Below are 55,371 nucleotides of genomic sequence, written 5' to 3'. Positions count from 1 at the left end.
CGCCAACTTCGCCCGGACACGGTTCACTTCATGTGCGTCCACCCCACCCAACATGCTCCCGAACACGGCCGACGGGAAGACCTAACGGAGTCCTACTAGGGGGTGTCCTGTCGCTCAGGCCGGCCGCCGGGACGCACCCCTGTGCCATGATCATCACCACGCGGCCCGGGGCCGATCGGTTCCCCGTGTCCTGGGGCAGGCATGGCTCACCCGCCCGCCAGCAGGGCTTCCCCGAGCGGAGTGAGCGCGTGCAGCACCCGGCTGCCGTCCCGCACGGTCGTGATCAGGCCCGCCGCCCGCAGCACCGTGGCGTGCTCGCTGGCCGTGGCCGGTGAGACCGCCGCCCGCTCGGCCAGGGCCGTGGTTCCCGCAGGCGTCGACAGCGAGGCCAGCACCTGCGCCCGAGTCCGCCCCAGGAGCCCACCCAGCACGTCGCCCGGCCGCACCGCGAGGTCGGTGACGGGCAGCGGCCTTACGAGCACCGTCGGCGCCGCGGGGTCGTACACCAGCAGGGCGCCCGCGGCGAAGTAGGAGGGCACCAGACGCAGCCCCCGGCCGCACAGTTCGACGGTGTGCGAGGAGGTGAACGGCACCAGCAGGTCGGGCGGCTCCCAGCGCCAGCCCGGCTGCAGCGTCGCGAGCAGCGCCTCGACACCGCCGCGCAGCAGGGTCTCCGAGCGCAGCGCGCGGTCGGCGGCGGCCGCGTTCAGCACGGCGGGCCACAGCGGAGCGACCGACGAGCGGTGATACCGCGTCAGATCCTCGGCCAGGCGGCGCCGCGCGGCGGGCGTGCCCTGGGCCAGGTCCCGCGTCAGGGACGAGGCGGTCTCGCCGGGCAGCTCGGCGAGACCGGCGGCCAGCGCGGGCGTCGGGGTCCGCGCCGCCAGCTCGGCCGCCGAGCCGACGTCCCGGGCGGCCGGCTGGTACAGGAAGTCCGGCAGTCCGCCGCTGGGCCGCACGAGCCGGGTGAGGACGCCCGCGCGGGCGGCCAGCCCCGGCGCGATGGTCCGCCGCCAGGTGGCGAGTTCACGCCGCCGGCCCGCCGGGCCCGTGCCCGGCGCGGCCAGGTGACGGATGCTCAGGGCCGTCTCCAGGAGGACGTCGGGGGCCGCGGCGACGGTGACGCGGGCGAGGTCGGCCGGGCCGAACCGTATCCGTAGCACGCCGGGCAGGCTACCGGAGCGGACCGGGTTTCGGCCCTGCCCGAAAGGAAGGGCGCGCACGGCCCGCGGACGGCGATCCTGCGGTGCGGATCCGGCGCCCCCGCCGGTGTCACGACCCCCTGGAGCCCAGATGTCCGTACCGCACCGGCTCGTCGCACCGGCGCTCGCGGCCGCCGCCCTGCTGATCGGCACCACGGCCGTGCCCGCCGCGGGCACCGGCCGCCCGCTGCCCGACCGCTACGTCGTCTCCCACACCCCGGGCACCCTGCCCGAGGGCATCGACGTCCGTCCCGACGGCACCCTGTACGTCTCCTCCGACGGCACCGGAGCCCTGTACCGGGGCCGGGTGACCTCGCCCCGGATGCGGCCCTTCCCGGCGGAGGGCGCCACCTCCCGCGGCAGCACCCGGGGCGTCCACACCGACCGCGCGGGCCGCGTCTTCTCCGTCGGCCGGGGCCGGCTCACCGTGCACGCGCCCGACGGGCGCCTCCTGCAGGCCGTGGACGCCCCCGACGGTCCCCTCGGCGCCCCCGACCTGAACGACCTCGTCGTCACCCGCGACGCCGTCTACGTCACCGACTGGGCCAATCCGGTCGTGCTGCGCGCCCCGCTGGAGCACGGCCGGGTCGGGCCGCTGGAGCCGTGGGCCGACGTGCGCGGCGCGTTCCCCGGTTTCCCCGACCGGTACTGGCTGCTCAACGGCATCGTCGCCGATCCGGCCGGGCGCACCCTCCTGGTCGCCTCCAACGGTACGGAGGCCGTCTGGCGCATCGACACCACCACCCGCGAGGTGAGCCGCCTCGACCTGGGGGAGGAGTCCTTCGGCGCGGACGGCATGGTGCTGCACGGCCGCACCCTGTACGCGGTGCTCAACTACGGCGCCCCGCACGGCGTGTACATCGCCCGGCTCGACGCGGACCTGCGCACCGGCACGGTCGTGCACCGTGTCACCGGTGCCTCGTTCGACCTGCCCACCACGCTGGCCCGCCGCGCGTGCCGGCTCTACGTCGTGAACAGCCAGAACGACGAACCGCCCGGCACCCCGCCCTACACGGTGACCGCCCTGGACGACCCGATGTGCGGAGCGGACGGCTGAGCCCCGGGGACGGCGTGCGGCGGGCCGCCCTCCACGGGGGAGCGGACGGGCCGCGCACGCCGTCGCCCCACCGGTACGGCCAAGGGTGTGCGCCGAGCGGCTGAACTCCGCGAGGCGGCCAGGACACGGCACGGACGGGCGGCAATGTCTCGCTCATGACGTCCGGGACCGGCACGGCCGAGGGTGCGACGAAGGGGCGGCTCGTCCTGTGGACGCTCGCCGCCGGACAGTTCCTCATGGCGCTCGACAGCTCCGTCATGAACGTCTCCATCGCGACGGTCGCCGACGACGTCGGCACGACGGTCACCGGCATCCAGGGCGCGATCACCGCCTACACGCTGGTGATGGCCACGCTCATGATCCCGGGCGGGAAGGTCGGCGCGGTCATCGGCCGCCGGCGCGCCTTCACCCTCGGCTGCGTCATCTACGGATGCGGTTCCCTCACCACCTCGCTGGCCCCGAACCTGCCCGTGCTGCTGCTCGGCTGGTCCTTCCTGGAGGGCGTCGGCGCGGCCCTCATCCTGCCCGCGATCGTCGCCCTGGTGGCGGGCAACTTCCCGGCGGAGCGGCGCCCCGCCGCCTACGGGCTCGTCGCCGCGGCCGGCGCGGTGGCGATCGCGCTGGGACCCCTGATCGGCGGATTCGCCACCACCTACCTGTCCTGGCGCTGGGTCTTCGCCGGGGAGGTGCTGGTGGTGGCCGTCATCCTGGCGACGGCCCGGCACATCCGCGACCCCCTGGGCACCGGACGGCCACGCCTCGACCTCATCGGCGCGGCCCTGTCCGCCCTCGGCCTCGGCACCTTCGTCTACGGCGTACTCCGCTCGGACGAGTGGGGCTGGTTCCGTCCCAAGCCCGGCGCCCCCGACTGGCTCGGCGTGTCGCTCGTCGTCTGGCTGATGCTGGCCGGCGTGCTGCTGGTCCGGGTGTTCCTGCACTGGGAGGAGCATCTGGTCGCACGGCACCGCGATCCGCTCCTCGACCCGGCTCTCCTGCGGGTCAGGCAGCTCACCGGCGGGCTCGTCATGTTCTTCTTCCAGTACCTCGTGCTGATGGGCGTGTTCTTCGTCGTCCCGCTCTACCTCTCGATCGCCCTCGGCCTGTCCGCGCTCCAGACCGGTGCGCGCCTGCTGCCGCTGTCGCTGACCCTGTTGGCGGCGGCCACCCTGATCCCCCGCCTCCTCCCCGACGTCTCACCCCGGCGGGTCGTCCGCCTCGGCATCCTCGCGCTGCTCGCCGGCGCGGTCGTCCTGATGGCCGCGCTGGACGCCGACGCCGGGGCGGAGATCGTGACCGTGCCGTTCCTGCTCATCGGGCTGGGCACGGGCGCGCTCGCCTCCCAGCTCGGCTCGGTCACCGTGTCGGCGGTGCCGGACGAGCAGAGTGCGGAGGTCGGCGGCATCCAGAACGCCGTCACCAACCTCGGCTCGTCCATCGGCACCGCGCTCGCCGGGTCCATCCTGATCGGCGTGCTCGCCTCGTCGTTCCTGACGAGCTTCGAGCGGAACCCCGCGGTGCCGGCCGAGGTCGGGGACCGGGCCGCCGTGCAACTGCAGAGCGGCGTGACCTTCCTGTCGGACGCTCAGCTCAGGTCCGCGCTCGACGAGGCGGGCGTGGACGAGGAGGTCGCCCGGGCGGCGCTCGAGGCCAATGCCGAGGCCCGGCTGGACGGTCTGCGCGCCGCCCTCGCCATCCTCGCCTTCGCCTGCGCCCTCGCGCTGTTCTTCACCCCGCGCATCCCGGCCACCCAGCCCCGCTCCGCGTAGCCGGACGGAAGAAGCCGGTGCAAGGGCGGTCCGGTCCCAATTGCGGGTCGGTGGTGCGGGCCCGCGCCCGGTGGGCGATACTGGCACGCTGGGTTTTCGTGCCCGGAGCGTCGTCATGTGTCCGGGGGTGGCGGCATCGGACGGCACGGCCGGGGGGCGGGCCGGACGGCGATCAGGCGTGGGGAGTGGACCGGCCGCGTATGGGTAGGCGCGGGCGGACGAGCGGGGAGCGCAGGCAGTGATGAGGGATCCAGAGCCCAGGGGTGGTCAGCACGGGGGCGCGGACGGGACGTCCGCGCTGCGCGCGAGCATCGCGCTGGACGGGGACGGCACGGCCATCGCGCACGCCCGCCACATGGCGGTCGCCTTCCTGACGCGGGCGCAGAGCGAGCACGGGGTGCGTCTGTCCCAGCGGGGCATGGACCTCACCCAGCTGGTCGTCAGCGAACTGGTCACCAACGCCCGCAAGTACGCGCCGGGCCCGGCCCGGATGGACCTGAGCATCGACGGCGACGTGGTGGAGGTCGCCGTGTGGGACTCCGATCCCGTGCTGCCGGTCGCCCGGGCCGCCGACGCGGGCCGGGTCGGACAGCACGGTCTGGAGATCGTGGTGGCCGTCTCCCAGGGCTTCTCGGCCCAGCGGGAAGAGGTCGGCAAGCGCATCACCGCCCGGATCGGCCTGGCGGACGAGACCCGGGCCGCCGGTGCCGACGCCAGGCCGGGCGGTCAGGGCAGAAGCTCGATATAGCCGTCCGTCCCGTGCACCCGGACGCGCTGCCCGTCGTGGATCAGTCCGGTGGCCCGCTCCACCCCGACCACGGCGGGCAGACCGTACTCCCGGGCGATCACCGCGCCATGGGTCATCAGACCCCCCACCTCCGTCACCAGGCCCGCGATCCCGACGAACAGCGGTGACCAGCTGGGGTCCGTGAACGGCGTGACCAGGATGTCGCCCGCCTCCAGGTCGGCCTGCGCCATGTCGAGGACCACCCGGGCCCGGCCCTCCACGGTCCCCGCGGACACCGCCAGACCGGCCAACGCCCCGGCCGGCACGTCGTCGCGCCGGTACGCCCCCGAGAGGGCCACCCCGTCCGAGGTGAGCACCCGGGGCGGGGTGAGCGCCTGGTACGACCGGAAGGCGTCCTTGCGACGCCGCACGACCCCCTCGTCCACACGGCGTGTACGGACGGACTCCTCGAACTCGTCGAACGTGAGGTGGTAGACGTCCTCCGGGTCGGCGAGGACACCCGCGCGCACCAGGGCGCCGGCCTCCCGCAGCAGGGCCTGCCGGTAGACGAAGGAGCGGCTGACGATGCCGTACTTCGGATACTCCCGGTAACCGATGAAGGTCCGGACCCGCTCGATCATCCGGCGCGTCTCGTCGGCCTTGCGCTCCCCGTCCGGCAGGGCCCGCAGCCGCTCCAGCACCTCACGCTCCTTCGCGAGCGCCTTGGGTGAACCGCTCCCACACGCGGTGCGCGCCCATCAGTTCCCGCACCTGCTCCAGCGTGGCCGAGCCGTCGGCTCCGACCACGACACCCGGCGCGTCGACGGGGATGCCGGCCGCCTCCAGGAGCGCCTCACCGCCCGCCCACGCGCCGATCGCCTTGCCGTGCCGGAACGCCTCGGTCAGCAGTTGCACCACGCGCGGGTCGGCTCCCCCATGGGGGCCCGAGGGCAGCGCCTTGGCGTCACGGGAACCGTAGGCGTCGTCGCCGGCGGTCGGCGCGCCCGCCACCAGCAGCGCGTCGAACTCGATGGACCGCGCGGTCACGAACGTCCGCTGCACGGTCACGGCGTCGTCGCCCGTGCCCAGCTTGCCACCGGCCGGGGCGACGACCAGCGGCACCATGTCGGCGCCGAGCACCGCCTCGCGCACCGACCGCACCCCGTCCAGGTCGCCGCCCTCGGCGGTGACGATGCCGACGAGGCGCCCGTCGGTCGGCCAGACCTGCCCGACCTGGGACAGCGCCGGACTCGGCTCGACGTCGGCGAGCGGCACGGTCGCCTCGGGCGCCGGCAGCCCCAGGCCCTCCGCGACGCGTGCGCACAGGCCGGGGTCGATGTTGGCGAGCGTCTGCAACGCCCGCTCCTTGATGGCCTGTTCGTAGCACTTGCCGAGCTCGAACGTGTAGGCGCCGATGATGTGCTCCTGCTCGACGGCGCTCATGCTGAGCCAGAACCGGCGCGGCTGACTGAAGTGGTCGGAGAACGACTCGGGCGCCTCGCGGACCTTCGTCGCCTCGGGCACCCGCACCGGCGTCTCGATGTAGGCGCCGTTGTCCGCGCCGGCCAGGAACGGGCAACCCCCGTCGAGGGAGTTGGGCCGGTACGGGGCGACACCGCGGTGCACGGCGTCCTGGTGGAAGCCGTCGCGCTGCATGTCGTTGACCGGCGCGTGCGGCCGGTTGATCGGGATCTGCGCGAAGTTTGGGCCGCCCAGCCGGGTGATCTGGGTGTCCAGGTACGAGAACAGGCGCCCGGCGAGCAGCGGGTCGTCGGTGATGTCGATACCGGGGACCAGGTGGCCGACGTGGAAGGCGACCTGCTCGGTCTCGGCGAAGAAGTTCGACGGGTTGCGGTTGAGCGTGAGCAGCCCGATCGGCTGCACGGGGGCCAGCTCCTCGGGCACGAGGTTCGTCGCGTCGAGCAGGTCGATGCCCTCGAACATCTGGTCGGGGGTGTCGGGGAAGGTCTGGATGCCCAGCTCCCACTCCGGGTAGGCGCCGGCCTCGATGGCGTCGGCGAGGTCGCGGCGGTGGAAGTCCGGGTCGACGCCGCCCGCGATCTGCGCCTCCTCCCACACCAGCGAGTGCACACCGAGCTTCGGCTTCCAGTGGAACTTGACCAGCGTCGTGGAACCGTCCTCGGCCACCAGCCGGAACGTGTGGACGCCGAAGCCCTCCATCGTGCGGTACGACCTCGGGATGCCCCGGTCGGACATGTTCCACAGCGTGTGGTGGGTGGCCTCGGTGTGCAGGGAGACGAAGTCCCAGAAGGTGTCGTGCGCGCTCTGCGCCTGCGGGATCTCCCGGTCCGGGTGCGGCTTGCCGGCGTGGATGACGTCCGGGAACTTGATCGCGTCCTGGATGAAGAACACCGGGATGTTGTTGCCGACGAGGTCGAAGACGCCCTCCTCGGTGTAGAACTTCGTCGCGAAGCCGCGTGTGTCCCGCACCGTGTCGGCGGAGCCGCGGGAGCCCAGGACGGTGGAGAAGCGCACGAACACCGGCGTCTCCACGCCCGGCGCCAGGAACGCCGCCTTCGTCACCGAGGACGCCGTGCCGTAGCTCTTGAAGACGCCGTGCGCCGCCGCGCCGCGCGCGTGCACGACCCGCTCCGGAATGCGCTCGTGGTCGAAGTGCATGACCTTCTCGCGCAGATGGTGGTCCTGAAGCAGGACCGGGCCGCGCGGGCCCGCCTTGAGCGAGTGGTCCGTGTCGTAACGGCGGACGCCCTGAGCGTCCGTCAGATAGGCGCCGGACTGCGCCATGCGGGCTCGCGCCGCCCCCGTCGCCTGGCCGGTGGGCGACATCGTGTCCGGGCCGCTCTGGTCGGGCTTCGGCGGCAGGGGCTCCTGCGGCTCGGTCGGCTCCGCGACCGTCGGGGACTGCGGGCCGGGCTTGCCCGGGATGCCGTCCTCCGGGCCCGCGCCGCCACCCTGGACGGCTTCCGCTACCTTGTCCGTCGCCCGCTTGAGGGGGTTGGGCTGGCTCATCGCTATCGTTCCTCTGCTTTCCGCCGGCCACGGCCCGCCTGCGAACCCGGCTGCCGTGAGATCCGCCGCCGAGTACCCGGCTGCGCCCGACATATCCCCCGCACCGGCAGACCCGCCCGCCCCGTGCGTCCCACTGGACGCACCCCCTGAGCAGGAATGTACGTCCGTACACTCCGCGGCATACGCTCGCCCGCATGCCGCCCGACCACCGCGCCGACGACCTCCGCACCCAGCTGGAGCGCGTGCTGGCCGGCGCCCCTCAGGGGCGCCGGCCTCTGTGCGTGAGCTTGTCGGTTGGTCAGATCCCGGGCGCGATGTCGCGCGGCTGCATGGGGTCTGACCAGCGGGTTTTCTAACCGTCGGCGATATGGCCGTCAGGTTGGCTTTCCGTCACGCGTTCGGGTGACGACGCACCGTCGTGGACGGATGCGCGGGCGAAGGCTGCGATGTCCGGCAAAGCCGGCTGGTAGCCGTGTGAGGTGTCCACGGTCAGGGTGGGGACGTCCAAGGAGACCGGGACGAAGGAGTCGAGAGAGTGTTCTCCGGCGGCGATGGAGTCGAGCAGGTCCTGGTCGCCGTGGGCGGCCCGGTGGGCGTTTTCCTTGGCGCGCCGGATGATGCGGTCGTGAGCAATGCCGGCGTCGGTGGTGCAGCGGATGACGCGGAGATGTGCGAGGCAGGTGAGCGGCTCGAGGTTCGGCCGCCACAGCCGGTCCTGGAAGGCCGCTTCGGCGACCGAGGTGACGCCGGCCTTCAGGAGGACCTTCAGTACCCCGAAGAAGGCGTCCAGGGTCGGGTGGTTGAGGGGATCGTCGCCGCCGCTCCGGTAGCCGGGGTGGGACATGACCATGCCCTGTTTGATCTCGTCGCGGATGATCGCGGGGCATCCGAGGACAGTGGCGAGCTCGTGGGCGAGCGTGGTCTTCCCTGTGCCGGGGCCGCCGCTCACGACGACCAGGGTCGGTGTGCTCATCGCGTCCTGGTCTCGTAAGTCGTCACGGCGGCCAGTATGTCGCCCACGAACCCGCTCCCGGATCCTGTTCACGCTACCGACGCGCGCTCGCGCGAGGGGCCGGCTCGACGCCTCGGGCGTGCCGCGACCCCACCCGGTCGACGCCGCGTGGGAGGAGTTCCACCGCGTGGCCGTGTACGGCTGACGGCTGACGGCTGACCCGGCCTGCGGCGAGGCGGCACCGGTCTGTCAGCCGTGATCGTCGAGCGATCCGTTCCTCATATCTTCCGATCAGCCGGTGTCGTTCCCGCGCAGGCCGCCTCCCGGCCCCCTCGGGCCGTCCTACGGTGCCGATCGCGGGCCCGGAACCGGCGCCCGCCAGAGCACCGACAAGGGGAGGCGCCGATGGCGAACGTGGAAGTGACGCTGAAGGAGATGACGGCGGGGATCGAGGGGGCGCTGGGCGCGGCGGTGGTCGACTACACCAGCGGCATGGCCCTCGGCACCCTGGGCGGGGGAAAGGATCTGGACCTGACCGTCGCCGCCGCGGGGAACACGGACGTCATCCGTGCCAAGGTGCGGACCATGGAGCACCTCGGCCTCGGGGGTGCGGTGGAGGACATCCTGATCACGCTGAACGACCAGTACCACGTCATCCGGCTGGTCGCCGGCCGCGGCGGCAACGGACTGTTCCTGTACCTCGTCCTGGACAAGGCCCGCTCCAACCTCGCCATGGCCCGCCACCAGCTCAAGCGGCTCGAGGAACAGCTCGAGGTCTGAGCCCGCGACCGCTCCGGGCCACCGTGCGCCCACGAGTTGAAGACTTCTTCAAGTCATCACATGGAGAGGGTCGCACTTCGTGAACGCCGGCCGCCCGGGCCCAGCAGGATGAGCGGGACCCCCATGGCGCGACCGGGCCCCCGGGCTCGTCGCGTCATGGGAAGACGCACCTACGGACCGGCAGGAAGAGCGTGATGCAAGTTCCCCTCTATCAAGCCAAGGCGGAGTTCTTCCGCATGCTCGGGCACCCGGCGCGCATCAGGGTGCTGGAACTGCTGCAGCACGGACCGGTCCAGGTCCGTGACCTGCTCGCGGACATCGAGATCGAGCCGTCCAGCCTCTCGCAGCAGCTGGCGGTCCTGCGGCGCGCGGGCATCGTGGTCTCCATCCGGGAGGGCTCGACCGTCAGCTACGCGCTCGCCGGCGGTGACGTGGCCGAACTGCTCCGGGCCGCCCGGCGCATCCTCACGGATCTGCTGGCCGGACGGAACGAGCTCCTCGCGGAGCTGCAGCAGTCCGGCGGCACCGCGCCGCCGGTGGCCGCGGCCGTCCGGCAGCCCGGCGGAGACGGCGCGCGCTGACGAGGGCCTCTGGACAAGGGGGCCGCGCGGTGCTGTCGTGGACATGACGGTGTTCCGGTGGTGCGGGGAACAGGAGCCGAACGTCATGCCGACACGTATGCGCCGTGCGACCGGCGCGCTGGTGGCCCTGGCGATCGCCGCTGCCGGCCTCGCGGCCCTGCCCGCCCCTGCGCACGCCGCCCCGGCACCGGTGTGCGCCCTGGCCTGCGACACCCTCGACCCCTCGAAGGCCCGGCAGGACACCTTCCCGGTCGCCGACCGCGTCATCAACGGGCGCCTGCTGCGGCTGCACGTCTCCGACCCGGACTCCATGGCCTGGGCGAGCATCGACCGGGCCGTCACGGGCGACGCCGTGTGGCTGGACCGCTCCTGGGACCGCGGCGCCACCTGGGAGCCCCTGCTCGGCAAGGCGACCGTGCCGGCGACCTGGACCGGTACGCGCACCCTCATGTACAACCTGACCGATCCGGTCGCCCACCGGCGCGGCTGGATCCGCGCCTGCGGCGACGCGGCGGCCGTCACCTGCACCGACTGGGCGTACCCGACCGTGTGCGACGGCGCCTCCTGCGACGGCGACGACCCCACCGGGGCGACCGGCGACGACCGGCCGGTGCCGGCGGCCACCCTGTCCGGGCGGACCATCGACCTGCACGTGGACCAGGCGCGCGGTACGGCCTGGGCCACGATCGCGCGGGGCGGCGCCGGCGACGAGGTCTGGCTGGACCGCTCCTGGGACGGCGGCGCGACGTGGCCCGAGGGCTCCTCCCTCGGCCGTACGGCCGTACCGGCGGGCGCGTCCGCCACGCGCACCGTCATGGTCGCCACCCGTGATCCGCGCGGCCTGCTGTACGGCGGCGCGGTGCGGGCCTGCGGGCGGGCGGCCGACCACCAGGAGGGCAGCTGCACGGCGTGGGCGCGGCCCGCCCCGACCCGGGCGCGGGCCGCGGCGGACGCGCTGATGGCGTCGTACCGGACCGACGAGGGCTGGTGGCGGAGCAGTTGGTGGAACTCGGCGGTCGCCCTCACCACGGTGGCCGAGTTCGCGCGCCGCACCGGCCGGCACGACTACGACTGGGCGATCGCCCGCACCTTCGAACAGAACAAGGGCGTCTTCCCGGCCGGCGCGCGCGGCTCCGACCCCGTCGAAGGGCACTTCATCAGCCGTGCGATCGACGACGCCGCCTGGTGGGCGGTGGCCTGGCTGACCGCGTACGACCTCACCCGTGAGCGGCGCTACCTGGACGAGGCCGTCACCATCACCTCCTATGTCCACGCCTACTGGGACCCGCGCACCTGCGGCGGCGGTGTGTGGTGGGACCGGGAGCGCACCTACAAGAACGCCGTCACCAACGGGCTGTACCTGTGGCTGACGACCGCCCTGCACCAGAGGCTGCCCGGCGACACCGTCTGGGGCGGCCGGTCCGCGGCGGCCGCGGACTGGTACCTGGGCAGCGGCCTGATCAACGCGGCCGGACTGGTCAACGACGGTCTGACGGCGGGCTGCGCCAACAACGGCCAGACCGTGTGGAGCTACAACCAGGGGCTGGCCATCGGCGCCTTCACCCAGCTGTGGCGCACCACCGGTGAGAGCCGGTACCTCGACATCGCCCGGCGCCTCGCCGACGCGGCCGTCTCCTCCCCGCTCCTGACCCGCGACGGCGTCCTGACCGAGTCCTGCGACATCGGCCCCGCGTCCTGCGACGACAACCAGAAGCAGTTCAAGGGGATCTTCGTCCGCCAGCTGGCCGACCTCGCCGACGCCACCGGCTCGGCCGCCTACCGCGCCTACCTCGCCCGCCAGGCCGACTCCGTCTGGGACCGGGACCGGGACTCCCTCAACCGGCTGGGCCAGCGCTGGGCCGGCACCGCCCCCAACCCGGCGGACTGGCGGACCCAGGCCAGCGCCCTGGAGGCCCTCACCGCGGTGGAGCCCAGAGGGTGAAACGGTCGTGAGGGGCCGGCTCGCCGAGGAACGCGCGGCCGAGGAGACGCCGGCCGCCGCCCTCGACCCGCAGGGGAGTCCGGCGCGGCGAACTTGGCCGCCGGCCCGGTGGCCGCACTCGTGGACCGCACCGGGGAACACGGTCCCGCAAGAGGAGGGGCGAGGGCGGCTGGCACCCCCTAGGGACGCGCGGTGTGGGTGATCCGCTTGCGGGCGGGTCGCCCGCCGTCCTGGTGGCGCAGCCGCACCTCGACGTACCCGTCGATGATCCGGGTCTCGAAGGAGGGCTGCGGGGCGGTGGCGGGACCGCTCACATTCCAGCCGTCCGAGAGCCGGAACACACTGCCGTGCCAGGGGCACCGCACACAACCGTCGGCGACCGTGCCCTCGGCCAGCGGCCCGGCGAGATGGCTGCACCGCTCGGCCAGCGCGTGGACCTGCCCGCCGGGCTCCCGCACGACGAGCACCGGCACGTCGTCGACGCTGCGCCGGACCGGCTCCCCGGCCGGGAAGTCGGCGACGGCCCCTACCCGGTGCCAGCCCTCGGTGACGACGTGCGGCACCTCCTCCGCGTGGTTGGCGCCGGACGCCTGCCGGTAGGCCAGATGGCCGCCCAGCATGCCCCCGACCCCGACCGCCGTCAGGCCGAGGAAGCCGTAGGCCCGGCCCGCCGCCTCGCGCCCCCGGACACGGCAGCCCAACGAGGTGGCGTACAGGCCGACGGCGGCGATGTTGGAGAGGGCGTGGGCCAGCCCCACGCGCTGCTGCTGCCGGTGCAGCTCGGCCCAGTCGACCCAGCCGGCGAGAGCTGCGGGCGCCGCGGCCACCAGCCCGAGCCCGACCAGCAGCCGGGACTCGCGCGAGCGGCCGGGGCGCAGGTCCAGGACCGCCGCCGACATCCAGCTGCCGATGGGCACCTGCACCATCAGCGGATGCAGCGGATGCCCCAGCCACCGGCCGTGCAGCACATCCCGGCCGCGCCCCAGGGGCAGGGCCCGCACCCCCGAGCGCAGCACCTCGATGACTTTGTCGGCCGCGGGCTCGCGCTCCAGGCGGTCCAGCAACGACACGACGCGGTTCCGTCCCGGTGGACGGCGTGGCGATTCGCTCATGCCGGCCCGGGTCCCCACCCGCGCGACGAGGCAAACGGGCGGTCGACCGTCCCCCGCGCGGCCGTCGGGCGGACCATGGGCTCAGAAGTGGCGCGCTGACCGCGACGACGGGTGATCATGATGTGGGTCGTGTACCGCGTGCCGGACCGCCGGGAGGACGGACGGCGCGCGGCGGTCCCGGCGCGTCCCCTGGCCGTCGTACGTCCCTTGCCGCATCGTGAACGGGTCGCCGACCTGTGGGAACGCCGTCATCGGCGGGGTGCGGACAGCGGTACGCGGGTGGGACGGGAAGAGGGGCGAGTGTGATGGGCCGAGCGAATCAGCGTCCGGCGCAGCCGGGTTTTCCGCAGGAGGCCGCCTCCGGCGCCAGCGGACTCATGGACCTGCTCGGCGTCGCCGCGGTGCTGCTCGAGGCCGACGGCCGGATCGACATGTGGAGCCCCCAGGCCGAGGCGCTGTTCGGTTACAGCAGGGCGGAGGCGGTCGGACAGTTCGCGGCCCCGCTGCTCATCGACCCGGAGCACCGCGCCGAGGCCCTCAGGCTGTTCGCCACGGTCATGGAGAGCGGTGAGGACTGGGCGGGCGTCTTTCCCGTCCGGCACAAGGACGGCGGCATCCGCCTGGTGGAGTTCCGCAACATGCGGCTGACGGACAGCCTCGGCGACCACTACGCGCTGGGACTCGCCACGGACCGGGCGACTCTGCGCCACGTGGAGCGCAAGGTCGCCCTGTCCAGCCAGCTCGTCACCCAGGCACCCATCGGGCTCGCGGTTCTCGACACCGAACTGCGCTACGTGGCCGTCAATCCCGCCCTGGCGGCGATGCACGGCGTCCTCGAGGCAGACCACATGGGCCGCGCCTACCGCGAGATCCTGCCCGGCGAGCCGTTCGCGGCCGCCGAGGCGCAGATGCGCGAGGTCCTGGAGACCGGCCGGCCCGTGGTCGACCGCCAGGTGGTCGGACGCACCCGGGCCCACCCGGACAGCGACCACGCCTGGGCCGTCTCCCTGTACCGCCTGGAGGACCACGCCGGGCAGGTCCTGGGCATCGCCAACGTCATCGTCGACGTCACCGACCGCTACGAGTCGGCGCGGGCGGCCGAGCGGGCGCAGCAGCGCCTGCGCATGATGGCCGAGGGCACGGCCCGAATCGGCACCACCCTGGAGGTCGAGCGGACCGCGCAGGAACTCGCCGACGTCCTCGTCCCCGGCCTCGCCGACATGATCGCCGTCGACATCGTCGACTCCCTGCTCCAGTCGGGACGCCCCGACACCGGCGACGGGCTCCCGCTGTTCCGCGCCCTGGCGGTCAAGACCGCCTATCCGACCGACGCCTCCGAGGCGATCATCCAGCCCGGCCACCTCACGACCTACCACGCCGACCATCCGGCCGCGCGCTGCTTCCGCACCCGGGAACCCCAGCTGATCGCCCACCTGGACGGAGCCGACCTCATCCGGGTCGCGGCCGACGACGAGGCCGCGCGGGTGCTCGCCCAGGCCGGTGTGCACACCGACATCGCGGTTCCGCTGATCGCCCGCGACGAGGTCATCGGCGTCATGGGCCTGACCCGGGCCCGCAACCCCCGGCCCTTCGACGACGACGACCTCACCCTCGCCTGCGAGCTGGCCTCGGCCGCCGCGCTCAGCATCGACAACGCGATCCTGCACCAGCACATCCGCAGCGCCGCCGAGACCCTCCAGCGCAGCCTGCTGCCGCAGCTCTCACCGCGCCACCCCGGCCTGGAGATCGCCGCCCGCTACCGGCCCGCGCAGGCGTTCAGCGAGGTCGGCGGCGACTGGTACGACATCATCCCCCTCGACGGCGACCGTACGGCCCTCGCCGTCGGCGACGTGATGGGCAGCGGCATCCCGGCCGCCACCGCCATGGGCCGGCTGCGCACCGCGACGTCCACGCTGGCGGACCTCGACCTCGACCCGGCCCGCATCCTCACCCACCTCGACAGGATCACCCAGGACCTGGACCCCTTCTTCGCCACCTGCGTGTACGCCGTGTACGACCCGTATCTGCACCTCCTGCACATCGCGTCCGCCGGGCATCTGCCGCCCGTGCTGGTGCCGGACGGGGGCCCGCCGAGACTTCTCGACCTGCCCTCGGGCACCCCGCTCGGGGTGGGCGGGGGCTCCTTCGAGACCACCACCGTCGCCCTCGAGCCCGGCGACCAGCTCGTGCTCTACACCGACGGGCTGGTCGAGACCCGCGACGATCCCATCGACGAGCGGCTGGCCCATCTGCAGCGCCTGCTGGAGGGCCCGCCCCGCAGCCCGGAGGACCGGTGCGACCGGCTCCTGCGCTCGCTCCGCAAGCCCTCCGACCACGACGACGTGGCCCTCCTCATCGCCCAGGCCACCCGCTGAAGGCGGCGTGACGGGCCCACCGCTCACTCGTCGACGGCGGTCCCGAACCGCGCGTCGGCGGGCGGCGCCGCCAGGGAACGCGGACCGTACGACCACGACCCCCGCGTGACCGGCCCGGCGGCCGACCCGGGGACGTGCCAGGCCGCCCCGTCGGCGCTGTTCTCGCCGGGCGCCGTGGCCAGCAGTCCGGCGCGGCCGTCACGGTCGGTGTCCGCGAACCGGACCTGCGCGCCGAAGCGGTCGCCCTTCTCCACCGTTCCGGGCACGTGCGCGGTGTTCTGGGTGAAGGAGACCGCACCGGTCGCGGTCAGCCCGCGGGCCGAGCCGCGCAGGACCACGACCGTGCCCGCGTCCCGTACGGTGCCGACGTCCTCGCCGGGCACCCCGACGGCGAGGTCCGCGAAGCCGTCCCCGTCGGCGTCGCCCAGCGACACGTCGTAGCCGAAGGCGTCGCCGAGTTCGGCGGTGCCCGGCACCCCGGGCGTGTACTGGGCCCACACCTGGTCGGGCGTGCCGTACAGGTCGGCGTCGGCGAAGCCCTGCGGACCGCCCAGGTACACGAGGACGGTGCCGCCGGTGAGCGGCTCGTACTCGTCCTCCAGCCGGTCCGGCCGCCCCGCGACCAGGTCGTCGTACCCGTCGTGGTCGATGTCCCCGGAGGCCGTCGCCGGGCCGCCGGGCAGGTCGCGGACGTAGGTGGGGCCGCCGGCCCCGCCGCGGTAGACGGCCGAGCGTCCCGTGCCGTCCTCCTCCAGGCTGCGGCCGGCGACGATCAGGTCGGCGTAGCCGTCGTCGTCGTAGTCGCCGGTGGTCAGCGACGCCGGCTGGATCCTCTCGTCGCCCGGCGCGCCGACCGTGTCGAGGCGGCCCGCCGGGCGCAGCGCGCCGGCGGCGTGGGTGAACAGGTGCGCGCCCTGCCGGTCGGCGACGGCGAGCATGTCGCCGGGTGTGGCGCCGCTCAGCCGCGCGGCGGCCACCGCGAGCCCGAACCCGGCGTCCGCACGGGGCGTGGCCGCCCCGAAGGCGACGCCGCCCGACGCCCTGAGCCCGGTGCGCGAGCCGAACAGGACGGTCGCCCGGCCCGCGTCCTTGACATCGCCGACGTCCTCGCCGGGTGCGGTCACGATCGCGTCGTCGTAGCCGTCGGCGTTCAGGTCCCTGCCGGCCACGGCCGCGCCGAAGCCGTCACCGGACTCGGCGCCGCCGGGCACACCGGGTGTGTTCTGCCCGAAGACCGCGGTGCGTGCCTCGCGTGCTCCGCCGGCCGTGCCGATGCCACGCGGCCCGCCGTACTGGACGGTGACGTAGCCGGCGTTCCCGCAGCCGCCGTCGGTCCCGGTCGGCGCCCCGATGAGGACGTCGGCGTACCCGTCGCCGTCGAAGTCGCTGCCGCGGTCGACGGCGCGCGTCCCGCCGGGCGTGCCCGCGTGTGCGCCCGGCGCCGCGGTGATCACCGCGCCCGTCAGGAGCAGGAAGGAGGCGGCGGCGACGGCCGCCGGGTTCCTGTGCGTCATGGTGTCTTCCCCTGGACTCGCACCTGTGTGGCCTGTGCGGGGGGTTGGACCCGCGAGAGGCTGTGAGAGTTGTAGCCGAGGGGGACGGGGTTCAGCCCCGCGGTTCGCGGCCACCGGTCCGCGTGGCCAGGGTGCGCTGCCGCGCCTGTTCGACCGCCCGGGTCAGCGCCTCGATGTCGTAGGCGCCCTGGTGGCGCAGGCCGTTGATGAAGAAGGTCGGGGTGCCCGACACTCCGCTCAGGTCCGCCGAGTCCACGTCCTCCGCGATCCGCCGCGCCCCCCGTTCCCGTTCGATGTCGTCGCGGAAGTGCGCCACGTCCAGACCCAGCTCCCGCGCGTAGTTCAGCAGGTCCCGTCCGGTGAGCGCGTCCTGATGCGTCAGCAGCAGATCGTGCATCTCCCAGAACTTGCCCTGCCGCGCGGCTGCCTCCGCGGCCTCCGCCGCCAGCTCGGCGTCGGGGTGCACGTCCGGCAGCGGCAGATGCCGCCACACGTAGCGGACGTCGGAGTCGGCGCCCAGCAGCTCGCGCACCACCTGCTCGGCCTGACCGCAGTAGGGGCACTCGTAGTCGCCGTACTCCACCACGGTCACGGCCGCGTCCGCAGGCCCGCGCACCCGGTCGTGCTGGGGGTCGACGGGCACCGCCAGATCCACCTGCGTCTCGGACGTGCCCAGCAGCGCACGCGCCCGGAGGTCCTCCGGCAGCAGTGCGATCGCCCCGGCGACCAGCCAGGTCAGCGCGAAGGCCACCAGCAGGGAGGTGAGGATGCCGATCCGGGCCTGCTCCAGCTCCTCGCCCTCGAACGCGATGGCCGCGATCAGCAGGGAGACGGTGAAGGCGGCCCCGGCGACGGCCCCGCCCACGGTGACCGAACCCCAGCCCACGTTGGGGCGCAGACGTCCGGCCGTCAGCAGCCGCGCGCCCGCCATGGAGCCGACGATCCCGATCAGTTTGCCCGCCGCGCAGCCCACCACGATGCCCAGGGTGACCGGCGAGGTGAACGCGTCGGCGAGCTTGGCGCCACTGAGTTCGATGCCCGCGTTGGCCAGGGCGAACAGCGGCACGATGCCGTAGCTCACCCAGGGCAGGAACTTCTGTTCCAGCCGCTCGTTGGGGGAGATCGCGGCGGCGAGCCCCTTCACGGCGTCGCGCTGCAGCTCCGGCGTGGGCTGCTCGCGGAAGGAACGGAACAGCCGGCTCGCCCGCTCCAGGTCGCTGCGCGGCGCCGGGTAGGCGACCACCAGGGCTCCCACGGCCAGCCCGGTGACCACGGGATCGACGCCCGCCTCGTACAGGGCGATCCAGACGAGCAGGGACAGCAGGGCGCAGTAGCTGCCTTTGCGGATGCCCGCCAGGCGCAGCACCTCGATGGCCAGCAGACCGCCGAACGCCACCAGCAGCGCGGGCACGTGGATGCCCTTGCTGTAGAAGACGGCGATCACCACCAGGGCGACCAGATCGTCCACCACGGAGATCGACAGCATGAAGGCGCGCAGTGCGGCCGGCAGCCGGCGGCCGAACACCGCGAGGATGCCCAGGGCGAAGGCCGTGTCCGTCGACATCGCCGTGCCCCAGCCGTGCACCGTGTCATGGCCGGCGTTGATCGCTACGTAGATCGCCGCGGGCACGACCATGCTGCCGAGCCCGGCCACCACGCAGAGCAGCACCCAGCGCCGGTCCCGCAGGTCGCCCATGTCGAACTCGCGGCGCGCCTCCAGGCCGACGACGAAGAAGAACAGGCTCATCAGCCCGGCGTTGATCCACTCGTGCAGGGGGAGCGCGAGGTGGTAGGTGTCGAATCCGATGGTGAAGGTCGCCCCCCACACCGCCTCGTAGGAGTGCGCGTCCACGTTGGCCCACAGCAGGGCCACCACGACGGCCGCGAGCAGCAGGGCGGCGCTGCCCGTCTCGGTCTGCACGAACGTCCGCCAGCGCGCCGGGGTCTGGCTGGACATCGTCTCGCTGGCATCACTGGACTCGTAGCCGCTCACCGGCCGATTATCGCCGCCGGACCGCCCGGGTACGGGGACGGCTTGCCCCGGTCCCGTGCGGCCCGGCGACGCTCACCCGGACGGCCGTCGCGGCCGGCGGTCAGGGCTGGGCGGTGAGCCGGAAGCTCTGGGCGGCCGAACCGTCGCACGGCCGCTGCACCAGCTGCACACCGTTCGCCGCTCCGCCGGACGTGCTCAGGCACTTGCCGCTGTGCCGGGCGGTGAAGTGGTAGGCGCCGTCCCCTTCGCGTACCGGCAGCCACTGCTGGTTGCCGCCTCCGCCGTACGCCCACAGCTGGACAGGCGCGTTGTCGGCGGTGGAGACGCCGGTGACGTCGACGACCTGGTTCGGGTTGCCGCGGATCGCGATGCGCGCGTGTCCGCCGTCGGTGGGCCGGAACTGGAACTGCTGGGCGAGGGTCCCGTTGCAGGTGTACTGCTGGACGGGCGTGCCGTTGGCCGTGGCGGCCGCCCGGGCGTCGACGCACGTCCCGGAGGCCTTGTCGCTCAGGCTGTACCACGCCGTCGGCGAGATGGGATCGGTGGGCGCCGGGCCGTCGGCGGCCCGGGCGAGCCACTTCAGGCCGTCGAGGAGGAAGCGGTTCTGGGTGGCGCTGGCGAACGTCGACGACAGGCGGGTGTCGGTGTCGTAGTTCATCGCGTTGTGCCCGAAGTTCGCGTACAGCATCCGGTACTGGGTGTTGGTCCACAGGATCGGGTAGTAGCCGCTGTACCAGGACTGGTTCGGGTCGGTGCCCAGCGGGAAGCTGCTGGGGTCGACGGAGGCCAGGATCTTGATGTCCGGGTTGGCGCGCAGATCGTTGGACCAGCTGTACCACTCACTGACGGCCGAGGTGAACGTGGCGGGCAGACCGGTGGTCGCGGGATGCGTGCGGTCCTCGGTGCGCAGCACCGCCGTGGTGGGTCCCCAGGTGTTCGACCTGAAGTTCCCGCTGCCGAGGAAGGAGTTGTAGAACCACGGCCAGGAGCCCGCGTCCGTGGTGAACGCCGAGACGTGGAAGCCCATCCAGCCCCCGCCGCCGCGCACGTACCGTTCGAACCCGGAGCGCTGGGCCGCCGTCTGCGGCGCGTCGTCGAGGAACAGGACGACCTGGTACTCGTTCACCCCGCCGTTCGCGAGCAGGTTCCAGTCGGTGGTCGCCCGGTAGGTGAAGCCGTTCTCGGCCCCCGCCTGCGGGAACCACTGGTTGGCCTCCTTGACGAAGTCGATGTGCGCGGCGTCCCAGGTGCCGTTGTAGAAGGCGATGACCTTGAAGGGGGCCGCCTGCGGGGCGGCGGACGCGGCGCCCGCCGGGGCGGTGAGCCCCCAGACGAGGGCCGGCAGGGCCAGCAGGCGGGCGGCGAGGTGCCGCCAGGGGACGGTACGGCGACGTCGGGGCCGGGCCGGCCGGGTGGGTCGGGGCATGTCTGCTCCTCCTGCCGCCGGGGCGGCGCGAGTCGGGGAGTGGGGGAGAGGAGGGGTGGGCCGCACGGTCAGCCGGTGTACTGGGCGAGGACGCGGGTGAACTCCCAGGGCTGCTGGGCCACCCCGGAGCAGCTGTCCGCGCCGCCGCCGGTGCACGGCCGGTCCCGGTTGACGGACCAGAACGTCAGCCGCGCCAGGTGCCGTTGCTGTGCGTAGGCGAGGATCGTCCGGAAGTCGGCGACGGTCACCGTCTCGTCGTTGTCCGTGATGCCGTTCATGGAGGAGATGCCGGTGTGCCGGTACGCCTGGTCGTCGCTGTAGCCGTACGCGTTCTTCACAGCTGTCTTGAGGCCCTCGGCCGCGCGGACGGTGAGCTGCCCCATGTTTTGGCCGGCGCCGCCGAAGTTGAACGGCATGATGGTCCAGCTGTCCACGGTCAGCCCGGACGCGGCGGCCTTGCCGATCAGGCTGCCGTCGGGCCCGTTCTGGCCGGTGCCGAAGGTGACGTACACCTTGATGCCGGGGTTGTTCGCCTTGACGGTCTTCAGGGCGTCGACCGTGCGCTGCTGCACGGTCGGGCTGTCGTAGGCGGCCGCCTCGATGTCGATGTCGATGGCCTTGAGCCGGTAGGCGTCGATGACCTTCTGGTAGGCGGCGGCGAGTTCGCCCGCGCTGGCGCAGGAGCTCTCCAACTTGTTGCCGCTCCAGCCGCCGAAGGACGGGATGACGTCGCCGCCGGCGCCGCGCACCGCGTTGATCGTCTGCTGGTCGACGCCGCCCGTCAGCGGACGGCCGCCGTCCCACTGCGGGTTGCAGTAGCCGTTGCTGAGGACGAACGCGAGGGTGAACCACTTGACGCCGGTCGCGTTCATCACGGTGGTGGGGTTCGGCGGGTCGCCCCAGCCGTTGTAGAGGTACGGGGCGACGGCCATCGTGCCCGGCCCGGGTGCCGGGGTGTCGGCTCCGGGAGCGGTCCACTTCTGCTGTGCGGCGCCGGTGCAGCTCCAGATCTGCACCGGGGTCCCGTTGGCGGAGCTCGCGCCTTTCGCGTCGAGGCACTTGTTCGCCTGCGGATTGACGATGTCGCGGGCGGTGGTCACGTTCCAGCGCTGGGCGGCGCTGCCGTTGCAGTCCCACAGCTGGACCCGGGTGCCGTCGGCCGTGCCGGCGGACGCGACGTCCAGGCACTTGCCGAGCGCGCGGATGGTGCCGTCGGAACCGACGTTCCACTGCTGGGCGGCGGTGCCGTTGCAGTCGTAGAGCTGTACGGCGGTGCCGTTGGCGGTGGCCGCTCCGGCCACGTCCAGACACTTGCCGCCGAGGCCGGTGATCTGCCCGGTGGCCTGGGCGGCGGCGTGCGCGGGGAGGGAGGTGAGCGGGGCGAGCAGGAGGGCGGCGAGGGCCGTGCCGACCGCGCCGCGCCTCGCGGGCCTGGGGAGGGGGGAAGGAGAGGCCATTCGGTGTCCTGTTCTGTCGTCGGCGGTCGGAGCGCCTCACGGCTCGTCCACGACCGCGTCGGGAGGGCAGGCGAGCGCGCTCAGGCGCGAGCATGCTCATGACAGCCAGGAAGTGGGGGCTGTGAAGTCGTCGACCGCTGAACGAGGGTGGGGGAAAACAGGGTTACTTCACACCGTGAATTTAAGGAGCCACGGAAAACCCCTGTCAAGACATCGGACCGGGTTTGGTCCAGTCCAATGTGCAGAGGTGCTCCGGGGCGTCCGGGAGGGGTTCGTCCGAGGTGTCCCCAAGAGTCCTCGCCGGCTCACCCCTCCGAACCGGCGGCGACCGCGGGTGCGTCGACGTCGGCGGTGAACGCGCGCAGGATGCGGGTCAGGTCGGCCGGAGCGGCCGCGAGCCGGACCAGCCGGCCCTCGTCGTCCAGTTCGGCGATGTCCCAGTTGCTCGGCACGGTGTCGCCGTCGCCGCCGCGCGGCCGCCGCACGGTCCTGAGGGCAAGCCGCTCCACCGGGATCGGCCGCGCCGCGAACCGGCCCGGACCCGAGTGGGGGAGCACGGCGGGCGCCCCGTCCCCGAGGACGATGTGGGTGCCGAAGCCGTGCGGGTTGTACTCGGTGGACTCCAGGAACCGGGCGGGCAGGAAGACGTCCTCGTCAACTGCGTCCCCCGGCGCCGCGAGATCCGACCCGGGTGCGTGGAGGCGCGTCGCGCGCCAGGCCCGGACGAACAGGGCGAGCGTGGCCGCCGATCCGATGCCCGCCCACGCGACGCCTCCCGCAGAGCCCGGCACCAGGGCCGGATGCGCGTAGCAGTACGGTAGCGACCACACGGCCGTACCGACGAGGGCACCGGCGAACGGGAGCGGCGACGGCAGGACTTCGTCGGCGGGCCGACGGCGCGCGCGCAGGCGCAGCACGACGAGAGCGCCCGGGTAGCCGGCGGCGAGCGCGCAGAGCGCGGCCATCACGGAGACCTCTCCGGCGGCGGGGAAGTGCTCGCGCCACACGTGGTGTTCACCTACGACTTCCCGCACCTGCCCACGCCAGACGGTCAGTTCGACGCGGTCACCCGCCCGGAAGCCGCCGGCCCCCTCCTTCGACACCGGGACCCGGTCCACCGGCCGCGCGTCGGCGAAGTACACCCAGCTCCGGCCCTTCCCCTGAGCCACCTCGGTGCGCGTGACCACGGCCGGCAGGGTCGTGAGGCAGTCCTCGTCGCGCCCCGCGGTCTCCGCGGCGCACGGGACGGCCGACGTCCACGCCGACTTCTCCGCCGCCACCACCGGGACGAACCACGCGGCCGACGCGGCACCCGCGAGGAACAGGACGCACAGGAAGCCAGGGAGCCCGATGCCGCGCCCGGCCGTGCCCTTGGAGATCACGGCGAGATGGTCCGACTCCGGTGTGCCGTGCTGCCGGTGCAGCGCGCGCAGCGCCTCCACGGTCGCGTCGAAGGCGGGCCGGTCCTCGGCGGACGCGCTCGTCGGCAGCGGGAGACGCCAGGTGCGTCCGCCGCGGGTGACGACGTGGACGCGGTAGATCTCGCCGTGACGCACGTACCGCACCCGCACCCGCACATCGGCGACGTCCGCCCAGGGCTCGCTGCGGCGGTGCAGCAACGTCCGGTACGACAGCCCGCTCGCGTCGGCGTGCACCCGGACGACGAGACCGTACGCTCCCGCGACACCGAGCGACGCGAGCACGCATCCTGCGAGGACCCACCCGTCGGGGACCACACCCGCACCCGCCACGCGGGCCACGGCGAGGACCAGCCCGGCCGCGCCGAGCCCGACGAAGAACCAGGGGAGCCGCCTCGACCGGGTACGGCACGTCACTTCAGGCACGCTGCTCATGCGCCGCAGCGTGCCACCGCCCGGCCCACACCCGCTTGTCCGGCCCACGGCAGCGTTGGGGTCGGCGATGTTGCCGGGTCGGTACGCCTGCGCGGTGGGCGGCGGATCAGGTCGGTCGGGCCGAGCTTCATGACGCGAACACAATGGGCCTGGCCGGGCGTCACGGTGCTTCGGTGCCCAGACTGGTCCGCGGAATTCGACGACCGGTGACAGCGTCGATGAACACATCGCTGCTCTCGATGCCGATCATCCACACAGGGCGCCACCCTCGGTCAGTGACGTGTTGCGCGAGCAGCACCGCACCTTGCGTCGTCCGCCCTGAGTACTGGTGAGCCAGTCGCGCGGCCTCGCCCTCAGTGACAACGACCTTGGGCAGGTCCGGGTCCTTCACGGCACGGGCACTGAAGTTCATGATGCGGCCGGCCGAGGTCACCGTCATGCTCAGCCGCATGGGCATCATCACTCCCGCCGTGTACCTGCGATAGCTCAACATGTAGACAGCGGTCTCGCCCGCTCCGCTCATGCGGACCTTCCGTTCCGCGCCGCGGACCTCCTCCGGGAACCAGCGCTCGGCGAAACGAGTGCCGACGGCTGCGGCCTGGCCCATGCTCAGTGATCCCGCTTCCGCCCGATTGTCCTTGAAGGCCGCTTGGACCAGCTTCTTCTCGGGCCACCAACCGGAGATGTCACCGAGATCGGTCGATGCCGTCACGAGATAGCGCCCGTCTCGCGTCTCGCTCACGACTTCCCGGACGGGGGTCTTCGCTCCGAACACATCCGTGGCCGCTTCCGTGATCCAGGCGTCGGAACCCTCCAGCGCACGCGCTTGCGTCTTGACGCCGTCGCGTTCCGACAGTGGAACATACGATTCCACGGAGGTCTGGAACACGCCGGTCAAGACCATGGCCCCCACCGCTGCAAGCCCTCCACCCCAGAGGACGTCACTCTTCCCCCATCGTGCTTCCTGCCCGCGGGACCGCAACAAGACAACTCCACCTGCCGCCCCGATCAGTGCTCCCGTCGCGTTGGCGACGAGGTCGGTGGAACTGCATGCGCGCCCCATCGTCCCTTCCGACTGGATCAGTTCGATGAGGCCGCTGGAGAGGACCGCCACTGCGACGACCGTCAAGGGACGCCGGAAGACGAGCATGGCGAAGAAGGGTGCGGGGGCAAACAGGGCGACATTCAGCAGCGCGCTTGAGGAGAGGAACAACTGAGGGAACGGCGAGCTTACGTCGCAGATGGCTCCTTGGCCGACGGGCCCGCCGTCGGTCGGCAGGAGTGTCACGGCGCAGACGCCTGCAACGCTGACGGCACACAGCAAGCGTATGGTGACTGGCTTTTGCCGTACTCGAGCGAGCAGCCCCACAGGCAGCGCCAAGATCAGTGCGAGCACTCCGAATGAGAGAAGCAGGCCAGGAATGGCTTCGATGGACGCGTCGATCAAGTGAGCGACCCTTTCACGGCAGGACAGAGCACGGGCAGGGGAGGGCCCCGCTCAGCGTGCCCCTCCCCGACGAGATCACGACGAATCAGCAGAAGCTGACGTGCGGCGTGTAGTACTGACCCGTGGACGCAACCATCAGGCCCACCGCATCGCAGTCCGGGGCGTAGCGGGCTATGGACTTGGCTCCGAAGGAGTGCGAAATCGTCTGACCTGCCGACGCCGACTTCTGCGGGCTTGAGAAGGCAGCCTGTTCCGTGGACATCTTCAAAGTGGCGGTCACCTTACTGCCACCGGTTTTCTTGTACTTCGTAGCACCGTAGAAGACGCTCGAGTTGCCAGAGACGACTGAGCCGTTCTGGGCCTCGAAGTACAGGGTGCCGTTGCTCAACGTGGTGCTGGTAGTTCCCCCGGTGCCGGCGAAGGCGGCGGCGCCGCCTCCAAGTGCCAGCGACACGGACACGGCAGCGGTGGTCAAGACGCGGCCGATAACCATGGCAAGGTCCTCTCATTGCAGAGCTGCCGCCTGTGGCGGCAGCTTTCGATCAATATCAGCACGTTCTTGATCTTGATAGACTACCGTCCGGTAACTTGTGATGATCCTGTGACCAATGATGTACCGCTGATGTCAACGGGACTGGCACGTAGCGGAGTTGAAGTCCGCAGGCTGACCGGCACGGGCTCGACCGCGGCGTCTGCGGGCCGCACTGCCCTGTGAGTGCACGACTTCGCCTCGGCCCGCCCCGCGCGTCCACCGGCGTCCAGTTCGCAGCCTGTACGCAGACGCCGGCCGGGCCCGCCTCGTCGAGGTGCGGCGCAGCCCCGCCGTCGCGCGCGCCTCCCGGCCGACCTCGCGACGAGGAGGCCGAGAAGCCGCGCGGTCTGCTCGCCCATGTCGCCCGGACCGCACGGTGGGAGCCGGTGGCACCGGACGAGATGAGGTGCCGAGCCCCGCCCGACCGGGAGTCCGGCCTGATCGATGGGATGCTCCCTATAGGGCCGGTCGACCCATGCGGGCTCCGGCCGTGCGTGCGACGTTGGATACAGCACCATCGCGCACCACCGCGAGGAAGGGCGACGGCCATGCGAGCGCACGTCGGAGATCAACTCGTCATCGAGAGCCCGTCCACCGGCGCCGCGCGGCGCGACGGCGAGATCGTCGGACTGCACCACGAGGACGGGACGCCCCCGTACGACGTGCGCTGGTCGGACACGGACGAGGTGACCCTCGTCTTCCCCGGCCCCGACGCGCACGTCCACCACCCCTACCCCGAAGCGTCGGACGCCCCCGCCGGCCCGGAGCCCACCGTGAGCGAGCCCGCTGCCGCGCCACGGGAGAGGACCCCCAACCCCGGCGACATGGGCCGGCGTCTGGTCGCCGAGCGCCGCCGGCACGGGCTCAGCCGTGAGGAGACGGCCGCACGGGCCCGTATGTCCCCGGACTACCTGGCCTACCTGGAGGAACACCCGGCCGACCCGACCGCGGCCACTCTCACCCGCCTCGCCGACGTCCTCGGCACCACGGCGACCGCACTGCGCGGCGGAGGCATGGACCTGCCGCCCGGCCAGGGCCACGCCCTGCTCCATCCCGGGGTGCGCGAGCTGGACCCGGACGAGTGCCGCACCCTGCTGTCCACGCACGGAGTGGGGCGTGTCGGGGCGACGGAGTCCGACGGCCGCCCGGCGATCGTCCCGGTCAACTACGAGATCGTCGACGACATGATCGCCTTCCGGACGGAACCGGCCTCCGTCGCGGCCGCGGCCGTCGGGAAGGAGGTCGCCTTCGAGGTGGACCACGTGGACGAGACCATGAGCCAGGGCTGGAGCGTGCTGGCGGTGGGACCCGCGAGCGCGGTCACGGACCCGGACACCGCCCGCCGGCTCACCGAGCGCGCCCACTCCGCGCCCTGGGTGGGCGGGGAACGCGCGTTGTGGGTCATGCTCCGGCCCGCACGGCTCACAGGCCGCCGTATCACCCCCGCCGACCGGCAGGACGCCGGCGCCCGCTGAGGCACCGGCCCCGCCCCGGCGGCGTCGCGCTCCCACGTCCGTCTCCGGCGCTCGGTCGCGGGGGCGCCCGCGCGGTGCGGCGGTGAAGGCAGAGGTCCCTGTGAGCAGCCGACCGCCGTACGGGCCTGGCGGACGCCCGCCCACGGGGGCGCGGGGCGCCGGGAGGAGCCCGGCCGCGACGGTGCCGAGTCGGCGGCGGCCGACCCGGACGACGCACTGCGCGAGGCCCTCCGGGAGAACCCCGGCGTGGAGGTCCACCGCCGCGCCGTCCAGGGTCCGCCCCACCGCGTCCTCACGGAGGAGTCGGCGGACGCCGACCTGATCGTCGTGGACGCCGTGCGCGGACACGGCCACCCCGGCCCGCAGCTGGGCCGCACCGCCCCACGCCCTGCCGCACCTTTCACGCTGCCCCGTCGCCGTCATTCCCGAGGCGGTCCGAGACACCCCCTGCGAGCCGCGTGCTGTGCCTGACGCTCCGTCATGTCAGCTTTTGGGCGCGGCATGTCCACCCTCGGCAGGCCCAACGGGCCGACCCGATAGGGCCGTTCAGTCCCTCGGATGCCCCCTTCGGCACCGCGCCACGTCATGTCTCCACCGCGACAGTGGAGGACGTCAACGGCGCATCCGTCCCGAGGGGGATGAAGATCATGGCAGTGCACGATCCGTCACACCGGCACCTCGGTTTCCGCTTCCCGGCCGCACGCGTGGCCGCCACCGCCGAGGAGGCGGCCGGCACCACGGCCGCGAGCGCGTACGTCCTCGCCGGACTGCGGCTGCTGACCGGCTTCGTCTTCCTGTGGGCCTTCCTCGACAAGACCTTCGGCCTCGGCTACGCCACCCCGTCCGGCAAGGGCTGGACCGACGGGGGCTCGCCGACACGCGGCTTCCTCGGTTCGGTCGCCGTCGGCCCGCTGGAGTCGGCCTTCCACTCCTGGGCCGGTGACGCCTGGGCGGACTGGCTGTTCATGCTCGGGCTCCTCGGCGTCGGTACGGCCCTCGTCCTGGGCGTCGCACTGCGGCCCGCCGCCGTCGCGGGCGCCGTGATGATGGCCCTGATGTGGATGGCCGAGTGGCCTCCCGCCCGGCACCTGTCCGACGGGTCGCCGAGCATGTCGACCAATCCCTTCGCCGACTACCACGTGGTGTACGCCGTGGTCCTGATCGCGCTCGCCGCCGCGGGGTCCGGCGCCGTCTGGGGGCTCGGCGACGCCTGGGCCCGGCTGCCGTTCGTCGGCCGTCACCGCTGGCTGCGCTGAGCGGAGGGGGCCGTTGGGCCGGTCGGCCCCGGCCGGGGGACCAGCGGCCCCTGCCCCCGCGGCCCCGCACGGCCGACGCTGGGATCAGAGATCCGATCAGGAGGCAGCATCATGGTCCGCACCGTTGTCGCAGGTCTGGACGGTTCGCCCGAGAGCCGGTCCGCGACCGAGTGGGCGGCCCGCGAGGCGCGGCTGCGCGGACTGCCGTTGAAGATCGTCCATGTCTGGGAGCCCGTCCCCGAGCCCATGGCCCAGGCCCCGCTCCTCGGTGCCGAGACGCAGCAGCACTGGACCGAGCGGGTTCCGCGCGAGGCCGCCGACGCGATCCGGCTGCGCCACCCCGGTATGGAGCTGGCCGTCGAGCAACGCACGGGCGACGCCGCCGGCACCCTGCTGGACGCGGCGGAGAACGCCGAACTGCTGGTGCTCGGCTCGCGCGGGCTGAGCGGGCTCGGCGGGTTCATGGTCGGTTCCGTCGGACTCGCGGTGGTCGCCCGCGCGGAACATCCCGTCGTCCTCGTCCGGGCCGGTGAACACACCGCCGACGAGCACGAGCCGGACGCGGAGGGCCTGCCGTCGACGGAGACCGTCTACCGGCCCGTCGTCCTCGGGCTCGACGCGGCGAGCCCCGACGGGACGCTGATCCAGTTCGCGTTCGAGGAGGCCGCCCGCCGCGGGACCCGCCTGCGCGTCCTCCACGGCTGGAACCTCCCGCCGTACTACGTCTACGGCCTGTCCGTCGACATCGAGCTGCACGACGAGGTCGTCCGGCAGCAGGCCGTCCTGCTCGCCGATGTCCTCGAACCCTGGCGTCAGAAGTTCCCCGACGTCGAGGTGATCGAGGAAGTCCCCGCCGGCAGCCCCGGAGCACGGCTCGTTGACGTCTCCCGTGAGGCGTCCCTCGTGGTCGTCGGCCGCCGCATCCGCCGCCGCCCGTTCGGCGCGCACATCGGCCCGGTGACCCACGCCGTCCTCCACCACGCCGTGGCACCGGTCGCCGTGGTCCCGCACCACTGACGGACGGACACGGACCGGAACCCGCCGGCCGCTCCCCGACCCGGGACGCGGCGAACTCGAACAGCAGGGGGAGCGATGAAGGACGACACACTCGGCCGGTCCGCCACCCACGCCCTCCTGGCGGACGGCACCACCGTGTGCGTCCGCCCGGTACGGCCGGCCGACCACGAACGGATCCGCGCCCTGTACGACGCCATGTCCCCGGAGAACCTGCGCCTGAGGTTCTTCACCGCCGCCCCGGGCTCCGCCGGGACCGCCGCCGACCGGGCCTGCGGCGCACCCCGCCCCGGACACCTGGCCCTGCTGGCCGAGACCGGGGGACAGCTCGTCGGCCTCGCCGAGTACGACGCGCCGGATGCCCCGGACGCGGACACCGCCGAGGTCTCCCTCGCGGTCGCCGACCACCTGCACCACCGGGGCATCGGCACCCTCCTCGTCGAACACCTCGTCTCCGCCGCCCGCGCCGCCGGCATCACCACGTTCACCGCCGAGGCGCTCAGCGAGAACCACGAGGTGCTGCGGCTCTTCGCCCGCCTCGGCCTGCGCACCGCCCGCCACTTCGACGGCCCCGAAGTGCGCTGCACCATCGCCCTCGACCAGAGCGACACCTACCTGACCGCCGTGGAGGAACGCGCCCGCACCGCCGACGTCGTCAGCCTCGACCCCCTGCTGCGTCCTCGGACCGTCGCCGTGATCGGCGCCGGGCGCAGGCCGGGCTCGGCCGGCCGGGCGATCCTGCACCAGCTGCGCTCCGGCGGCCGCGCGGGCCGCCTGTTCGCCGTGCACCCCGCCGTCCGCTCGATCCTCGGCGTCCCCTGCCACCCCACCGTCGACGCGCTGCCCGCGACACCCGACCTCGCGGTGCTCGCCGTCCCCGCCGCCGAGGTCCCCGCGGCCGCCGAGGAGTGCGGCAAGGCAGGCGTACGGGCGCTCGTCGTCGTCACGGGCGGGCTGGACGCCGGGCAGGGCCGCGACCTGCTGGACACCTGCCGGTCCCACGGGATGCGGCTGGTCGGCCCCAACTGCCTCGGCCTCGCGAACACCGACCCCGGACAGCGTCTGTACGCCACGTGCGCCGCGCGCCCCCCGAGCCCCGGCACGGCCGGTGTCGCCGTGCAGTCCGGCGGGGTGGGCATCGCCCTGCTCGACGGGCTGTCCCGGCTCGGCATCGGCGTCTCCTCCTTCGCCTCCCTGGGCGACAAGTACGACGTCAGCGGCAACGACATGCTCCAGTGGTGGGAGAGCGACGGCCGCACCGACCTCGCCCTGCTGCACCTGGAGTCCTTCGGCAGCCCCCGCGCCTTCTCCCGCACCGCCCGGCGCGTGACCCGCCGGATGCCGGTCCTGACCGTCGACGCCGGCCGCACCGAGGCCGGCCGGCGCGCCGCCGCCTCCCACACCGCGGCCGCCGCCACCCGCACCATGACGCGGGCCGCCCTGTTCACGCAGGCCGGCGTCACGGCGACCCACTCCTGCGGCGAACTCCTCGAAGCCGCCGCCCTGCTGCACTCCCAGCCCCTGCCGGCCGGACCGCGCGTCGCGATCGTCACCAACGCGGGCGGCGCCGGCGTCCTCACCGCCGACGCCTGCGCGGAATCCGGACTCCAGCTCCCCGAACCCACCCCGGACCTGGCGGCCGGCCTTCTCGCCGCCCTGCCCGCCGGGGCCGTCGCCGGCAACCCCGTCGACACCGGCGCCGCCGTCACCGAGGACCAGCTCACCACCTGCGTGGACCGGCTGGTGCGCCACCGTGCCGTGGACGCGGTCGTCGTCGCCCTCGTCCCCACGGCGCTCGCCGCCGCCACCGGGGACGACCCCGTGCGGGCCCTCACCCGGTCCGGACGGCGGTCCAAGCCCGTCGTCGCCGTCCGCCTCGAACAGGCCCTGCCCGTCGAACTGCTGCCCGCCGCCGACGGCGCCACCGTCCCGTCCTACGCCGAACCCCAGGCGGCCGCCCGCGCCCTGGCCCACGCCGCCCGTCGCGCCGCCTGGCTCGCCCGCCCCGTCGGCACGGTCCCCGACCTCGACGGCGTCGAGACCGGCCGGGCCCGTACCGTCGCCGACGCCTTCCTCACCCGCCACCCGGACGGCGGCCTGCTGCACCCGCGCGAGTGCGCCGAACTCCTCGGCTGCTACGGCATACCGCAGGCGCCCTGGGCCTGGGCCGAGACCGAGGACGACGCCGTGCTCGCCGCCGAGCGGCTGCGCGGCTTCGACGGGCGCGTCGTGATGAAGGGGTATTGGCCCGGCCTGGTGCACAAGAGCGCCGCACACGCCGTCCATCTCGACCTGCGCGGCGACTCCCAGGTCCGGGCCGCCTTCCGCGACCTGGAGACTCGCTTCGCCGGGCTGCTGGAGGGCGTCCTCGTCCAGCCGCTCGCCGACCGCGGCACCGAACTCTTCGCCGGGGTCGTGCGGGACGAGGTCTTCGGCCCGCTCGTCCTGTTCGGGCTCGGCGGCACCGCCACCGACGTCCTCGCCGACCACGCGGCCCGCCTCGCCCCGCTCACCGACCACGACGTGCACGACCTGATCACGTCGCCCCGCTGCGCGCCGCTCCTCCTCGGGGCGGACGGCGCCCGGCCCGTCGACCTCCCCGCGCTCGAACAACTGCTGCTGCGCCTGTCCCGGATGGCGGCCGACCTGCCGCAGCTGGCCGAGACCGATCTCAACCCCGTGCTCGCGACACCGGGCGGCGTCACCGTGCTCGACGCACGGGTGCGCCTGGTGCCCCACGGGCCCCACGATCCGTATCTGCGCCGACTCCGCTGAGGAGGCCCCCCATGAAGCACGACAAGGTCGGCTCGGTCATGACGACGGACGTCGTCCGCGCCGAGTACGGCACCCCGTTCAAGGAGGTGGCCCGGCTGCTCGGCGGACACCGCATCAGCGGCCTCCCGGTCGTGGACGACGACGAGATGGTCCTCGGCGTCCTCTCCGAGACCGACCTGATGGCCCGCCAGGCCGCCACGCCGGGCCCGCCCGGCACCGGGAGCCGGTTCGGCCTCGACCGGCTGACCCGCGCCGGACGCCGGCGCGCCGCGAAGGCCGGGGCCCGCACCGCCGGGCAGCTGATGACCGAACCCCCGGTCACCGTGTACGCCGAGGACACCATCGTCGAGGCGGCCAGGACCATGGCACGGCACCGTGTGGAACGGCTGCCCGTCCTGGACGAGGAGGACCGCCTCGTCGGCATCGTCACCCGCCGGGACCTGCTCCAGGTCTTCCTGCGGCCGGACGCGGACATCCGCGCCGAGGTCGTCGACGAGGTGCTGGTGCGTGCCCTGTGGCTGCCGCCGGGCAGCATCACGGTCGCCGTCGTGGAGGGCGTGGTCATGCTGGCCGGCCATATGGAGCGCAGGAGCGAGACGGAGATCGCATTGTCGATGACCCGTCAGATCGATGGCGTGGTGGGCGTCGTGAACAAGCTGTCCTACCGGCTGGACGACGCGCACACCCGCCCCGAGGAACCGTCACCGTACGGCGTCGCCGACCACGGGTGGCGCCGGCCGTGACCCGAGAGGACGAAGGAGGGCCGAGTGCCATGATCGCCAAAGTGCTCGTCGCCTACGGGACGACGAACGGGTCGACGGCGCGGATCGCCGAGACCGTCGCCGAGGTGCTGGGCAAGGAGGGCCTCACCGCCGAGGCGCTGCCAGCCCGCACCGTCGGGAGTGTGCGGGGCTACGACGCCGTCGTGGTCGGCGGCGGGCTGTACGCCGGACGCTGGCACAAGGACGCCCGCCGGTTCGTCCGGCGGCACCGCGAGGACCTGGCCGCCCGTCCGGTGTGGCTGTTCAGCAGCGGCCCGCTGGACCCGTCGGCCTCCGAGCGCGACATCCCGCCGGTGCCGGGGGTGCTACGGGCCATGGCCCGGCTGGACGCCCAGGGGCACATCACCTTCGGAGGCTGCCTGCAGGAGGGTGCCCGGGGCCGCGTCGCCCGGATGATCCTGAGCAGCGGGAAGGGAGGCGACTTCCGCGACTTCGACAGGATCGAGGACTGGGCCCGCTCGGTCGCAGCGGACCTCACGGCCGACGTGCGGGCGGAACGGCTGTGAGCGTCAGGCGGTGTCCGCGTCGTACGTCGCGCGGTGGGCAGAACACGCACGACCTGCCCACCGCCACGGCGACGAGCTGATCGGCGAACTCGCCCACGAGGGCATCGTCCGCGTGCCGTTCCTCCCCCTCGGTGGCTTCAGCCCGCCGCAGGCCTCCGCGCTCACGGCCGTGGCCGCCCGGCTGGACGCGACCCCGATGTCCGTCGTCCTCGCCCGGCTGCTGCGGCGGTCGCCGGACATCCTGCTGATCGCCGGCACCTCGTCGGTGGCGCTTCTGCGCGAGAACATGGCGGGAACGGGTCTCACGCCCTCGACGCGGACATCCCGGCCGCGTTCTGGACCGCGCTGCGCGCGGAGGGCCTGATCGCCGAGACCGCTCCCGTGCCGGGTGCCTGACCCCTGGCATCCGTTTCGACGACCGGAGTACGACCATGACCACGAGCACGACCGCGACCATCGACCTCCCCGTGCCGGGCGCCACCGTCTGGCAGCTGATCGGCGGCTTCGGCGCCCTGCCGGACTGGCTGCCGTACATCCCCGTCTGCGAGCTCAAGGAGGGCGGCCGCGTCCGCGTCCTGCGGAACGAGGAGGGCGGCGTCATCGTCGAACGCCTGGTGCGGTTCGACGACGACGCGCGCAGCTACACCTACTCGATCGTGGACGCGCCCTTCCCCGTGACCGGATACCGCTCCACCCTCACCGTGCACGACGTGGACGGCAACGGATCACGCGTCGAGTGGTCCGGGACCTTCACCCCGGCCGGGGTGAGCGAGGAGGAGGCGGCCGCCCTGTTCCAGGGCATCTACCGCGACGGCCTGGCGGCGCTGCGGCAGACGCTCGGCGCGTGAGGGGAGCGCCGGAGCCTCAGCCGCGGAACTCCGGCTGCCGCTCCGGCGAGGCCGCCGCCAGCGCTTCCTGGATCTCCTTGACCCCGCCCCGCAGGCCGTAGACGGGGGTGCCGGGCTGCTGGCGCCAGGAGTCGTCCAGACCGCCGGCGTCGATGGCGTCGAAGCCCAGCTCCTCGACCAGCGCCAGCACCTTGCGCTTGGCCGCCTCGTCGTCGCCCGCCACCGGCAGCGCCCTCCGGTCGGGGGCGCCCTCGGGCCGGGCGCCGTCGAGGACGTCCTGGGCGTAGATGCCGTTGAACGCCTTGATCACCGGGTGCCCGAGGTGACGCTCCGTCCAGCGGCTCTCCGTCAGACCCTCGTCCTCGATCCCGGCGATCCGCCCGTCACGCTGCGGGTAGTAGTTGCCGGTGTCGATGACCGCCACGCCGTCGGCCGCCCCGTCCAGCAGACCGGAGGGCAGCTGCGGGACCGCCTTGAGCGGGACGGTGACGACGACGATGTCGGCGTCCCGAGCCGCCTCCGCCGCGGGCACCGGAGTGGCCCCGGTCTCGTCGGCGAGGTCCGTCAAGGTCTCGGGGCCACGGGAGTTGGCGACCGAGACGTCGTGCCCGAGCGCGGTGAGGCGACGTGTGAGGTTGCCGCCGATGTTGCCGGCGCCGATGATGCCGATCTTCATGACATGCCTTCCGTCACAATAAAGTCCTGACCACGGCACCAACCTGCCTTCCCGGAGGCCTATTCCGGCACTTCGGGGGGCGGGGGCCGTCGCTCGCCTGTGAGCACCTGCGGGCGACCGGTTCCGGCCACGGACCGAGCCGCCACCCGCTCGACGGTGCGCCGCCGAGGGGCATGCCGCACCTCGAAACGCCGCCCGAGCCGGGCTTTCACCCGTCCGGACGCGCTCCGGTTTCTGACGGCCGAGCGCTCCGGCAACATCCCGGGGGGCCCCGACGCATCTGGTCGGCGCGCCCCACATCCACGGGACCCGGTGCGCGATCAGATCGAACTCGTCGAGCACACCGCCCCCGACGCGTGAAGCGCCGGGCGGTTCTCGTCCGCCCGGCGCTCCCCACCTGTCATCGCTCAGCGAGCGGCCAGCAGCTCCAGCGTGTCGATCACCCGGTGGGAGAAGCCCCACTCGTTGTCGTACCAGGCGACCACCTTGATGTGGCGGCCGTCGACGCGGGTCAGGGCCGAGTCGAAGATCGAGGAGGCGGGGTTGCCCGTGATGTCGGAGGACACCAGCGGGTCCTCGGAGTACTCCAGGACACCGGCGAGCGGGCCCTCGGCCGCGGCGCGGTAGGCGGCGAGCACGTCCTCACGGGTCACGTCCCGCGCGACCGTCGTGTTCAGCTCGACGATCGAACCCACCGGCACCGGCACCCGGATCGAGTCGCCGGACAGCTTGCCGTCGAGGTCCGGCAGGACCAGGCCGATCGCCTTGGCGGCGCCGGTCGTCGTCGGGACGATGTTGACGCCGGCGGCGCGGGCGCGCCGGGCGTCGCGGTGCGGACCGTCCTGGAGGTTCTGCTCCTGGGTGTAGGCGTGCACCGTCGTCATGAAGCCGTGCTCGATCCCGGCGAGCTCGTGCAGCACCTTGGCCAGCGGCGCGAGCGCGTTCGTGGTGCACGAGGCGTTCGAGACGATGGTGTGCAGGTCCGGGTCGTAGGAGTCGGAGTTGACGCCGTAGGCGAGGGTGACGTCGGCGCCGTCCGACGGCGCGCTCACCAGCACCTTGCGGGCCCCGGCGTCCAGGTGCGCGCGGGCGGCCTTCGCCGAGGTGAACCGGCCGGTGGCCTCCAGCACGATGTCCACGCCCAGCTCGGCCCACGGCAGCTGCGCCGGCTCACGCTCGGCCAGGACCTTGATCCGCCGCCCGTCGACCACGAGGGTGTCCCCGTCGACCGTCACCGGACGCCCGAGCCGGCCGGCCGTGCTGTCGAACGCCAGCAGCCGGGCGAGCGTCGCGGGCTCCGTCAGGTCGTTGACGGCGACGATCTCGAGGGCGCTGTCGCGCTCCAGCAGGGCGCGCAGCACGTTGCGTCCGATGCGGCCGAAACCGTTGATGGCGATGCGAGTCATGAATGGTGTCCCTTCCTGTTGCCACCAACAGGCTCGCGCGCGCCGCCCCCGCCGGACAGTGGCGGGACCGCCACGGTTCGCAAGGATCCCGCCAGTGGGGGCGGTGACGTTTCACTCGCCCCGCGTGAACGTGCGGCGGTAGTCGCTCGGCGTCGTGCCGAGGATGCGCTGGAAGTGCAGGCGCAGGTTCGCGCCGGTGCCCAGTCCGACGTCGGCGGCGATCTGCTCGACCCCGCGCTGCGAACGTTCCAGCAGCTCACGGGCGAGATCGATACGGGCCCGCATCACCCACTGCATGGGCGTGTAGCCCGTCTCCTCCACGAAACGCCGCGAGAACGTGCGTGCCGACACCCCTGCCTGCCGTGCCAGGACGTCGAGGGTCAACGGCTCGCCGAGCCGGTGCAGCGCCCACTCCCGGGTGGCGCCGAACCGCTCGCCGAGCGGCTCGGGCACACTGCGCGGGACGTACTGGGCCTGCCCGCCGCTGCGGTACGGGGCGGCGACCAGCCGGCGGGCCGCGTGGTTGGAGGCGGCCACCCCGAGGTCGCCGCGCAGGATGTGCAGGCACAGGTCGATACCGGAGGCGGCACCGGCCGAGGTCAGTACGCTGCCCTCGTCGACGAACAGGACGTTCTCGTCGACCTGGATCTGCGGATGCCGGGCGGCGAGGGCCCGGGTGTAGTGCCAGTGCGTGGTGGCGCGGCGGCCGTCGAGCAGGCCGGTGGCGGCGAGCGTGAAGGCGCCGGTCGAGATGGCGGCGAGCCGCGCGCCCCGGGCGTGCGCCTCGATGAGGGCGTCGACGACCGGCCGCGGCGGGTCGTCGCGGTCCGGATGGCGGTACCCGGGCACGAAGACGATGTCCGCCCAGGCGAGCGCGTCGAGGCCGTGGGCGACCGCGTAGGACAGGCCGTCCCCGCCGGTCACGGGACCGGGTGTCGCCCCGCACACCCGTACCTCGTACGGCATGCTCGCCCGGGTCGTGAAGACCTGGGCGGGGATGCCGACGTCGAGCGGTTTGGCGCCCTCGCTGACGAGGACGGCGACACGGTGCAGACGGGGGAGTGACACGGGGACGAGGATACGGAGGCCCCGGACCTGGGCGGTCTCCCCGCGGGCTCGGACGTCCGTCACTCTGTGTGGCCACTGTCCGGCCCGCTGCCGTGGGCGAAGCGCAGCCGCGTGTTATTGAATGAGATGTGCGGCCAGAGATCTCGGGATCCCGTCACCCTGGTTCCGGTACGGCCCCGGCGCGGTGCCGTGGCCGGCGAGCGAGCTGAGAGAACCGCATGGACTCCACGCCTCCCCCGTCGTCTGCGTCACCGTACGACATGGTCAGCGGTGCGCTGGGGGAGTACATCCCGCGCGGGGACGAGGAGGAGCCCGGGTCCGGAGCGCCGCGCGGCGAGAACGGGCAGCGCGAGCGGCCCCGGCGGGGGGCGGGCCGGCCGGAGCAGATACTCGGCGCCGTCAACCTGGACCGGGACCTGAGGATCACCGACTCCAACCTGGAAGCCCCCGTCTTCGAGGGGATCGACGCGGCCCCCGGGAGCTCCTTCGTCGATCTCCTGCCGCCCTGGGACGTCCCCACGGTGACCCGCAGGCTGCGGCAGGTCCTCGACACCGGGGAGCCGCATGTCGCCCGGGTGCAGCGGCTGCGCCGCCGCGACGGCTCGGAACTGGTCGTCTCCATGAGCATCCTGGCCGCCGCCCCGCCCCAGGAGGGCCTGACGGTCTCCCTGATCGCCATGGCGAGGCGGTTGCACCTGTACGCCGCCGAGACCGCGATCGGCACCTCGCTGGACATCGGCGAGACCGCGCAGTCGCTGGCGGAGTCGCTGCTGGCCTGGGGCGACGTGGCCGCCATCGACCTCGACTTCGCCGTATGGACCGGCGAGGTGGTCACCGGCCACCCGCAGGGACGCATCCGGCTGCGCCGCGCCGCCCTCGTCCCGGACCGGGCATGGCCCGACGGCTACGTCACGCCCGGCGACGACCTTCCCGGCGACGCGAGCCGCCTGCTGGCCCACGCGATCCGGCGGGACGACCCCGCGCAGGCCGTCGTCCTGCCCGACCGGGCGGCCATCGAGCGGGTGCTCGGCAGTCCGCGCCTCGCCCGGACCCTCGTCCCCGGCGACCAGGCGGCCTGTGTGGCGTGCGTACCCCTGGTACTGGACGACGAGCCGCCCGTCGTCCTGGGCGTCGCGGAGGTCTGGCGGCGCGCGGACCGGCCCTTCGAGGACAGCGAGCTGTTCGACCTGCAGGAACTGGTGGCCCGCACCGCCCACCACGTCGACCTGGCCCGTCAGCACCAGCGCGAGCACACCCAGGTCCTGGCCCTGCAGCGCCGCCTGCTGCCCCGGTCCGCGGGCGACACCATCGAGACCGCCAGCGTCTACCAGCCCGCCACCCCGGACAGCGCCGGCGTCGGCGGGGACTGGGTCAACAGCTTCCCGCTGCCCGACGGCCGCACCGCGATGGTCGTCGGGGACGTCGTCGGGCACGGCCTGGGAGCGGCGGCGACCATGGGCCAGCTCAGCATGGAGGCCCGCGCGCTGCTGTCCGCGGGGCTCGCGCCCGGCGAGGTGCTGGAGCACCTGGACGAGACGGTGTCGCTGCTGGACGACGCGGAGTCCGGCCTCGCGGCCGGCTACAGCGCCCTGGGCTCGACCTGCTGCATCGCCGTGTACGACCCCGTCAGTCACCGGGTGGAGCTGGCCAGCGCCGGGCACCTGCCCCCGGTCCTGGTGCCCCCGGACGGGACCGCGGGACCGGTCGCGGTACGCCCGCACCCCGGGCTGGGCGCCGAGTTCGCGCTGCGCGAGCCGTTCGACGTGTACTCGTTCGCCGCGCCCCCCGGCTCGATGCTCGCGCTCTACACCGACGGACTGGTGGAGGACCCCGCGACGTCGATCGACGAGGGCATCGGCCGGCTGTCCGACGCGGTGTCCGCCGTGCACCCCTGGGACGGCCTGGAGCAGGCGGCGCGGCGGGTCGTCGCCTCGCTGGCGCCCTCGCACCGGCGCGACGACGTCACCCTGTTGCTCGCCCGCATGATCGGCTACCGCAAGGAGGACACGGCGACCTGGCGGCTGCCCGCCCGGGGCGACGCGCCGGCCCGGGCGCGGGCGCTGGTCACCGGGCTGCTGGAGCGGTGGGGTACCCGGCAGGACACCCGGGACAGCGTGCTGCTGGTGGTCGGCGAACTGGTCGCCAACGCGGTCCGCTTCGCCCGCGGGCCCCTCACGGTACGGCTGATCAGGACCGGTCACGGGCAGTTGCTGTGCGAGGTGGGGGACACCGGCAACGGCAGGCCGCGGCTGGGCCGCATGGACCTCCTCGGGGACGGCGGCCGCGGCCTGCACGTCGTGCACGGGCTCACCACCCGGTGGGGCGTGCGCTGGACGGACGACGGCAAGGTGGTCTGGGCGTCGGTCGGGCGGTGAGGCGGGGAGGGTCTAGAGCCATTCGCCTTCCAGCGCGGTGGCCGTGAGACCGGGCGCCGCCGCGTACAGGACCGCGTGGCTGCCCGCCGCCTGCCCGGCGTCGTGCGCCCGGCGCATGATGTCGAACACGGCGGCGCCTCCGCGGTTGCCGGACGTGTAGCTGTCCCGGCTGTACTTCAGCAGCCCCGACGGCCACGCCTCGGGCATCGTCTGCTCCATGTACTCCAGCACCCGCGTCCCGCCGGGGTGTGCGAGCAGCACGTCGGGGTGCCAGGCCTCGGGGTGCTCGCCGTACCGCTCCTGGAGCCACTGCCACATGGCGGTCACCGTCTCCTGAACGGCGCGCGGGCCGCGCCGGTCCATCACGAAGTGGGTGCCGTCCGCGCGGGTGTCCAGCCGGTGCAGGTCCTGGGTGCCGGGCAGGGTGTGGTTCCAGGCGGAGTCCAGCCGCAGGACCGACTCGGGCCTCGGGCGGCCGGTGACGACGGCGGCGACCGCGGTGTCCGCGAACAGCAGCCGGACGATCAGCGACTCCAGGGTGTCGTCCGCGGGCTGGTAGGTGGTGCTCAGCGCCTCCGAGATCACGACGAGGACCACCCGGTCGGGGTCGGCGGCCACGAGGTCCGCGGCCAGGGCCAGCGAGCGGGTCCCGGCGATGCAGGCCCACTGGGTGGCGGGGAGCAGCAGCACGTCCTGGCGCAGCGGGAGCCGGTTGGCGAGGGAGACGTCGAGACCCGGCAGGGCCGGGGTGGTGGAGTTGCTGGTGATCACGCAGTCGACGTCGGAGGCGTCGAGCCCGGCGATCTGGAGGGCGCCGCGCGCCGCGCGCTCGCCGTAGGCCTGCACGGCCTCCCAGGCGGGCGCGGTGCGCTCCTGGACGGTCTGCGGCGCGGGTATGGCCTCGAGGGCGGCGATCACCCGGTCCGCGTCCTGCTCGGTGAACCCGTCGCGGGCCAGTGCGGCACGTGCCGCGCCGGCACCGGCGGCCGGGAGACCGTTTCCCCGGCCGGGGGCTACGGCGGACTGGAGCGGAAGCATCCAGCCGCGGGCCTCGATCCCCGTGCCGGCGGCGATGCTCTCGGCGCGCGGGGCCCAGGCCGCGTCGGGATGCCGGTCGTGGACCTCGGCCACGATCTCGCTGGTCTTCACGGTGTGTTCGCCGTGGATCACGGCCGGGGGGCACAGGAACGCGGGCATGATGGCACCTCTCTGAGGGGAGCGGGGGCGTACGTGTCTGCGGTGGGCGCGGGGCGTCCTTCACCAGCGCTGTGGTGTGGGTCACTCAGGTGGGCGTATCCAAATCGACGCCGACAAGGCCCAGTTCGGACCTCTGTGTCCTGGTCGAGCTTGGGCCTATTCGGGCATTTCCGCTGTGATGTGGGCAACTTGGATGCCGGGTGATGTCTGTGACACCGCGCACAGGAGCGGCGAACTGACTGGGCATCAGGCGGGGCTGCTCCCGTATCCGGAACGCGGAAGTGCCCCGAACCCTCCGGGGTCCGGGGCACGTCGAGGTGCGGGTGGGATCAGGGATGCGGGGCCGGCCGGCAGGTGAGTTCCTGGATGTGGCCGTCGAGCGTGCGGTGGTCGATCAGTTCGACATCGAAGCCGGCCGTGCCCTGGGAGCCGGGGTCCAGCCCGGTCTTGCCCGTGATCGCGGAGAGCGGTGTCACCTGGACCCGGTCCACGAGCCCGGCGGCCATCAGCATGGCGCTCTCCGGGTGCGAGGGCGGTACTGCCCTCATAAACTTTGGTACGGGGCGCCACTCATTGCCCGCCGTTGAGCAACGTCACCGTGTGCCCCAGCTTTTCCTGCATAAACAAGGCATCCTCGGTGTGTGGATTGAGGATCCCAGGGCAATCGACGGTCAGGAGGTTGATAACTATGGTTCCCCTGCTTCTTGTCCTGCTTCTGGCCCTCGTCCTGTTCGGTGCGGGCTTCGCCGTGAAGGCCCTGTGGTGGATCGCGATCATCGTGCTGGTCCTGTGGCTGCTGGGCTTCGTCATGCGCTCCAGCACATCAGGTGGTGGACGCGGCCGCTGGTACCGATGGTGACCTAGCGCACCACCCATACAGCGAAGGGCCCGGCTCCGGCCGGGCCCTTCGCTGTGCGCTCTGGGTGAGGCTCAGACCTGTTCCGCGGGGTCCTGGGTGAGGACCGCGTGGAAGCGCCGGGTGTGGTCCACCCGGCGTGCGGGGCCGGTCAGGGCGACCGTCGCCGTCAGCCGGGTGTCGTTGCTGGACGCGGCCAGGCGGAGCTCCAGCTCGCCGGGCTCCACGACGCGGTGTCCGTCGCGCCCGGTGAAGGAGGCGACGTCCGCCGGGACGGTGACCTGGACGCGGCGCGCCTCGCCCGCCTCCAGCGGCACGCGGGTGTAGCCGACGAGGCGCTGGACGGGCTGGACGACGGAGGCGACCGGGTCGTGCAGGTAGAGCTGGACCACCTCGGTGCCCGCGCGGTCACCGGTGTTGCGGACCGTCAGGGCCAGGGTGAACTCGCCGTCCGTGGGCGCCTGTCCGGTGCCGACCGTGAGATCGCCCCACGCGAACGTGGTGTACGACAGGCCGTGGCCGAAGCCGAACGCCGGGGTCGGGTCGATGTTGGAGACCTCGCTGGCCTGGGCGAGCCGTGCGCCGAGGTAGGTGGACGGCTGCGCGCCCGGGCCGCGCGGCACGCTGACCGGGAGCCGCCCGGAGGGGTTGACGCGGCCGCTGAGCACCCCGGCGATCGCATGGGTGCCCTCCTCGCCCGGAAAGAACGACTGGACGATCGCCGCGGACTCGGCGACGGCCCGGCCGAGGGCGTACGGCCGCCCGGCCAGCAGGACGGTGACGACCGGTGTGCCGGAGTCGAGCAGCGCGTCGAGCAGCCGCTGCTGGGCGCCGGGCAGCGCCAGCGACTCGGCGTCGCAGCCCTCACCGCTCGTCCCGCGCCCGAACAGGCCGGCGCGGTCGCCGAGGACGGCGACGACGACGTCGGCGTCGCGGGCCGCGTCGGCCGCCGCGCCGATGCCGGAGAGGTCCCCGTCGTCGACGCCGGTGCCGCGGACGGCGGTGATCTCCGCGTTCGGGAACTCGGCCGTCAAGGTCTCCCGCAGGGTGGGCAGTTCGAGTCCGACGGGGACCTGCGGGTGCTGCACGCCGACGTGCAGCGGGAACGAATAGCAGCCGAGGACCGCGGTGGCCTCGGTCGCGTTGGGGCCGACGAGGGCGATACGGCGGGGGCGGGTGAGGGGCAGGGTGCCGTCGTTGCCGAGCAGGACGACCGCCTGCTCGGCGATCCGCCGGGCCAGCTCCCGGTTCGCGGTGCGGTCCAGGTCGACCCTGCCGCGCAGCGCCTCGGTGTCGTCCAGGTCGGCGCCGTCGAGCGCGGGCGGCACGGGGCTCCAGTCCGGGTCGAGCAGGCCGAGGTGGGCCTTCTGGGTGAGGACGCGGCGCAGGGCGCGGTCGACGGCCTCCTCGGGTACGCGGCCCTCGGTGACGGCTTCGAGGAGGGGCGCCCCGAACGTTTTGACGGTGGGCAGTTCGACGTCGACGCCGGCCTTCAGGGCGGTGCCGGCGGCGTCCCCGAAGTCGCCGGCGACACCGTGCAGCGTCTTCAGGAAGGCGATGCCGAAGTAGTCCGCGACGACGGTGCCGTCGAAGTCCCAGGTGTCGCGGAGCAGTCCGGTGAGAAGCGCCTCGTCCGCGGCGGAGGGCACACCGTCGGTGTCGGTGTAGGCGTGCATCACCGAACGGGCGCCGCCCTCGCGGATCGCCATCTCGAACGGCGGCAGCAGCACGTCGGCGCGTTCACGGGGGCCCACGGAGGTGGGGGCGAGGTTGCGTCCGCCGCGGGAGGCGGAGTAACCGACGAAGTGCTTGAGGGTGGCGACGATGCCGGCCGACTCCAGGCCGCTCACATAGGCGGTGCCGATGGTGCCGACGAGATAGGGGTCCTCGCCGATGGTCTCCTCGACGCGGCCCCAGCGGGCGTCGCGCACCACGTCCAGGACGGGTGCCAGGCCCTGGTGGACGCCGACCGACCGCATGTCGCGGCCGATGGCCTCGGCCATCGAGCGGATCAGCGCGGGGTCGAACGTGGCGCCCCAGGACAGCGGGACGGGGTAGGCGGTGGCGCCCCAGGCCGCGAAGCCGGCCAGACACTCCTCATGGGCGAGCGCGGGGATGCCGAAGCGGTTCGCCGAGGCGATCCGGGCCTGGGTGCGCATCAGCGACAGCGCGCCGAGGGCGGGGTCGACGGGCACCGTGCCGAAGGGGCGGGTGAGCTGGCCCAGACCGGCGGGGAGCAGGGCGTCGAGGTCGACCGCCTCCTCCATGTCGTGCTGGTGCGGGGCCACTTCGCCGCCCTGGTCGGAGGCGCCGACCCACACGCCGTACAGCTGGGCGATCTTCTCCTGCAGGGTCATGGCGCCGATCAGCGCGTCGACGCGGGCGGCGACGGGCTGGGCGGGGTCGTTCCAGAGGGGGGTCTCGGGGGTGGTCTCTACGGCCACGTCGGTGTTCACTTTCCTCCGACACCCATCAGGCCCCGGACGAGGGCGCGACGGGCGAACAGGTAGACGAGCAGGATGGGCACCATGGACAGCACCACGGCTCCCAGCAGACCGGGGATGTCGATGCCGTGTTCGGTCTGGAAGTTGTAGAGGCCCAGCGTGACGACCTTGGTGGAGTCGGACTGGGTCAGGACGAGCGGGAACAGGAATCCGTTCCACGCCTGGAGCGCGGAGAACACGACGATGGTGGACAGCCCGCCCCGGGACAGCGGCAGCACCAGCTGGAAGAACATGCGCAGCGGGCTCGCGCCGTCCATGGCCATGGCCTCGTACAGCTCCGGGGAGATGTCCCGCATCGCGCCGCTGAGGATGAGCGCCGACATCGGCAGGCAGAACGCCGCCGTGGGCAGGATGACGCCCAGCAGGTTGTCGTACAGCCCGGCCTCGCTGATGAGGTAGAACATCGGCACGATGACGGCCTGGGCCGGGATGGCGAGGCCGAGCAGGAACAGCCGGAAGATCGCCGACGTGGTCCTGCCCCGGCTGCGGACGATCGCGTAGGCGAGCGGCGGGACCAGCAGCAGCACGATGCCGATCACACAGCCCGTGACGACGAGCGTGTTGAGGAAGTACCGGCCGAAGCCCGAGTCGAAGGCGCCGGCGTAGTTGTCCAGGGTGAAGCTGTCGGGTATCGAGACCGGGCCGTTCTCGGCGTAGTCCTGCCGGGTGCGCACCGTCGCGGCGAGCATCACGTACAGGGGCAGGCCGACGACGAACAGCCAGACGAGCGAGCCGCCGCCGGCCAGGTAGTTGGGGCGGCGCCTCATGACACACCCTCCATGGTGCTGCGCATCTTGTCGTAGCCGGACACCCGCACGACGATCAGCGAGATGATCGTGGCCGCGACCACCAGGGCCAGGGCGATGGCGGAGCCGGTGCCGAAGTCGAAGCCCTTGAACGCCTTGTCGTACATGTAGTAGGCGCTGATGGTGGTGTCGGTGCCGGGGCCGCCCTGGGTGAGGATCAGCACCGTCTCGAAGGTGGTCAGTCCGCCGACGATCATCAGGATCATCGAGGTGATCATCGAGTTGCGCAGCTGCGGCAGCGTGATGTGGAAGAACTGCCGGTAGCGGCCGGCCCCGTCGATCTCCGCGGCCTGGTAGAGCACCTCCGGGACGGCCCGGGCGGCGCCCTGGTAGATCAGGGTGTGGAACGGGGTGAACTGCCACGTGGCGACGAACGCCAGGACCCCGATGGCGGTGGCCTGTTCACCGAACAGGTTGCCGTCCCCGAACAGCCAGGTGGCCTCGGCCGGGATGCCGAAGTTCGGGTCGAGCAGCGCCCGCCAGAGCACGGAGACGGCGGTGGCGGACAGCAGCAGCGGAATGAAGTAGATGACCGAGAGCACCGCGCGGTTGCGCTGGTTGCCGGCGGCCCAGACGCCGAGGACGACGCTCAGCGGTGTCTGGATGACGACGCCGAGCACGGTCAGGAGCAGGGTCAGCCAGATGCTGTCGAGCATCACCGGGTCGTCCATCAGACGCGACCAGTTGTCCATGCCGACGAACTGGGGGGAGCCGAGGCCGTCCCAGGTCATGAAGGACAGCACCGCCACCATGACGAGCGGGGTGATCGCGAAGAGGGCGAAGAACACTGCGGCGGGCAGCGCCCAGGCGAAGCTCGGGCGGCCCACCTTCGTCGCGGACGAGGCGGGCGGCCGCCGCCGGGGCCCCTTGCGGGGTCCGGCGGCGGGCCGGGCGCTCGTGATCTGTGTGGTCATGAGCCGTTCGTCAGTCGGTCGGGAGGGCCTGCATGGCCTTGATGAAGCCGTCCGTGTCGAGCTGTCCGTTGAAGAACTGCTGGATGGCCTTGTACATGTCCGAGCTGGCCTTCTGCGGGTACGCCTGGTCCCAGGAGAGCTGGAACGAGGGGGCGTCGGCGACCAGGTCGTACTGGAAGCGGGAGTACTTCGGGTCGGCGGCCTGGTCGAGGAAGTCCTTGGTGTTGGTGGTGGTCGGCAGGTTGCCGAGGTCCAACTGCGCCTTGACGAAGTCGTCGGAGTACATGAGCTTCAGGAACTCGGCGACGGCCTCGGGGTGCTTGGTCTTCTTCATGACCGAGTAGTAGTTGTTGGTGTTGCCGGCCACGTTCTTCGGGTCGCCCTTGCCGCCGGCGACGGTCGGGAAGGCGGTGTAGCCGAGGCTCTTCTCGGCGAACTCCGGGTGGTCGGTGAGCTGCTGGGAGTAGTACCAGGAGCCCATCAGCTCGAAGCCGGCCTTGCCGGAGGCGACGAGCTGGACGGAGCCGGCGTTGGTGTACTTCACGGAGTCGTAGTTCTTGCCGAAGGCCCCGGCGTCGACCAGTTCCCTGATCATGTTCAGCGCCTTCTTGCTGTCCGGGCTCTCCCAGGCGCTCTTGTCACCGCCGACGGCCTTCGCGAACAGCTCGGGGCCGGCCACGCGGTCGTAGAGGTACTGGAACCACATCTGGGTCGGCCAGACGTCGCCGCCGCCGAGCGCGATCGGGGTGACGCCCTTGTCCTTCAGCTCGCCGACGGCGTCGAGGAGTTCGTCCCAGGTCTTCGGCGGCTGCACGCCCGCTTCGTCGAGGACCTTCTTGTTGTGGAAGAGCAGGACGGGCTGGGTGCCGCGCATCGGGACGCCGTACGGCTTGCCGTCGACCACCGCGTTGTTGAACACGGACGGCAGGAACTTGTTCTCCAGCTCCGGGTTCTTCTTGATGAAGTCGTCGAGCGGCAGCAGGAGACCGGCCTTGACGAACGGCTTGATGCTGCCGCCGCCCCAGTTGAAGAAGACGTCCGGGGCCTGCGGGGTGTTGATGATCGTCTGCAGCTTCTTCTGGTAGTCCGCACCGGGGATGGTGTCGAGGACGACCTTGACGTCGGACGTCTTGTTGAACTTCTCGACGAGCTGCTTCTCGACCTTGTTGGTGGCGTCCCCGTAGACCAGGACATGGATCTTGCCGTCGGACCCCGAGCCCCCGTCGCCGTCGCCGCAGGCCGAGAGGGTCAGCGCGAGGGTGAGCGTCGCACCGCAGGCGACCAGTCTGGGCAAGTGCGCACGTGTCTTCATCGTTCGCCTTTCGAAAGTTTCGGCTTCATCGCCGAAAGTCCATGCGGTGGGACAGTAGGTCAGAGCCCACATCCGGTCAACGGTCGAGTCGGTACTCGACCGAACCGTTACCGATCGGCCGTGACCTATCCTGCGTTCATGCACGAAGACGAAGAGGTGAGCGGCAGAGTCACGTTGGCGGCGGTAGCGAAAGAAGCCGGTGTCTCCATGCCGACAGTTTCGAAGGTGCTCAACGGACGCTCGGACGTCTCCCGCACGACCCGCGCCAAGGTGGAGCATCTGCTGGAGGTCCACGGCTACCGCCGGCGGGCCCAGGCGGCGTCGCGCTCCCCGCTCATCGAGCTCGTCTTCCACGAACTGGAGAGCGTCTGGGCGATGGAGCTGATCAGGGGGGTGGAGAACGTCGCGCGGGACAACCGGGCGACCGTGGCGCTCACGGAGAGCGGCACCCGGCACACCCCCGGCCCCGACTGGCTGCCCGGTGTGCTGCAACGCCGGCCGATCGGCGTGGTGCTGGTCTTCTCGACCCTGCGGGAGGACGTCAAACGACGCCTCAGGGCGGCGGCCATCCCGATCGTCATCGTCGACCCGGCCGGCGACCCGGACCCGGACGTGCCCTCGGTCGGCTCCGCGAACTGGTCGGGCGGCCTGGCCGCCACCCGCCACCTGACGGACCTCGGGCACGAGCGCATCGCGATCGTCACCGGACCCGAGGACATGCTGTGCTCGCTGGCCCGGCTGGACGGCTACCGCTCGGCGATGTCGATGGCGGGCCTGGAGTGCGACCCGCGGCTGATGCGCTTCGGCGACTTCCATGTGCAGGGCGGCTACGAGCACGCCATGGACCTGCTGGAGGGACCCGAGCGCCCCACGGCCGTCTTCGCGGGCAGCGACCTCCAGGCGCTCGGCGTCCTGGAGGCGGCCCGCGTCAGGGGACTGCGCGTCCCCGAGGACCTGTCGGTGGTCGGCTACGACGACGTGCCGCTCGCGCAGTGGTCGAGCCCGCCGCTCACCACCGTCCACCAGCCGCTGCGGACCATGGCCGAGGAGGCCGCCCGCATGCTGCTCCGCCCCGACGTCCCCGGCGCCGCGGCCCAGCGCATCGAACTGGCCACCCACTTGGTGGTGCGTCAGAGCACGGCCCCGCCGCGCAAGAGCTGACGCACCACCGGCGCGACGGCTCCGGTCGGCGGGAGCCGCAGTTCACCCGCGCAGCGTGCTGTTGGCCGTACGCGGGAGGGAGGGGCCGCGCACACGCGCGGACCGCCCGGAGCCGGGTCCGCCCCCGTCCCCTCCTAGGCGCGGGGGCGGACCCGGCGGGCGGCGGGGAGGTTCCCCGCCGCGGATTCCCGTCAGGCGCCGGGCAGGACACCCGTCCGGGCCACCTCGGCGTACCAGCGGGCGCTGGCCTTCGGGATCCGCGTGCTGGTCGGGTAGTCCACGTAGACCGCTCCGAAACGCTTGCTGTAGCCGTGCGCCCACTCGAAGTTGTCCAGCAGGGACCACAGGAAGTAGCCCCGGACGTCGGAGCCGTCGGCGATGGCCCGGTGGACGGCGGCCAGGTGGTCGCGGACGTACGCGATCCTGGCCGGGTCGTTGACCCGCCCCTCCGGGTCGGCGTAGTCGTCGAACGCCGCGCCGTTCTCGGTGATGACCAGGGGCGTGCGCGGGAAGTCGTCCGACAGCCGGCGCAACAGGTCGTACAGCCCGGTGGCGTCGACGGCCCAGCCCATGGCGGTGGTGGGGCCGGGCGGCTGGTGGAAGGAGACCTTGTCGGCGGCCGGCCACGGGCTGTGCGGGCTGTTGCCGTGCCCGTCGGAGTTGTGGGTGCCGCTGCCGTCCGTCTCGGAGACCAGCGTGGGCGTGTAGTAGTTGACGCCGAGGAAGTCCAGCGGCTGGTGGATCCGCTCCAGGTCCCCGTCGGCCACGAAGGACCAGTCGGTCAGGCTCGCCGTGTCCTTGAACAGGTCCTCCGGATAGGCGCCCTGGAGCATCGGGCCGGTGAAGACCCGGTTGGCGAGGGCGTCGATGCGGCGCGCCGCGTCCACGTCGGCCTCCCGCGTGGTCAGCGGGCGGACGTGGTGGATGTTCAGCGTGACGGAGCACTGCGTGCCGGACGGCGTCCGGTCGCGCACCGCCTGGACGGCCAGGCCGTGGGCCAGGTTGAGGTGGTGCGCGGCGCGCAGCGCGGCCACCGGGTCGGTGCGGCCGGGGGCGTGCACCCCGGAGCCGTAGCCCAGGAAGGCGCTGCACCAGGGCTCGTTGAGGGTGGTCCAGGTCTTCACCCGGTCACCGAGGGCGTCGGCGGCGAGGGCCGCGTACTCGGCGAACCGCTCGGCGGTGGCGCGCTGCGGCCAGCCGCCGGCGTCCTCCAGCTCCTGCGGCAGGTCCCAGTGGTAGAGGGTGGCGACGGGCTGGATGCCCTTCTCGAGCAGCTCGTCGACCAGACGCCGGTAGAAGTCCAGACCCTTCTGCACGGCGGGACCGCGCCCGGTGGGCTGGATGCGGGGCCAGGCCAGGGAGAACCGGTAGGCGCCCAGGCCGAGTTCGGCCATGAGCGCGACGTCCTCGCGCCAGCGGTGGTAGTGGTCGGTGGCGATGTCACCGGTGTCGCCGTTGCGGACCCGTCCCGGTGTCCTGGCGTAGGTGTCCCAGATCGACGGCGTACGCCCGTCCTCGGCGGCCGCCCCCTCGATCTGGTACGAGGCGGTCGCGGAGCCCCAGAGGAAGCCCGCGGGGAAGGTGCGGGTGCCGTCGATGCCGGACTCGCTCTGCTGTGCAGCGGTGACCACGTAAGTCCTTTCAGAAGTGGGGCCGTTCGCGTGGGGCGAAGGGCCGACACGGATGAGCAGGCCCGGCGGGGTGCGGCCGGGCCGGTGCGCGGGGGTCAGCCCTTGACGGCGCCGGCCATGATGCCGCTGACGATCTGCCGTCCGAAGACGATGAACATCGCCAGCAGCGGGAGCGTGCCGAGCAGCGCGCCCGCCATGATCAGCGACTGGTCGCGGACATAGCCCGCGCTGAGCTGGGTGAGAGCGACCGGAACCGTCGGGTTGGTCATGTCGAGCACCACGAACGGCCAGAAGAAGTCGTTCCACGCGTGCACGAACGTGATCATGAACAGGACGGCCATGGCGGGCCGCGCCACCGGGAGCACGATGCTCCAGAAGATGCGCAGCGAGTGCGCCCCGTCGACACGTCCGGCCTCGACCAGCTCGTCCGGCAGCGCCTCCGACAGGTACTGGCGCATGAAGAACACGCCGACCGCGCTGACCAGGGTGGGGAAGATGACGGCGGGCAGCTGCTGCGACCAGCCCAGCTCGGACATCATCATGAACAGCGGGACGACACCGAGCTGCGGCGGCACCATCATCGTGCCGATCACCAGCATCAGCAGGATGTTGCGGCCCTTGAACCGCAGCTTGGCGAAGGCGAATCCGGCCAGCGTCGCGAACAACACCGTGGACAGGGCGATCACCCCGGCCACGATCAGGCTGTTGATCATGGCCTTGCCCATGGCCGCCTCGTCCCACGCGCGGGCGAGGTTGCTGAACAGGTTGGGTCCGGGCAGGAACGGCGGCGGGGTCTGGCTGACCCGGGTGTTGTCCGTCGACGCCGCCACCATCGTCCAGTACAGCGGGAAGATCGACAGGATCGCCATGACGGCGAGCAGGACGTAGGCGAGCGGTCCCGCGTGGTGCTGTCGGCCGGCGCGCATGCGCAGCAGCCGTCGGCGGACGCCGCGGCCGGTCGGCGGTACGGGGGTCCGGGCCGGGGCGTCCGTCCGGACCGGGAGGCTTTGAGTGGTCATGTCGGCTCCAGGTCAGGACGAACGGGCCCGCAGGCGCTTGATCAGACGCTGCACGGCGAAGGCGAGGACGAGCAGCAGGAACATCGCCCAGGCGACGGTCGCCGAGCGGCCCATCTGGTAGTTCTTCCAGCCCTCCTCGTACAGCAGCAGACCCAGCGTCTGGTACTGGTTGTCGGCACCGCCGGTCACACCGTTGGGGCCCTGGCCGAAGATCAGCGGCTCACCGAAGAGCTGGGTCGCGCCGATCGTGGACAACACGATCGTGAAGACGATCGTGGAACGGATCCCGGGCACGGTGACGTTCGTGAACTGCTTCCAGCGGGAGGCGCCGTCGATGGACGCCGCCTCGTAGCGTTCGGCGGGGATGGCCTGCATCGCGGCCAGATAGAGCAGCGCGTTGTACCCGGTCCAGCGCCAGATGACGATGGTGGAGATCGCGAACTGCGAGGGCCACTTCTCGGCCTCCCAGTCCAGCGGGTCGATGCCCACCGAGCCGAGCGCCCAGTTGATCATGCCGAAATCACGCTCGTAGATCATGGTGAAGACGAGCGCGGCGGCGGCGACCGACGTGGCGTACGGGACGAGGGACGCGACCCGGAAGAACAGCGAGGCGCGCATCCGGTAGTTGAGCAGGTGCGCCAGACCGAGCGCCATCAGCAGCTGCGGCACGGTCGAGATGACACCGATGGTGATCGTGTTCGTCAGCGCGTTCCAGAAGCGCTCGTCCTGCCACAACTCGGTGTAGTTGTCGAGGCCCACCCACTCCCGCACGTCGAGCGTGGCCAGCTCCACGTGGTGCAGGGAGATCCACGAGGTGTAGACGAGCGGGTAGAAGCTGAACGCCGCGAAGACCACGAAGAACGGCGCGACGAACGCGTACGGCGCGCCCTTGACGTCCAGCCGGTGCAGCAGGGAGCCGCGCCGCCGGGTGGATGAGCCGTCGCCCGTGGTGCCGGGCGGGGCCGGCGGCTCCTCGCCGGCCAGGGCCTTGGTGGTGGAGGTGGCCACCGGACTTCCTTCCTGAGAGGGGGGTGGGTCAGCCGGTTCCCGGGCCCGCGGCGAGCGCGCGGGCCCGGGAGGCTGCGGGGCATCGGGTCAGCCGACGGCCTTCTCGATGCGCTCCGTGGTGGTCTCCCACGCCTCGTCACGCTTGGTGCCCTGCTCGATCAGGGCCAGGCCCTGGGAGAAGGTGTCCTTGATCGTGCCGTCCTTGCGGCCGAGGACCTGCTTGTCCGGGATCTCCTGCGCGGCGGCGCCGAAGATCTCGCCGATCGGCGCGTCGCTGAAGTACTCCGACTTGGCGTTCTTCACGTCGGGGTTCTCCAGGGCCTCCTTGGAGGAGGGGATGTTGCCTATCTCCTTGAAGATGTGGGCCTGCTGCTCCGGCGCCGTCAGCCACGCCACCAGCTTCTTGGCCTCCTCCTTCACTGGGCTCTGCTCGATCACACCGAGGAAGGAACCGCCCCAGTTGGCGCCCTTGGGGGCCCGGGCGACGTCCCACTTGCCCTTGTTGGCGTCGCCGGCCTTCTCACTGATGTGGCTGAGCATCCACGCGGGGCACACGGCCGTCGCGAACGTGCCGTTGGCCAGACCGGGGTCCCAACCCGGCTGGAACTGGCGGAGCTTGGCCGTCAGCCCGCCCTCGGCGGCGTCGGCGGAGAGCTTCCAGGCATCCTTGACGACCGGGTTCGTCTCGTAGATCAGGTCGCCCTTCTCGTCGTAGTACTGCTCCGGGTGGCCGTAGACCATGGCGTTGAACAGGCCGCTGGAGGAGTCCATGTAGGCGACCTTGCCGCCCTTGAAGTCCTTCTTGAAGGTGCGCCCGACGTCGACGTACTTGCTCCAGTCGCCCGCCCAGAGCTTGCCGACCTCCTCGCGGTCGGTGGGCAGGCCGGCCTTCTCGAAGTAGTCCTTGCGGTAACAGACGGCCATCGGGCCGATGTCGGTGCCCAGGCCCAGCACCTTGCCGTCGTCGGTGCTGATCTGGGACTCCTTCCACGGCAGGAAGTGGTCGGTGCCCGCCACGTCGGAGAAGTCCGCGAACTTGTCGGCCTGGGTCTCGGTGATCTCCTTGGCCCGGCCGATCTCGATGCCCTGGATGTCCTTCAGGCCCTTGCCGCCGGCGAGCCTGGTCTGCAGCGCGGTGTAGTAGGTCTGCTCGTCACCGGCGATCTCCGCCTTGATCGTGACGTCGGGGTTCTCCTTCTCGTACTGCTCGAGCAGGCCGGTCTCCTTCAGGCCCATGACGCCGAACAGGCCCATGGTGATGGTGACCTTGCCGTCCTTCTTGCCGCCGCCCGTGACCGAGTCGTCGCCGCTGCTGCATCCAGCGACGAGGGCCAGCGCGCTGACGGCCGCAGCTGCTGCCGCCAGCCTCTTTCCGCGCAACGATCCGAGACTGCTCATGGTTCTCCTCCCAACGGCCTGCGCAGACGTGTCGGACGGACACGAAAACGATGACCGCAGCGGCTCCGGCGAGTGGTGGGAACGTGCCCAATCTCGGGTGGGCACGTTCCCAGCGATGGATGGCAGACTCGCCGCAGCGAGCCCGTCTGTCAATGACTTGAACGCAACGAACGGCCCTCCCGCGCGATTTGCGTTCATATCGCGTGCTGGACGGGCCACCTCAGCGACCGTGCCATCTGCCAGAATTGGCGCTGGTCACCTACGCGACAGGAGACTGCCGCGGATGCAGGGAGGGGAGCGCATGGCTGGGAACCGCCGTCCGACCATCAAGACGGTCGCCGCCCGTGCCGGTGTGGGCCGGACGACGGTGTCCCGCGTCGTGAACGGCTCGGAACTGGTCAGCGCCGAGGCGCGCTCCAGGGTCCTCGCGGCGATCAAGGAGCTCAACTACGTGCCGAACTCCGTCGCCCGCGGTCTGGTGACCAGCCGGACCGACGCGGTGGCGCTCGTCATCCCCGAGTCCGCGAGCCGGCTCGGTTCGGAGCCCTTCTTCGCCGCCCTGATCAGGGGCGTCAGCCAGGCCCTCGCCGACCGCCGCATCCAGCTCCAGCTGATGCTCGTCCGGGACCAGGCGGAGCGGGAGCAGCTGACCGAGTCGGTGGCGACCCGCCGCGTCGACGGTGTCCTGCTGGTGTCCGTGCACTCCGACGACCCGCTGCCCGCCATGCTGGAGGAGATGGGCCTGCCCACGGTCCTGGCCGGCCGCCGCGACGCCGACGAGGCGCTGAGCTACGTGCACGCGGACAACACCGGGGGCGCGACGCAAGCGGTCCGCCACCTCCTCGGCAGTGGCCGGAAAAGGGTGGCCACGATCGCCGGTCCACTGGACATGGACGTCGGCCGCAGCCGCCTGGAGGGCTGGCGGACGGCGCACGAGGAGGCCGGCGTGCCCGTCCGCCAGGACCTCGTCGAGGTCGGCGACTTCAGCTGGGAGAGCGGATCCCGGGCGATGCGTTCGCTTCTTGAACGAGCCCCCGATCTCGACGCCGTCTTCGCGGCCTCCGACCTCATGGCGATCGGCGCCCTGGAGGAACTGCGCCGCCAGAAGCGCAAGGTGCCGGACGACGTGGCCGTCGTCGGCTTCGAGGACTCCCCGCACGCCCGCTGGACCGACCCGCCGCTGACCACGGTCCGTCAGCCGGTGGAGGAACTGGGCGGCGCCATGGTCCGCATCCTCTCCGAGATCACCGAACCGGGCGCCGCCCGCCAGCAGTTGATGCTGCCGACGGAGCTGGTCGTGCGGGAGTCGTCCGGGGGGTCTCCCGACGACAGGACGGACGGCGCCGGCGACGGCGGGCGGTGACGGCGGGCGGTGACGGCGGGCGGTGACGGCTTCCCGTCAGCCCCGGGGGCCTGTGGGGTGTCTTGTCGATCAGGCCGGAGCAGCGAGCGGTGTCCGGTGCCGAGCGTCGCGAGGTGCAGCAGGGAGTCGATGCGGCGCATGGGCGACCGACGACAACGCGGCGAGGCGCGGCACCGGACACCGGGAGCCCGGCATGATCGGCGAGACGCCGTCTAGGGCCAATACCGGTGACTTTGGTGGTTTCTGGTCGTTGGGTGGGTTGTGCCAAGACCGGGTCAGGTGAAGTCGTCGGGGGTTGATCGGTTCTCGGATCG

The 55,371-nt window shown here is 72.5% G+C and carries 41 protein-coding genes and 3 pseudogenes; 19 read left to right on the top strand and 25 right to left on the bottom strand.

Translation table 11 applies throughout. The features are described 5' to 3' along the window. Nucleotides 1-206: 206 nt before the first annotated feature. The gene (locus ACFRAC_RS32765) at nucleotides 207-1,163 is read right to left on the bottom strand and encodes a winged helix-turn-helix domain-containing protein (protein WP_382937209.1); all 957 of its coding nucleotides are present in this window, start codon (nucleotides 1,161-1,163) and stop codon (nucleotides 207-209) included. A gap of 130 nt (nucleotides 1,164-1,293) precedes the next feature. Here ACFRAC_RS32765 and ACFRAC_RS32760 point away from each other — a divergent pair, with 130 nt between their 5' ends. The 3 genes from ACFRAC_RS32760 (at nucleotide 1,294) to ACFRAC_RS32750 (ending at nucleotide 4,773) form a co-directional block, all read left to right on the top strand. Beyond that, on the top strand, nucleotides 1,294-2,259 hold the full coding sequence (locus ACFRAC_RS32760; protein ID WP_382937204.1) for a hypothetical protein: 966 nt from the start codon (nucleotides 1,294-1,296) through the stop codon (nucleotides 2,257-2,259). Nucleotides 2,260-2,414: 155 nt separating this feature from the next. Next, entirely contained in the window at nucleotides 2,415-4,025 is a 1,611-nt protein-coding gene (locus ACFRAC_RS32755) for an MFS transporter (RefSeq protein WP_382937201.1), read from the top strand. Between the two features lie 241 nt (nucleotides 4,026-4,266). Further along, nucleotides 4,267-4,773, top strand: coding sequence for an ATP-binding protein (locus tag ACFRAC_RS32750; RefSeq protein ID WP_382937198.1), 507 nt, complete (start codon nucleotides 4,267-4,269; stop codon nucleotides 4,771-4,773). On the opposite strand, the pseudogene ACFRAC_RS32745 reads toward ACFRAC_RS32750, so the two are convergent. The 3 genes and pseudogenes from ACFRAC_RS32745 to ACFRAC_RS32735 form a co-directional block, all read right to left on the bottom strand. Next, nucleotides 4,752-5,486: pseudogene (locus ACFRAC_RS32745) on the bottom strand (PEP-utilizing enzyme); the annotation flags it as partial. The gene ACFRAC_RS32750 and the pseudogene ACFRAC_RS32745 sit on opposite strands and share 22 nt — an antisense overlap. Continuing rightward, nucleotides 5,455-7,743, bottom strand: a complete 2,289-nt coding sequence (locus ACFRAC_RS32740) for a catalase (protein ID WP_382937195.1) — start codon at nucleotides 7,741-7,743, stop codon at nucleotides 5,455-5,457. The gene ACFRAC_RS32740 and the pseudogene ACFRAC_RS32745, both read right to left, overlap by 32 nt. Before the next feature lie 352 nt (nucleotides 7,744-8,095). Next, the gene (locus ACFRAC_RS32735; RefSeq protein ID WP_382937193.1) at nucleotides 8,096-8,716 is read right to left on the bottom strand and encodes an AAA family ATPase; all 621 of its coding nucleotides are present in this window, start codon (nucleotides 8,714-8,716) and stop codon (nucleotides 8,096-8,098) included. Nucleotides 8,717-9,100: 384 nt separating this feature from the next. Between ACFRAC_RS32735 and ACFRAC_RS32730 the strand changes: the two genes are divergently transcribed. The 3 genes from ACFRAC_RS32730 (at nucleotide 9,101) to ACFRAC_RS32720 (ending at nucleotide 11,998) form a co-directional block, all read left to right on the top strand. Next, complete coding sequence (locus tag ACFRAC_RS32730; protein ID WP_361349261.1) at nucleotides 9,101-9,475, top strand: hypothetical protein; 375 nt, start codon at nucleotides 9,101-9,103, stop codon at nucleotides 9,473-9,475. A 194-nt stretch (nucleotides 9,476-9,669) separates the two neighbouring features. Beyond that, nucleotides 9,670-10,056 (top strand): ArsR/SmtB family transcription factor, encoded by a 387-nt coding sequence (locus ACFRAC_RS32725; protein ID WP_382937188.1) that lies wholly within the window; start codon nucleotides 9,670-9,672, stop codon nucleotides 10,054-10,056. Between the two features lie 85 nt (nucleotides 10,057-10,141). Further along, nucleotides 10,142-11,998, top strand: a complete 1,857-nt coding sequence (locus ACFRAC_RS32720; RefSeq protein WP_382937185.1) for a glycoside hydrolase family 76 protein — start codon at nucleotides 10,142-10,144, stop codon at nucleotides 11,996-11,998. A gap of 179 nt (nucleotides 11,999-12,177) precedes the next feature. Here ACFRAC_RS32720 and ACFRAC_RS32715 read toward each other — a convergent pair whose 3' ends face one another. Beyond that, entirely contained in the window at nucleotides 12,178-13,110 is a 933-nt protein-coding gene (locus ACFRAC_RS32715) for a Rieske 2Fe-2S domain-containing protein (RefSeq protein ID WP_382937179.1), read from the bottom strand. Nucleotides 13,111-13,415: 305 nt separating this feature from the next. Between ACFRAC_RS32715 and ACFRAC_RS32710 the strand changes: the two genes are divergently transcribed. Beyond that, entirely contained in the window at nucleotides 13,416-15,485 is a 2,070-nt protein-coding gene (locus ACFRAC_RS32710; protein WP_382937175.1) for a SpoIIE family protein phosphatase, read from the top strand. A gap of 23 nt (nucleotides 15,486-15,508) precedes the next feature. On the opposite strand, the gene ACFRAC_RS32705 is transcribed toward ACFRAC_RS32710, so the two are convergent. The 7 genes from ACFRAC_RS32705 to ACFRAC_RS32675 form a co-directional block, all read right to left on the bottom strand. Then, nucleotides 15,509-16,999, bottom strand: a complete 1,491-nt coding sequence (locus tag ACFRAC_RS32705) for an esterase (RefSeq protein WP_382937173.1) — start codon at nucleotides 16,997-16,999, stop codon at nucleotides 15,509-15,511. Between the two features lie 91 nt (nucleotides 17,000-17,090). After that, the gene (locus ACFRAC_RS32700) at nucleotides 17,091-18,956 is read right to left on the bottom strand and encodes a Na+/H+ antiporter NhaA (RefSeq protein ID WP_382937215.1); all 1,866 of its coding nucleotides are present in this window, start codon (nucleotides 18,954-18,956) and stop codon (nucleotides 17,091-17,093) included. Nucleotides 18,957-19,092: 136 nt separating this feature from the next. Further along, on the bottom strand, nucleotides 19,093-20,418 hold the full coding sequence (locus tag ACFRAC_RS32695; RefSeq protein ID WP_382937169.1) for a ThuA domain-containing protein: 1,326 nt from the start codon (nucleotides 20,416-20,418) through the stop codon (nucleotides 19,093-19,095). A gap of 68 nt (nucleotides 20,419-20,486) precedes the next feature. Then, nucleotides 20,487-21,875, bottom strand: a complete 1,389-nt coding sequence (locus ACFRAC_RS32690; protein ID WP_382937165.1) for a lectin — start codon at nucleotides 21,873-21,875, stop codon at nucleotides 20,487-20,489. 305 nt (nucleotides 21,876-22,180) lie between these two features. After that, on the bottom strand, nucleotides 22,181-23,728 hold the full coding sequence (locus tag ACFRAC_RS32685) for a PH domain-containing protein (RefSeq protein WP_382937163.1): 1,548 nt from the start codon (nucleotides 23,726-23,728) through the stop codon (nucleotides 22,181-22,183). Nucleotides 23,729-23,888: 160 nt separating this feature from the next. Then, complete coding sequence (locus ACFRAC_RS32680; RefSeq protein ID WP_382937159.1) at nucleotides 23,889-25,175, bottom strand: VanZ family protein; 1,287 nt, start codon at nucleotides 25,173-25,175, stop codon at nucleotides 23,889-23,891. Nucleotides 25,176-25,260: 85 nt separating this feature from the next. Beyond that, a complete protein-coding gene (locus ACFRAC_RS32675; protein ID WP_382937156.1) occupies nucleotides 25,261-25,668 on the bottom strand; it encodes a hypothetical protein in 408 nt (135 codons plus the stop codon). Nucleotides 25,669-26,255: 587 nt separating this feature from the next. Here ACFRAC_RS32675 and ACFRAC_RS32670 point away from each other — a divergent pair. From ACFRAC_RS32670 to ACFRAC_RS32635, 8 genes and pseudogenes are all read left to right on the top strand, one after another. After that, on the top strand, nucleotides 26,256-27,182 hold the full coding sequence (locus ACFRAC_RS32670; protein WP_382937154.1) for a DUF1918 domain-containing protein: 927 nt from the start codon (nucleotides 26,256-26,258) through the stop codon (nucleotides 27,180-27,182). 647 nt (nucleotides 27,183-27,829) lie between these two features. Then, the gene (locus ACFRAC_RS32665; RefSeq protein ID WP_382937150.1) at nucleotides 27,830-28,438 is read left to right on the top strand and encodes a hypothetical protein; all 609 of its coding nucleotides are present in this window, start codon (nucleotides 27,830-27,832) and stop codon (nucleotides 28,436-28,438) included. 111 nt (nucleotides 28,439-28,549) lie between these two features. After that, on the top strand, nucleotides 28,550-29,455 hold the full coding sequence (locus ACFRAC_RS32660; RefSeq protein WP_382937148.1) for a universal stress protein: 906 nt from the start codon (nucleotides 28,550-28,552) through the stop codon (nucleotides 29,453-29,455). A 75-nt stretch (nucleotides 29,456-29,530) separates the two neighbouring features. Next, nucleotides 29,531-32,227, top strand: a complete 2,697-nt coding sequence (locus tag ACFRAC_RS32655; protein ID WP_382937145.1) for a GNAT family N-acetyltransferase — start codon at nucleotides 29,531-29,533, stop codon at nucleotides 32,225-32,227. Nucleotides 32,228-32,238: 11 nt separating this feature from the next. Beyond that, nucleotides 32,239-32,970 (top strand): CBS domain-containing protein, encoded by a 732-nt coding sequence (locus ACFRAC_RS32650; protein WP_382937140.1) that lies wholly within the window; start codon nucleotides 32,239-32,241, stop codon nucleotides 32,968-32,970. 29 nt (nucleotides 32,971-32,999) lie between these two features. Further along, entirely contained in the window at nucleotides 33,000-33,515 is a 516-nt protein-coding gene (locus tag ACFRAC_RS32645) for a flavodoxin domain-containing protein (protein ID WP_382937135.1), read from the top strand. A 55-nt stretch (nucleotides 33,516-33,570) separates the two neighbouring features. Next, nucleotides 33,571-33,879, top strand: a pseudogene (locus tag ACFRAC_RS32640) (oxidoreductase); the annotation flags it as partial. Nucleotides 33,880-33,946: 67 nt separating this feature from the next. Continuing rightward, nucleotides 33,947-34,363, top strand: a complete 417-nt coding sequence (locus ACFRAC_RS32635; protein WP_382937133.1) for an SRPBCC family protein — start codon at nucleotides 33,947-33,949, stop codon at nucleotides 34,361-34,363. A gap of 16 nt (nucleotides 34,364-34,379) precedes the next feature. Here ACFRAC_RS32635 and ACFRAC_RS32630 read toward each other — a convergent pair whose 3' ends face one another. The 3 genes from ACFRAC_RS32630 to ACFRAC_RS32620 form a co-directional block, all read right to left on the bottom strand. Further along, a complete protein-coding gene (locus ACFRAC_RS32630) occupies nucleotides 34,380-35,039 on the bottom strand; it encodes an NADPH-dependent F420 reductase (protein ID WP_382937130.1) in 660 nt (219 codons plus the stop codon). 407 nt (nucleotides 35,040-35,446) lie between these two features. Continuing rightward, entirely contained in the window at nucleotides 35,447-36,445 is a 999-nt protein-coding gene (gene gap / locus ACFRAC_RS32625) for a type I glyceraldehyde-3-phosphate dehydrogenase (protein ID WP_086867355.1), read from the bottom strand. A 111-nt stretch (nucleotides 36,446-36,556) separates the two neighbouring features. Next, complete coding sequence (locus ACFRAC_RS32620; RefSeq protein ID WP_382937118.1) at nucleotides 36,557-37,513, bottom strand: GlxA family transcriptional regulator; 957 nt, start codon at nucleotides 37,511-37,513, stop codon at nucleotides 36,557-36,559. Between the two features lie 218 nt (nucleotides 37,514-37,731). On the opposite strand from ACFRAC_RS32620, the gene ACFRAC_RS32615 reads away from it, so the two are divergent. Next, nucleotides 37,732-39,888 carry a SpoIIE family protein phosphatase gene (locus ACFRAC_RS32615; RefSeq protein ID WP_382937114.1) on the top strand — a complete coding sequence of 719 codons (2,157 nt, stop codon included), beginning with the start codon at nucleotides 37,732-37,734 and terminating at the stop codon, nucleotides 39,886-39,888. Nucleotides 39,889-39,900: 12 nt separating this feature from the next. Here the strand turns inward: ACFRAC_RS32615 and ACFRAC_RS32610 are convergent, their stop codons facing one another. Continuing rightward, nucleotides 39,901-41,085: a type III polyketide synthase gene (locus ACFRAC_RS32610; protein WP_382937111.1), complete on the bottom strand. Its 1,185-nt coding sequence runs from the start codon at nucleotides 41,083-41,085 to the stop codon at nucleotides 39,901-39,903. 329 nt (nucleotides 41,086-41,414) lie between these two features. Then, nucleotides 41,415-41,594 (bottom strand): annotated as a pseudogene (locus ACFRAC_RS32605) (deaminase); the annotation flags it as partial. 179 nt (nucleotides 41,595-41,773) lie between these two features. On the opposite strand from ACFRAC_RS32605, the gene ACFRAC_RS32600 reads away from it, so the two are divergent. Further along, nucleotides 41,774-41,944 carry a DUF5670 family protein gene (locus ACFRAC_RS32600; protein ID WP_382937108.1) on the top strand — a complete coding sequence of 57 codons (171 nt, stop codon included), beginning with the start codon at nucleotides 41,774-41,776 and terminating at the stop codon, nucleotides 41,942-41,944. A 71-nt stretch (nucleotides 41,945-42,015) separates the two neighbouring features. Here the strand turns inward: ACFRAC_RS32600 and ACFRAC_RS32595 are convergent, their stop codons facing one another. Genes ACFRAC_RS32595 through ACFRAC_RS32580 form a run of 4 tightly spaced genes read right to left on the bottom strand, consistent with a single transcriptional unit; the run spans nucleotide 42,016 to nucleotide 47,477 of the window. Then, complete coding sequence (locus ACFRAC_RS32595; RefSeq protein ID WP_382937105.1) at nucleotides 42,016-44,397, bottom strand: beta-glucosidase; 2,382 nt, start codon at nucleotides 44,395-44,397, stop codon at nucleotides 42,016-42,018. Beyond that, complete coding sequence (locus ACFRAC_RS32590) at nucleotides 44,394-45,212, bottom strand: carbohydrate ABC transporter permease (RefSeq protein ID WP_382937100.1); 819 nt, start codon at nucleotides 45,210-45,212, stop codon at nucleotides 44,394-44,396. The genes ACFRAC_RS32595 and ACFRAC_RS32590 overlap by 4 nt, the downstream gene beginning before the upstream one ends. Next, nucleotides 45,209-46,165: a sugar ABC transporter permease gene (locus ACFRAC_RS32585; RefSeq protein ID WP_361354253.1), complete on the bottom strand. Its 957-nt coding sequence runs from the start codon at nucleotides 46,163-46,165 to the stop codon at nucleotides 45,209-45,211. The genes ACFRAC_RS32590 and ACFRAC_RS32585 overlap by 4 nt, the downstream gene beginning before the upstream one ends. Nucleotides 46,166-46,175: 10 nt before the next feature. Beyond that, nucleotides 46,176-47,477 (bottom strand): ABC transporter substrate-binding protein, encoded by a 1,302-nt coding sequence (locus ACFRAC_RS32580; RefSeq protein WP_382937090.1) that lies wholly within the window; start codon nucleotides 47,475-47,477, stop codon nucleotides 46,176-46,178. Nucleotides 47,478-47,615: 138 nt separating this feature from the next. On the opposite strand from ACFRAC_RS32580, the gene ACFRAC_RS32575 reads away from it, so the two are divergent. Next, nucleotides 47,616-48,638, top strand: a complete 1,023-nt coding sequence (locus ACFRAC_RS32575; protein ID WP_382937086.1) for a LacI family DNA-binding transcriptional regulator — start codon at nucleotides 47,616-47,618, stop codon at nucleotides 48,636-48,638. 191 nt (nucleotides 48,639-48,829) lie between these two features. Here the strand turns inward: ACFRAC_RS32575 and ACFRAC_RS32570 are convergent, their stop codons facing one another. The 4 genes from ACFRAC_RS32570 to ACFRAC_RS32555 all read right to left on the bottom strand — a co-directional run bounded on the left by ACFRAC_RS32570 (nucleotide 48,830) and on the right by ACFRAC_RS32555 (nucleotide 53,694). Beyond that, nucleotides 48,830-50,269: a GH1 family beta-glucosidase gene (locus ACFRAC_RS32570; protein ID WP_382937082.1), complete on the bottom strand. Its 1,440-nt coding sequence runs from the start codon at nucleotides 50,267-50,269 to the stop codon at nucleotides 48,830-48,832. 95 nt (nucleotides 50,270-50,364) lie between these two features. Further along, a complete protein-coding gene (locus tag ACFRAC_RS32565) occupies nucleotides 50,365-51,288 on the bottom strand; it encodes a carbohydrate ABC transporter permease (RefSeq protein ID WP_382937079.1) in 924 nt (307 codons plus the stop codon). A 12-nt stretch (nucleotides 51,289-51,300) separates the two neighbouring features. After that, nucleotides 51,301-52,296: a carbohydrate ABC transporter permease gene (locus ACFRAC_RS32560; protein WP_382937073.1), complete on the bottom strand. Its 996-nt coding sequence runs from the start codon at nucleotides 52,294-52,296 to the stop codon at nucleotides 51,301-51,303. Nucleotides 52,297-52,383: 87 nt separating this feature from the next. Then, complete coding sequence (locus ACFRAC_RS32555; RefSeq protein ID WP_382937069.1) at nucleotides 52,384-53,694, bottom strand: ABC transporter substrate-binding protein; 1,311 nt, start codon at nucleotides 53,692-53,694, stop codon at nucleotides 52,384-52,386. 301 nt (nucleotides 53,695-53,995) lie between these two features. On the opposite strand from ACFRAC_RS32555, the gene ACFRAC_RS32550 reads away from it, so the two are divergent. Then, nucleotides 53,996-55,057, top strand: coding sequence for a LacI family DNA-binding transcriptional regulator (locus tag ACFRAC_RS32550; RefSeq protein ID WP_382937065.1), 1,062 nt, complete (start codon nucleotides 53,996-53,998; stop codon nucleotides 55,055-55,057). The last annotated feature ends 314 nt before the right edge of the window (nucleotides 55,058-55,371 follow it).

Origin of the sequence: Streptomyces sp. NPDC056628, from assembly GCF_042792555.1 — a bacterium.
GTDB lineage: Bacteria > Actinomycetota > Actinomycetes > Streptomycetales > Streptomycetaceae > Streptomyces.
This window is presented reverse-complemented; position numbering and strand designations above follow the sequence as displayed.

Excerpts from the sequence above, each read along its gene's own strand:
- ACFRAC_RS32760 (WP_382937204.1), top strand. The coding sequence starts at position 1,294 with ATGTCCGTACCGCACCGGCTCGTCGCACCGGCGCTCGCGGCCGCCGCC.
- ACFRAC_RS32755 (WP_382937201.1), top strand. The coding sequence starts at position 2,415 with ATGACGTCCGGGACCGGCACGGCCGAGGGTGCGACGAAGGGGCGGCTC.
- ACFRAC_RS32750 (WP_382937198.1), top strand. The coding sequence starts at position 4,267 with ATGAGGGATCCAGAGCCCAGGGGTGGTCAGCACGGGGGCGCGGACGGG.
- ACFRAC_RS32740 (WP_382937195.1), bottom strand. The coding sequence starts at position 7,743 with ATGAGCCAGCCCAACCCCCTCAAGCGGGCGACGGACAAGGTAGCGGAA.
- ACFRAC_RS32735 (WP_382937193.1), bottom strand. The coding sequence starts at position 8,716 with ATGAGCACACCGACCCTGGTCGTCGTGAGCGGCGGCCCCGGCACAGGG.
- ACFRAC_RS32730 (WP_361349261.1), top strand. The coding sequence starts at position 9,101 with ATGGCGAACGTGGAAGTGACGCTGAAGGAGATGACGGCGGGGATCGAG.
- ACFRAC_RS32725 (WP_382937188.1), top strand. The coding sequence starts at position 9,670 with ATGCAAGTTCCCCTCTATCAAGCCAAGGCGGAGTTCTTCCGCATGCTC.
- ACFRAC_RS32720 (WP_382937185.1), top strand. The coding sequence starts at position 10,142 with ATGCCGACACGTATGCGCCGTGCGACCGGCGCGCTGGTGGCCCTGGCG.
- ACFRAC_RS32715 (WP_382937179.1), bottom strand. The coding sequence starts at position 13,110 with ATGAGCGAATCGCCACGCCGTCCACCGGGACGGAACCGCGTCGTGTCG.
- ACFRAC_RS32710 (WP_382937175.1), top strand. The coding sequence starts at position 13,416 with ATGGGCCGAGCGAATCAGCGTCCGGCGCAGCCGGGTTTTCCGCAGGAG.
- ACFRAC_RS32705 (WP_382937173.1), bottom strand. The coding sequence starts at position 16,999 with ATGACGCACAGGAACCCGGCGGCCGTCGCCGCCGCCTCCTTCCTGCTC.
- ACFRAC_RS32700 (WP_382937215.1), bottom strand. The coding sequence starts at position 18,956 with ATGTCCAGCCAGACCCCGGCGCGCTGGCGGACGTTCGTGCAGACCGAG.
- ACFRAC_RS32695 (WP_382937169.1), bottom strand. The coding sequence starts at position 20,418 with ATGCCCCGACCCACCCGGCCGGCCCGGCCCCGACGTCGCCGTACCGTC.
- ACFRAC_RS32690 (WP_382937165.1), bottom strand. The coding sequence starts at position 21,875 with ATGGCCTCTCCTTCCCCCCTCCCCAGGCCCGCGAGGCGCGGCGCGGTC.
- ACFRAC_RS32685 (WP_382937163.1), bottom strand. The coding sequence starts at position 23,728 with ATGAGCAGCGTGCCTGAAGTGACGTGCCGTACCCGGTCGAGGCGGCTC.
- ACFRAC_RS32675 (WP_382937156.1), bottom strand. The coding sequence starts at position 25,668 with ATGGTTATCGGCCGCGTCTTGACCACCGCTGCCGTGTCCGTGTCGCTG.
- ACFRAC_RS32670 (WP_382937154.1), top strand. The coding sequence starts at position 26,256 with ATGCGAGCGCACGTCGGAGATCAACTCGTCATCGAGAGCCCGTCCACC.
- ACFRAC_RS32665 (WP_382937150.1), top strand. The coding sequence starts at position 27,830 with ATGGCAGTGCACGATCCGTCACACCGGCACCTCGGTTTCCGCTTCCCG.
- ACFRAC_RS32660 (WP_382937148.1), top strand. The coding sequence starts at position 28,550 with ATGGTCCGCACCGTTGTCGCAGGTCTGGACGGTTCGCCCGAGAGCCGG.
- ACFRAC_RS32655 (WP_382937145.1), top strand. The coding sequence starts at position 29,531 with ATGAAGGACGACACACTCGGCCGGTCCGCCACCCACGCCCTCCTGGCG.
- ACFRAC_RS32650 (WP_382937140.1), top strand. The coding sequence starts at position 32,239 with ATGAAGCACGACAAGGTCGGCTCGGTCATGACGACGGACGTCGTCCGC.
- ACFRAC_RS32645 (WP_382937135.1), top strand. The coding sequence starts at position 33,000 with ATGATCGCCAAAGTGCTCGTCGCCTACGGGACGACGAACGGGTCGACG.
- ACFRAC_RS32635 (WP_382937133.1), top strand. The coding sequence starts at position 33,947 with ATGACCACGAGCACGACCGCGACCATCGACCTCCCCGTGCCGGGCGCC.
- ACFRAC_RS32630 (WP_382937130.1), bottom strand. The coding sequence starts at position 35,039 with ATGAAGATCGGCATCATCGGCGCCGGCAACATCGGCGGCAACCTCACA.
- gap (WP_086867355.1), bottom strand. The coding sequence starts at position 36,445 with ATGACTCGCATCGCCATCAACGGTTTCGGCCGCATCGGACGCAACGTG.
- ACFRAC_RS32615 (WP_382937114.1), top strand. The coding sequence starts at position 37,732 with ATGGACTCCACGCCTCCCCCGTCGTCTGCGTCACCGTACGACATGGTC.
- ACFRAC_RS32610 (WP_382937111.1), bottom strand. The coding sequence starts at position 41,085 with ATGCCCGCGTTCCTGTGCCCCCCGGCCGTGATCCACGGCGAACACACC.
- ACFRAC_RS32600 (WP_382937108.1), top strand. The coding sequence starts at position 41,774 with ATGGTTCCCCTGCTTCTTGTCCTGCTTCTGGCCCTCGTCCTGTTCGGT.
- ACFRAC_RS32590 (WP_382937100.1), bottom strand. The coding sequence starts at position 45,212 with ATGAGGCGCCGCCCCAACTACCTGGCCGGCGGCGGCTCGCTCGTCTGG.
- ACFRAC_RS32585 (WP_361354253.1), bottom strand. The coding sequence starts at position 46,165 with ATGACCACACAGATCACGAGCGCCCGGCCCGCCGCCGGACCCCGCAAG.
- ACFRAC_RS32580 (WP_382937090.1), bottom strand. The coding sequence starts at position 47,477 with ATGAAGACACGTGCGCACTTGCCCAGACTGGTCGCCTGCGGTGCGACG.
- ACFRAC_RS32575 (WP_382937086.1), top strand. The coding sequence starts at position 47,616 with ATGCACGAAGACGAAGAGGTGAGCGGCAGAGTCACGTTGGCGGCGGTA.
- ACFRAC_RS32565 (WP_382937079.1), bottom strand. The coding sequence starts at position 51,288 with ATGACCACTCAAAGCCTCCCGGTCCGGACGGACGCCCCGGCCCGGACC.
- ACFRAC_RS32555 (WP_382937069.1), bottom strand. The coding sequence starts at position 53,694 with ATGAGCAGTCTCGGATCGTTGCGCGGAAAGAGGCTGGCGGCAGCAGCT.
- ACFRAC_RS32550 (WP_382937065.1), top strand. The coding sequence starts at position 53,996 with ATGGCTGGGAACCGCCGTCCGACCATCAAGACGGTCGCCGCCCGTGCC.